General features: G+C 67.4%; 49 protein-coding genes (1 of these 49 cut by a window edge). 29 read left to right on the forward strand and 20 right to left on the reverse strand.

The window, feature by feature from the left end; translation table 11 throughout:
• Positions 1-5 precede the first annotated feature (5 nt).
• From ACYQ1Z_RS12555 to panC, 3 genes are read left to right on the forward strand one after another with little or no spacing between them, the layout of a single operon-like run.
• Positions 6-1565 carry a PH domain-containing protein gene (locus ACYQ1Z_RS12555; protein ID WP_459792979.1) on the forward strand — a complete coding sequence of 520 codons (1560 nt, stop codon included), beginning with the start codon at positions 6-8 and terminating at the stop codon, positions 1563-1565.
• Entirely contained in the window at positions 1558-2451 is an 894-nt protein-coding gene (locus ACYQ1Z_RS12560; RefSeq protein ID WP_459792860.1) for a Rossmann-like and DUF2520 domain-containing protein, read from the forward strand. Before ACYQ1Z_RS12555 ends, ACYQ1Z_RS12560 begins: the two co-directional genes overlap by 8 nt.
• A gap of 2 nt (positions 2452-2453) precedes the next feature.
• Entirely contained in the window at positions 2454-3356 is a 903-nt protein-coding gene (gene panC, locus ACYQ1Z_RS12565; protein WP_459792861.1) for a pantoate--beta-alanine ligase, read from the forward strand.
• 20 nt (positions 3357-3376) lie between these two features.
• Here panC and ACYQ1Z_RS12570 read toward each other — a convergent pair whose 3' ends face one another.
• Complete coding sequence (locus ACYQ1Z_RS12570; RefSeq protein WP_459792862.1) at positions 3377-3643, reverse strand: hypothetical protein; 267 nt, start codon at positions 3641-3643, stop codon at positions 3377-3379.
• A 128-nt stretch (positions 3644-3771) separates the two neighbouring features.
• On the opposite strand from ACYQ1Z_RS12570, the gene ACYQ1Z_RS12575 reads away from it, so the two are divergent.
• Positions 3772-4392, forward strand: coding sequence for a TetR/AcrR family transcriptional regulator (locus tag ACYQ1Z_RS12575; RefSeq protein WP_459792863.1), 621 nt, complete (start codon positions 3772-3774; stop codon positions 4390-4392).
• A 145-nt stretch (positions 4393-4537) separates the two neighbouring features.
• Here ACYQ1Z_RS12575 and ACYQ1Z_RS12580 read toward each other — a convergent pair whose 3' ends face one another.
• Positions 4538-6298, reverse strand: coding sequence for an HNH endonuclease signature motif containing protein (locus tag ACYQ1Z_RS12580; RefSeq protein ID WP_459792864.1), 1761 nt, complete (start codon positions 6296-6298; stop codon positions 4538-4540).
• A gap of 285 nt (positions 6299-6583) precedes the next feature.
• On the opposite strand from ACYQ1Z_RS12580, the gene ACYQ1Z_RS12585 reads away from it, so the two are divergent.
• A complete protein-coding gene (locus ACYQ1Z_RS12585) occupies positions 6584-7150 on the forward strand; it encodes a type 1 glutamine amidotransferase domain-containing protein (protein WP_459792865.1) in 567 nt (188 codons plus the stop codon).
• Between the two features lie 127 nt (positions 7151-7277).
• On the forward strand, positions 7278-8756 hold the full coding sequence (locus ACYQ1Z_RS12590; protein ID WP_459792866.1) for a DHA2 family efflux MFS transporter permease subunit: 1479 nt from the start codon (positions 7278-7280) through the stop codon (positions 8754-8756).
• 83 nt (positions 8757-8839) lie between these two features.
• Here the strand turns inward: ACYQ1Z_RS12590 and ACYQ1Z_RS12595 are convergent, their stop codons facing one another.
• Together ACYQ1Z_RS12595 and ACYQ1Z_RS12600 are read right to left on the reverse strand one after the other, a co-directional pair.
• The gene (locus tag ACYQ1Z_RS12595) at positions 8840-9676 is read right to left on the reverse strand and encodes an alpha/beta fold hydrolase (RefSeq protein WP_459792867.1); all 837 of its coding nucleotides are present in this window, start codon (positions 9674-9676) and stop codon (positions 8840-8842) included.
• A gap of 49 nt (positions 9677-9725) precedes the next feature.
• Positions 9726-10418, reverse strand: a complete 693-nt coding sequence (locus ACYQ1Z_RS12600; RefSeq protein WP_459792868.1) for a TetR/AcrR family transcriptional regulator — start codon at positions 10416-10418, stop codon at positions 9726-9728.
• 228 nt (positions 10419-10646) lie between these two features.
• Between ACYQ1Z_RS12600 and ACYQ1Z_RS12605 the strand changes: the two genes are divergently transcribed.
• The 5 genes from ACYQ1Z_RS12605 to atzF are packed head-to-tail and all read left to right on the forward strand — an operon-like array spanning position 10647 to position 19381.
• Entirely contained in the window at positions 10647-12149 is a 1503-nt protein-coding gene (locus ACYQ1Z_RS12605) for an amino acid permease (RefSeq protein ID WP_459792869.1), read from the forward strand.
• Between the two features lie 44 nt (positions 12150-12193).
• Positions 12194-13069 (forward strand): urea amidolyase associated protein UAAP1, encoded by an 876-nt coding sequence (locus tag ACYQ1Z_RS12610; protein WP_459792870.1) that lies wholly within the window; start codon positions 12194-12196, stop codon positions 13067-13069.
• The gene (locus ACYQ1Z_RS12615; protein ID WP_459792871.1) at positions 13066-13743 is read left to right on the forward strand and encodes an urea amidolyase associated protein UAAP2; all 678 of its coding nucleotides are present in this window, start codon (positions 13066-13068) and stop codon (positions 13741-13743) included. Before ACYQ1Z_RS12610 ends, ACYQ1Z_RS12615 begins: the two co-directional genes overlap by 4 nt.
• A gap of 11 nt (positions 13744-13754) precedes the next feature.
• Positions 13755-17486, forward strand: coding sequence for an urea carboxylase (gene uca, locus ACYQ1Z_RS12620; RefSeq protein WP_459792980.1), 3732 nt, complete (start codon positions 13755-13757; stop codon positions 17484-17486).
• The gene (atzF, locus tag ACYQ1Z_RS12625) at positions 17483-19381 is read left to right on the forward strand and encodes an allophanate hydrolase (RefSeq protein ID WP_459792872.1); all 1899 of its coding nucleotides are present in this window, start codon (positions 17483-17485) and stop codon (positions 19379-19381) included. Before uca ends, atzF begins: the two co-directional genes overlap by 4 nt.
• Before the next feature lie 16 nt (positions 19382-19397).
• On the opposite strand, the gene ACYQ1Z_RS12630 is transcribed toward atzF, so the two are convergent.
• Positions 19398-20252, reverse strand: a complete 855-nt coding sequence (locus ACYQ1Z_RS12630; RefSeq protein ID WP_459792873.1) for an alpha/beta fold hydrolase — start codon at positions 20250-20252, stop codon at positions 19398-19400.
• A 49-nt stretch (positions 20253-20301) separates the two neighbouring features.
• On the opposite strand from ACYQ1Z_RS12630, the gene lysS reads away from it, so the two are divergent.
• The 5 genes from lysS to ACYQ1Z_RS12655 all read left to right on the forward strand — a co-directional run bounded on the left by lysS (position 20302) and on the right by ACYQ1Z_RS12655 (position 27609).
• A complete protein-coding gene (gene lysS, locus ACYQ1Z_RS12635) occupies positions 20302-21840 on the forward strand; it encodes a lysine--tRNA ligase (RefSeq protein ID WP_459792874.1) in 1539 nt (512 codons plus the stop codon).
• A 2-nt stretch (positions 21841-21842) separates the two neighbouring features.
• A complete protein-coding gene (locus ACYQ1Z_RS12640; RefSeq protein ID WP_459792875.1) occupies positions 21843-22064 on the forward strand; it encodes a hypothetical protein in 222 nt (73 codons plus the stop codon).
• Positions 22065-22201: 137 nt separating this feature from the next.
• On the forward strand, positions 22202-22537 hold the full coding sequence (locus tag ACYQ1Z_RS12645; protein WP_459792876.1) for a histone-like nucleoid-structuring protein Lsr2: 336 nt from the start codon (positions 22202-22204) through the stop codon (positions 22535-22537).
• A 332-nt stretch (positions 22538-22869) separates the two neighbouring features.
• Complete coding sequence (locus tag ACYQ1Z_RS12650) at positions 22870-25362, forward strand: ATP-dependent Clp protease ATP-binding subunit (RefSeq protein ID WP_459792877.1); 2493 nt, start codon at positions 22870-22872, stop codon at positions 25360-25362.
• 126 nt (positions 25363-25488) lie between these two features.
• The gene (locus tag ACYQ1Z_RS12655; protein ID WP_459792878.1) at positions 25489-27609 is read left to right on the forward strand and encodes a S9 family peptidase; all 2121 of its coding nucleotides are present in this window, start codon (positions 25489-25491) and stop codon (positions 27607-27609) included.
• A gap of 53 nt (positions 27610-27662) precedes the next feature.
• On the opposite strand, the gene ACYQ1Z_RS12660 is transcribed toward ACYQ1Z_RS12655, so the two are convergent.
• A complete protein-coding gene (locus tag ACYQ1Z_RS12660) occupies positions 27663-28172 on the reverse strand; it encodes an amino-acid N-acetyltransferase (protein WP_459792879.1) in 510 nt (169 codons plus the stop codon).
• A gap of 279 nt (positions 28173-28451) precedes the next feature.
• Here ACYQ1Z_RS12660 and dhaK point away from each other — a divergent pair, with 279 nt between their 5' ends.
• From dhaK to ACYQ1Z_RS12680, 4 genes are all read left to right on the forward strand, one after another.
• A complete protein-coding gene (dhaK, locus tag ACYQ1Z_RS12665) occupies positions 28452-29453 on the forward strand; it encodes a dihydroxyacetone kinase subunit DhaK (protein WP_459792880.1) in 1002 nt (333 codons plus the stop codon).
• Between the two features lie 2 nt (positions 29454-29455).
• Positions 29456-30088 carry a dihydroxyacetone kinase subunit DhaL gene (gene dhaL / locus ACYQ1Z_RS12670; RefSeq protein ID WP_459792981.1) on the forward strand — a complete coding sequence of 211 codons (633 nt, stop codon included), beginning with the start codon at positions 29456-29458 and terminating at the stop codon, positions 30086-30088.
• On the forward strand, positions 30085-30777 hold the full coding sequence (gene dhaM / locus ACYQ1Z_RS12675; RefSeq protein WP_459792881.1) for a dihydroxyacetone kinase phosphoryl donor subunit DhaM: 693 nt from the start codon (positions 30085-30087) through the stop codon (positions 30775-30777). The genes dhaL and dhaM overlap by 4 nt, the downstream gene beginning before the upstream one ends.
• A gap of 68 nt (positions 30778-30845) precedes the next feature.
• On the forward strand, positions 30846-31019 hold the full coding sequence (locus tag ACYQ1Z_RS12680; RefSeq protein WP_459792882.1) for a hypothetical protein: 174 nt from the start codon (positions 30846-30848) through the stop codon (positions 31017-31019).
• A gap of 38 nt (positions 31020-31057) precedes the next feature.
• Here the strand turns inward: ACYQ1Z_RS12680 and ACYQ1Z_RS12685 are convergent, their stop codons facing one another.
• Positions 31058-31558: a hypothetical protein gene (locus ACYQ1Z_RS12685; protein ID WP_459792883.1), complete on the reverse strand. Its 501-nt coding sequence runs from the start codon at positions 31556-31558 to the stop codon at positions 31058-31060.
• Positions 31559-31676: 118 nt separating this feature from the next.
• Positions 31677-32495: an HhH-GPD family protein gene (locus tag ACYQ1Z_RS12690; RefSeq protein ID WP_459792982.1), complete on the reverse strand. Its 819-nt coding sequence runs from the start codon at positions 32493-32495 to the stop codon at positions 31677-31679.
• 280 nt (positions 32496-32775) lie between these two features.
• On the opposite strand from ACYQ1Z_RS12690, the gene ACYQ1Z_RS12695 reads away from it, so the two are divergent.
• Positions 32776-33465: a hypothetical protein gene (locus ACYQ1Z_RS12695; protein ID WP_459792884.1), complete on the forward strand. Its 690-nt coding sequence runs from the start codon at positions 32776-32778 to the stop codon at positions 33463-33465.
• Positions 33466-33541: 76 nt separating this feature from the next.
• On the opposite strand, the gene disA is transcribed toward ACYQ1Z_RS12695, so the two are convergent.
• From disA to ACYQ1Z_RS12710, 3 genes are all read right to left on the reverse strand, one after another.
• The gene (gene disA, locus ACYQ1Z_RS12700; protein WP_459792885.1) at positions 33542-34618 is read right to left on the reverse strand and encodes a DNA integrity scanning diadenylate cyclase DisA; all 1077 of its coding nucleotides are present in this window, start codon (positions 34616-34618) and stop codon (positions 33542-33544) included.
• 365 nt (positions 34619-34983) lie between these two features.
• Positions 34984-35478, reverse strand: a complete 495-nt coding sequence (locus tag ACYQ1Z_RS12705; RefSeq protein WP_459792886.1) for a 2'-5' RNA ligase family protein — start codon at positions 35476-35478, stop codon at positions 34984-34986.
• A gap of 90 nt (positions 35479-35568) precedes the next feature.
• Entirely contained in the window at positions 35569-35775 is a 207-nt protein-coding gene (locus ACYQ1Z_RS12710; RefSeq protein WP_459792887.1) for a hypothetical protein, read from the reverse strand.
• A gap of 233 nt (positions 35776-36008) precedes the next feature.
• On the opposite strand from ACYQ1Z_RS12710, the gene ACYQ1Z_RS12715 reads away from it, so the two are divergent.
• Together ACYQ1Z_RS12715 and ACYQ1Z_RS12720 are read left to right on the forward strand one after the other, a co-directional pair.
• A complete protein-coding gene (locus tag ACYQ1Z_RS12715) occupies positions 36009-37622 on the forward strand; it encodes a peptide chain release factor 3 (protein ID WP_459792888.1) in 1614 nt (537 codons plus the stop codon).
• 6 nt (positions 37623-37628) lie between these two features.
• Entirely contained in the window at positions 37629-38855 is a 1227-nt protein-coding gene (locus ACYQ1Z_RS12720) for a beta-ketoacyl-[acyl-carrier-protein] synthase family protein (RefSeq protein ID WP_459792889.1), read from the forward strand.
• Between the two features lie 51 nt (positions 38856-38906).
• Here the strand turns inward: ACYQ1Z_RS12720 and ACYQ1Z_RS12725 are convergent, their stop codons facing one another.
• From ACYQ1Z_RS12725 to ACYQ1Z_RS12745, 5 genes are all read right to left on the reverse strand, one after another.
• Positions 38907-40262, reverse strand: coding sequence for an MFS transporter (locus ACYQ1Z_RS12725; RefSeq protein WP_459792890.1), 1356 nt, complete (start codon positions 40260-40262; stop codon positions 38907-38909).
• A 153-nt stretch (positions 40263-40415) separates the two neighbouring features.
• The gene (locus ACYQ1Z_RS12730; RefSeq protein ID WP_459792891.1) at positions 40416-41744 is read right to left on the reverse strand and encodes an enolase C-terminal domain-like protein; all 1329 of its coding nucleotides are present in this window, start codon (positions 41742-41744) and stop codon (positions 40416-40418) included.
• Complete coding sequence (locus tag ACYQ1Z_RS12735; RefSeq protein ID WP_459792892.1) at positions 41741-43354, reverse strand: aldehyde dehydrogenase (NADP(+)); 1614 nt, start codon at positions 43352-43354, stop codon at positions 41741-41743. Before ACYQ1Z_RS12735 ends, ACYQ1Z_RS12730 begins: the two co-directional genes overlap by 4 nt.
• Before the next feature lie 41 nt (positions 43355-43395).
• Entirely contained in the window at positions 43396-44310 is a 915-nt protein-coding gene (gene kdgD, locus ACYQ1Z_RS12740; RefSeq protein WP_459792893.1) for a 5-dehydro-4-deoxyglucarate dehydratase, read from the reverse strand.
• Between the two features lie 141 nt (positions 44311-44451).
• Positions 44452-45336 (reverse strand): LysR family transcriptional regulator, encoded by an 885-nt coding sequence (locus tag ACYQ1Z_RS12745; protein ID WP_459792894.1) that lies wholly within the window; start codon positions 45334-45336, stop codon positions 44452-44454.
• A gap of 140 nt (positions 45337-45476) precedes the next feature.
• On the opposite strand from ACYQ1Z_RS12745, the gene ACYQ1Z_RS12750 reads away from it, so the two are divergent.
• Genes ACYQ1Z_RS12750 through ACYQ1Z_RS12765 form a run of 4 tightly spaced genes read left to right on the forward strand, consistent with a single transcriptional unit; the run spans position 45477 to position 48999 of the window.
• Positions 45477-46481: a Bug family tripartite tricarboxylate transporter substrate binding protein gene (locus ACYQ1Z_RS12750; RefSeq protein WP_459792895.1), complete on the forward strand. Its 1005-nt coding sequence runs from the start codon at positions 45477-45479 to the stop codon at positions 46479-46481.
• A 5-nt stretch (positions 46482-46486) separates the two neighbouring features.
• Positions 46487-47059, forward strand: a complete 573-nt coding sequence (locus ACYQ1Z_RS12755) for a tripartite tricarboxylate transporter TctB family protein (protein WP_459792896.1) — start codon at positions 46487-46489, stop codon at positions 47057-47059.
• A gap of 9 nt (positions 47060-47068) precedes the next feature.
• Positions 47069-48598, forward strand: a complete 1530-nt coding sequence (locus ACYQ1Z_RS12760) for a tripartite tricarboxylate transporter permease (RefSeq protein ID WP_459792897.1) — start codon at positions 47069-47071, stop codon at positions 48596-48598.
• On the forward strand, positions 48595-48999 hold the full coding sequence (locus ACYQ1Z_RS12765) for a universal stress protein (RefSeq protein WP_459792898.1): 405 nt from the start codon (positions 48595-48597) through the stop codon (positions 48997-48999). The genes ACYQ1Z_RS12760 and ACYQ1Z_RS12765 overlap by 4 nt, the downstream gene beginning before the upstream one ends.
• A gap of 33 nt (positions 49000-49032) precedes the next feature.
• Here the strand turns inward: ACYQ1Z_RS12765 and ACYQ1Z_RS12770 are convergent, their stop codons facing one another.
• On the reverse strand, positions 49033-49539 hold the full coding sequence (locus ACYQ1Z_RS12770; RefSeq protein WP_459792899.1) for an NUDIX domain-containing protein: 507 nt from the start codon (positions 49537-49539) through the stop codon (positions 49033-49035).
• Positions 49540-49653: 114 nt separating this feature from the next.
• Here ACYQ1Z_RS12770 and ACYQ1Z_RS12775 point away from each other — a divergent pair, with 114 nt between their 5' ends.
• Positions 49654-49923, forward strand: coding sequence for a hypothetical protein (locus ACYQ1Z_RS12775; RefSeq protein ID WP_459792900.1), 270 nt, complete (start codon positions 49654-49656; stop codon positions 49921-49923).
• Between the two features lie 18 nt (positions 49924-49941).
• On the opposite strand, the gene ACYQ1Z_RS12780 is transcribed toward ACYQ1Z_RS12775, so the two are convergent.
• Both ACYQ1Z_RS12780 and radA read right to left on the reverse strand, forming a co-directional pair.
• Positions 49942-51624, reverse strand: coding sequence for a sensor histidine kinase (locus tag ACYQ1Z_RS12780; RefSeq protein ID WP_459792901.1), 1683 nt, complete (start codon positions 51622-51624; stop codon positions 49942-49944).
• Between the two features lie 116 nt (positions 51625-51740).
• The gene (gene radA / locus ACYQ1Z_RS12785) at positions 51741-53114 is read right to left on the reverse strand and encodes a DNA repair protein RadA (protein ID WP_459792902.1); all 1374 of its coding nucleotides are present in this window, start codon (positions 53112-53114) and stop codon (positions 51741-51743) included.
• Between the two features lie 147 nt (positions 53115-53261).
• Between radA and ACYQ1Z_RS12790 the strand changes: the two genes are divergently transcribed.
• Complete coding sequence (locus ACYQ1Z_RS12790; protein WP_459792903.1) at positions 53262-55040, forward strand: multicopper oxidase family protein; 1779 nt, start codon at positions 53262-53264, stop codon at positions 55038-55040.
• 32 nt (positions 55041-55072) lie between these two features.
• Here the strand turns inward: ACYQ1Z_RS12790 and ACYQ1Z_RS12795 are convergent, their stop codons facing one another.
• Positions 55073-55975, reverse strand: the 3' portion of a protein-coding gene (locus tag ACYQ1Z_RS12795) for an FUSC family protein (RefSeq protein ID WP_459792904.1). It continues 225 nt past the right edge of the window; 903 of the gene's 1128 nt are visible here — the last part of the coding sequence; its start codon lies off the right edge, out of view — the gene reads right to left on this strand; its stop codon occupies positions 55073-55075.

Below are 55975 nucleotides of genomic sequence, written 5' to 3' on the forward strand. Positions count from 1 at the left end.
GGCCCGTGCCGCCGGCCGGGGTGCCCGCCGCCGGCAAGCCCGCGGTTGCAGGAACGTCAGAGCCCGACGGCGGCTGGCTGCGTGTGCACCCGGCGTCGCCATTTGTCCGCGGCTGGGTGGCGCTTGCCGCCATTGGCTTCTTCTTCGGCCGCGACATTTTCGAGCGTGCGCTGCAGGGCAGGCCGGTATTCCAGGATGAGCTCGCCGGCAGGGCGCCATTCCTGCTGGCCGGCGGCGGCGGCCTCCTGCTCATTGCCGTGCTGGGCTTCATCCTGAGCTGGTATTTCACCAAGTACCAGGTGTCCGGCGGCTACGTCCGGGTCAACAGCGGCCTCCTGTTCCGGCAGCAGAGGCAGGCGCGGCTGGACCGGGTGCAGGCCATCGACATCGTGCAGCCCCTGCTGGCGCGGATCTTCGGCCTGGCCGAACTCAAATTCGAGGTGGCCGACGCCGGCGAATCAGCAGTCCGTTTGGCCTACCTCAGGATCGACGACGCAAGGCAGCTGCGGGCCACGATCCTGGCCCGCGCCGCGGGCGTCAGCACGGGGGCCGAGACGCCCGGCGAGGCAGCACCCGAGGCGCCCGAGTATCCGGTACTGGCCGTGCCGCCGTCGCGCCTTATCGGGTCGCTGCTGCTTAGCGAGCAAAGCTTTTTCGTTGTCATGGGCGCCGTGGCGTCCGTGGTGCTGTCTGCGGTCACCGACAACCAGGGGTTCTACCTCTACCTGATTCCCGCGGCGCTCGGCCTCGCAGCGAGCTACTGGAACCTGTTCAACAAGGGCTACAACTTCACCGCCGCCATCTCGCCGGACGGCATCCGGCTCCGCTACGGGCTGCTCGACACACAGGCGCAGACGCTGCCCCCCGGGCGGATCCAGGCCCTCAAGATTTCCCAGCCGCCGTTATGGCGCCCCCTCGGCTGGTACCGCATGCAGGTCAACGTGGCCGGCTATGGGCTGGTCGACAATGCGGGGGAGGGCTCGTCCCGGACCACGCTTCTGCCGGTGGGTAAGCTCGACGATGTCATGAACATGCTGGCCCTGGTGCTGCCGGATCCCGGCACCGACCTCCCCGCAGCGGTGTTTGGAGCCGGCCTCACCGGAATGGATTCCGACGGCGGGTTCGTCACCACCCCGCGTCGGGCGCGGTTCCTTGCGCCGCTGGGATGGCGCCGCAACGGCTTCACGGCCACCGGCACCGCCCTGCTCATCCGTTCCGGCCGGTGGTGGCGGGACCTGGTGGTCGTGCCGCACCAGCGCACCCAATCCATGGCGCTGCACCAGGGCCCGTTGGCCCGCCGGTTCCGCGTTGCCGACCTGATGCTGCACACCACCGCCGGTCCCGTAACCCCCCGTTTGACCCAGGCGGGCGTGGACGAAGCTTTGGTCCTGTTCGACGAACAGTCCGCCCGGGCACGGCTGGCCCGGAAGCGGCAGACAACGGAACAATGGCTCAGGGAGGTGGGGCTCAGGGAGGTCGCGCCGGTGGGTGAGACCGTCGAAACCCGCGCCCCGGTGGTTGAGCCCGTCGAAACCCGTACCAAGGAAGGCCCGCAGCATGGCTAAACCCGGACGCCTCGGCGTCGGAATCATCGGTGCCGGCAAAGTGGGGGCGGTGCTTGGCGCCGCCCTGCGCGCCGCTGAGCACGCCGTCGTCGGGGTCTCCGCGGTGTCCGACGCGAGCCGGGAGCGGGCGGAGGCGCTGCTCCCCGGCGTTCCGGTCCTTGACGTGCAGGAAATCGTGGAGCGTGCCGAACTGGTGCTCCTCGCCGTGCCGGACGACGCCTTGCCGGAGCTTGTGGACGGGCTGGCCAAGCTTGGTGCCTGGCAGCCCGGCCAGCTGGTGGCGCACACGTCCGGGCGGTACGGTGTGGGTGTCCTGCATCCTGTAAGGGCGGCCGGCGCCGTTCCGCTGGCGCTGCATCCGGCCATGACGTTTACCGGAATGAGCCTGGACCTGACACGGCTGCTGGACTGCACGTTCGGTGTCACGGCCGACGCCGCCATGTTGCCCATCGCGCAGGCGCTCGTCGTGGAGATGGGCGCGGAGCCGGTGGTGATTGCCGAGGCGGACCGGACCCTCTATCACGCCGCGTTGGCGCACGGGTCCAACCACCTGGTGACCCTCGTGGCCCAGGCCTCGCAGCTGCTGGCGGAGGTAGGTGTTGAACAGCCCGAACGCATGCTTGGCCCGTTACTGCGGGCGACGCTGGAAAACGCGCTGGCCTCGGGGGAGTCCGCCCTGACAGGCCCGGTCGCCCGCGGTGACGTGGGCACGGTTACCGCCCATGCTGCGGCTTTGCGGGAGTACGACGGCGGCGGGCAGGGCGATGTCCTGGCGGCCTACCTTGCGATGGCACGCGCCACCGCGCTGCGTGCAGACGGTCGCGGGTTGCTGAAAGCCGGTCAACTGGAGGGGCTGCGCCACGCCCTGGAACCGAAGGAGGACTGACGATGCCCATCAAACTCGTTACCACCGTGGCAGAGCTGCATGCCGAAAGCGCCCGGCTGCTCAGGGCCAAGCAGGGTACCTCCCAGGGGCTGGTACCAACCATGGGGGCACTCCATGAGGGCCATGCGGCGCTGGCCCGCGCCGCCGTCGGGCAAAACGACGTTGTGGTGGCCACCATTTTCGTGAACCCGCTGCAGTTCGGCGACGCTGTGGACCTGGACCGCTACCCGCGCACGTTGGATGCCGACCTGGCCTTGTTGGAGGCCGAAGGCGTTGACCTGGCATTCGCGCCGTCCGTGGAGGAGGTGTATCCGGGCGGTGAACCGCTGGTGCGGGTCACCTCCGGGCGGCTGGGGGAGAAGTGGGAGGGCGCATCCCGTCCCGGCCACTTCGACGGCGCGCTCACGGTGGTGGCCAAGCTGCTGCATTACGGAATCCCGGCTGCGGGGCTGCCCGGCGCAGGCCTGCCGGCATACCGCGCATACTTCGGCCAGAAAGACGCCCAGCAACTGGCGCTGGTCCGGCGGATGGTGGCTGACCTGAACTTCCCCGTGAAGATTGTGGGTGTACCAACGGTCCGGTCCGCTGAAGGGCTGGCGCTGTCCAGCCGCAACCGCTTCCTGTCCGACAACGAGCTTGAGGCTGCTTTGGTGCTGTCGCGGGCGCTGCGGCTGCTGGAGGAGCGGGCGGCCGCGCGGGAGCCGCTGGACCTGGATTCGGCTGTGGCCCTGGTGGAGTCCCAGCCTTTGGTGGCGTTGGACTACTTCGACGTTGTCGATCCGGCCACCCTGGAGCCGCTGGCTGAGAATTGCCGCGAGACGCCGTTCCGGGGCGAGGCCCTGGCCCTCATCGCAGCCAAGGTGGGTCCGGTGCGCCTGATCGACAACGCGCCGCTGGGTTCCTGAGATCCGGAGGCGAGTCCCGGTTACAGTCCGGGGTGCTCCCGGTTAGTCATGAGCTGTTCGAGGAGTGCGCGTTCGGGACGGCCCGGGTTCCTGGCAACGCAGCGGCGGAGCCTTGCCCGGGACAGCTCTTCGGCGGGCTCTTTACTGGCGAGCAGTTCATCGATGATTTCCTGGGCCTGCCAACGGAGGGATTCGATGGCGAACTGCCGGATCTCTGCAGGCGTGTCACTGCCCATCCAGGGGTCAGGATCGGACGGTACGCTTTGGAACATCCGCTCTGCTGACATCGGGGCCTCCTTGCACCATTCCGAAGCGGCCGGTTTGGGGGCCTCCACGGTGTCGTAAGCACTGCGCGTAGGAAAACACTACAGCGGGAAAGACTGGTCTGTCTTCCCCGAGTTAGACTGGAATTGCGATGAATCCCGAGGCAGAGTTTTCACCGCCTCCCGCGACGACTGCGGATGAGGCGGCCATCAGCCCTGCCGGTTCCGTGGACAGGATCCTCGCAGTGGCGTACGAGCTCTTTTCACGCCGGGGAGTCCGCGACGTGGGCGTCAACGAATTGATTGAGCGGTCTGGCGTAGCCAAGGCGACGTTCTACCGGCATTTCCCGTCGAAGGACTCCCTGGTCCTGGCATTCCTTGATCAGCGCGACAGGCAGTGGACGGTTAACACCATTGTTTCTGAAGCCCGGCGCCGCGGGAACACTCCTGAGGAACAATTGCTGGCCATCTTCGATGTTTTCGGCGACTGGTTCCTCCGCGAGGATTTCGAGGCGTGCTCCTTCGTCAATGTTCTTTTGGAGATGGGCCCGGCCCACCCGCTCGGCCAGGCCAGCATCGACTATTTGGCCCGGATCAGGGGACATGTGCAGGCCCTGGCTGAGGAAGCCGGGCTGGTCCGGCCCGACGAATTCGCACGGTCCTGGCACATCCTGATGAAGGGGTCCATCATCTCCGCCACTGAGGGCGACATGCAGGCCAACAAGCGTGCCCAGCAAATGGCGGGCTGGCTGATTGAGCACCACCGGCCGTAGCTGCCTAAGGAGGGAGTACGTCGGCGGGAGTGCGCCGGCCTGCAGGGTCTGGAGCTTGGCTTCCGGGGCAGTGCTTCAAAGTGCGGGGCCGTAGCCCTCAGCCGTAGCGCTCACCCGTGTGCAGCCGTCGGTTTGACCGACGGGGCTAGGGAGCAGTGGCCTCCAGTATGAAGGCCCAGTCCGGTTGTGGGTCGGGTGGCAGGATGAAGGATTTGGCGTAGAAGGCATCCCAGATGGGGTCATCGGGTTCGAAATCGTTGGCATTAACGAGGTTCTCATCCTCGGGTTCTTCCCAAGGAGGCTCCAGATCGGCCGGTGCCGAATCAAACCACGCAGGATCGGGCCATGCAGGATCGGGCCATGCAGGATCGGGCCGGGGGGGTGCGGCTGGTCCTGCGTCGAACGCTGTGTCCGGATCGCCAGTTTCTGAACCCTGTCCCTTCCCGGGTTCTTCCACTCCCACCGGCGCCACACCCATACCAGCTGGCCACTTCGGTGGTTGGCGGTCGGGTTGTTCGGCTGTGTAGTGGCGGCCGGTGGGTGAGGTCCAGCCGGGTGGTTCGTCTTTTGTGGCGGCTGTTGGTTCCCACCTGCTGTTGTGTTTTAGGCGGTGGTGTTTGGGGCAGAGTTGGGCGAGGTTGCTGATGCCGGTGGTTCCGCCGTGTTGCCAGGCTGTGAGGTGGTCGGTGTCGTTGTCGAGGGCGTTGTTGCTGCAGCCGGGGAAGACACACTTGCCGTCCCGCAGCTGCAGCGCCTTTTTCATGGCTTTGGCGAGCCGGTAGCTGGTGCGGCCGATTTCCAGGGGTGTCCCGTCCCTCGGGTCGAGCAGGACGCGGCGGAAGGATTCGGCCCCGCCGGCGAGGAGTTGGCGGGCCATGGAGGCGGGGATGGGGCCGTAGCCGTCGAGTTCGGCGGGCTCGTCGGTCAGGCCCAGGAGCGCGAACACCGGGACGGTCACGAGAACCTCGGCGCGGGGCGTGGGGACCCTACCCAGGTCTTGATTCGTGCCCGGATCCGTAATGTTGTCCGGGTCCGTGCCGCCGGGATCCGGGGTGGTGGCTGTCCGGTTGGTGAGGAGCCTTGCGGCGAAGACGTCGGTTTTGAGTTGGGTGAGGGTGCGGTTTTCGTTGGGTCCCTGCAGGGTCCTGGCGGTTGCGGTGAGGCCGTTGTTGATGGCCAGTGCCTGGTCTGCTGGGAGGTAGGCGGAGATCCATGCCATGCCGTCCCGGTCCGGGGTGTATTCGATCCGCCGGTCCGCCGCGGACTTGCGGTGGCGTTTTTCTATGGATCCGGGGTGGTGGCGTTCCCGCCAGCCCCGAACTTTCGCCCGCAGCCGGGTGGGCACCAGCTCCGCGGCAGGGCAGCCATGGGCGGGGTTGGGCGCGCCGGGGTCGAGGAAATGCTCCACCAAAGCGGCCGCAGCAGGGTGGTCCAGGGCCTCGGTTTCGTCGGCGAAGATCCGGGCCTGCTGCCAGGACAGGGCCCCGGCCGACAGGGCATCCACCACCCGCGGCAGCGCACAGACCTGCCGGGACTGGGCTACGAACGCGGACGCGGCCCCGGAACTGATGGTCAGGATCCCGGCGATCTCCTCGATGGTCGACATCTCGGTGTAGGTCCGCTCGTGCAGGGGCGCATCCGGCGGTGTCATCGCGTGCTGCAGGTCCAAGGCCCCGGACGCGTCCTGCGCCTGAAGCGCGGACAGCTGGGCCTGCAGTTTCTTTGTTACGCCCAGGCGTTCGAGCCGGATCTCGTAGGCCCGCTGGAGGACGTCAACCCCGTCCCCGGCTACAGCCGAAGTTCCGGCAGAGGCGAGGGCGGTGTCCTCAGCGGTAAGCGCGGCGAGAGCCGCATAAGAGGCGTGAAGTTCTTCCATCCATGCCCCCGTTCCCGTCCCGTTTTCCATAGCAATATCGTCTAACGGGGGTCTGACATTCTTGTCCATGCGGGAGCAAGCAGGAGCCCGGCCCGCGGGAGGACGTGGCCCAAGGCATGCACTGGCCAAGGCGAGGGGTCCGCCAAGGCCCGCTGCCGCCGTCGTGATTCCTTTACCCTAGGCCGGCCGCAGAAATAGTCAGCTTGCTTATTACTTTTATTGTTCCTAGGCTGGAACCTGTCAGGCAAACAACTCTCAACGCGGTATTTTGCGCCCAGTTAGCGGGCGGAAGCCGCCACAAGGTGAGGAGGAACAATGTCAGAACACAGCATCGCAGGCAAGAAGGTCGCATTCCTGCTGACGGACGGCGTGGAGCAGGTCGAATTGACCAGCCCCTGGCAGGCAGTCAAGGACGCCGGCGGCGTGCCCACGCTCGTGGCTCCCAAGAGCGGCAAGCTGCAGGGCTTCAAGGGCACGGACAAGGGCGACACGTTCGACGTGGACATCACCGTTGCCGAGGTCAACGCCTCCGACTTCGACGCCCTGGTCCTGCCGGGCGGCGTCGTCAACGCGGACCACCTTAGGGCGGATAAGGACGCGCAAAGCTTCACCCGCAGCTTCTTCGAGCAGCACAAGCCGGTGGCCTCGATCTGCCACGGCCCGTGGGTGCTCATCGACGCCGGCGTGGTGCGCGGCCGCAACGTCACGTCCTACTACACCTTGGAAACCGACCTCAAGAACGCCGGTGCCAACTGGACCGACCAGGAAGTTGTGGTGGACCAGGGCCTGGTGACAAGCCGGAACCCTGATGACCTGCCCGCGTTCAACAACAAGCTGGTGGAGGAGATCTCCGAAGGGCAGCACGCCGGGCAAACGGCCTGACATCATCTGTTCCCTTAGGGTTTGAAAAAAGATCCGGCGCGGAGGAATTACTCCAGCCGGTAGAGTGTTGGCATCTGCAGCGGCTCTGGTTCGCGCATCACCCATTACTCTCCCTGAGGGAACACTCATGTCTACCGAAGCTTCGCCGAACGCCACCGGCCAGCCCGCCCAAAGAGCAGCAACCACGCCGGCAGTGCCGGAAAAGATGTCCCGGGAGTCGGTGACCGTCATCAGCACGCTGCTGGTGGCCACGTTCGTGGTGATCCTCAACGAAACCATCATGAACGTGGCGTTGCAGCGGCTCATGGTGGACCTGCGGGTTGATGCGCCCACCGTCCAGTGGCTCGCCACCGGGTTCATGCTGACCATGGCCGTGGTCATCCCGACCACCGGCTTCATCCTGCAAAGCCTGTCCACACGCAAGGTCTTTATGCTCGCCATGGGACTGTTCGCGGGCGGTACCGCCCTGGCGGCCGTGGCTCCCGGGTTCGAGATCCTGCTGCTCGCCCGCATCATCCAGGCCGGCGGCACCGCCATCATGCTGCCGCTGCTCATGACCACCATCCTTACGCTGGTTCCGCTCGCCAAGCGCGGCGCCGTGATGGGGAATGTCAGCATCGCGATCTCCGTTGCTCCCGCCATGGGTCCCACGGTTTCGGGCCTGATCCTGGAACACTTCACCTGGCGCTTTATGTTCGTGTTCGTCCTGCCTGTGGCCCTCGCCGCCCTGGCGATCGGCGCCAAGTACCTCACCAATGTGGGCGAGGTGGAGCGGACCCGGCTCGACTTCTTCTCCGTGCTCCTCACCGTTCCTGCGTTCGGCGGCCTGGTCTACGGCCTGAGCCAGATTGGCGGCGGCCACGGCGGCCAGGCCGGTCCCAATGCCGGGGCCATTGCCGCCCTGGTGATCGGTGTGGCCGCCCTGGCGGTCTTCGTAACCCGGCAGGTCAGGCTGCAGAAGGCCGAAGCGCCGTTGCTGGACCTGCGCGCGTTCAACTTCAGGATGTTCACCGTCTCGGTGCTGCTGATGGTCGTTGCCATGATGGCCCTGTTCGGCGGCGTGATCCTGCTCCCGCTCTACCTTCAGGAAGTCCGTGGGCTCGGTTCGCTGGAGACCGGCCTCGCTTTGCTCCCCGGGGGCCTGGCCATGGGTCTGCTGGGTCCGGTCATCGGGCGGTTGTTCGACAAGGTAGGGCCGCTTCCGCTCACCGTTACCGGTTCCGTCCTGATGGTCGCGACGCTCTGGCAGTTTTCCATGCTCGACGCCGGCACGCCGGTTGCGTGGATCGTCGCCTTGCACGTGGGGCTGAGTTTCGGCCTGGCGCTGCTGTTTACGCCCGCGTTCACCACCGGCCTGAACCCGCTGCCGCCCCACCTGTACTCGCACGGCTCGGCGATCATGAGCACCACCCAGCAGGTTGCCGGCGCCGCCGGCACGGCACTGCTGGTGTCCATCTTCGCCGTTGTTTCAGCAGCTTCGGGACTCGTCGCCGGGATGAGCGCCGCCTTCATGACGGCGACCGTCATAGCCCTCGCCGCCGTCGTCCTTTCAGCGATGATGCGCAAGACGGAAGGTGCCGGCGCGGGCCACGGCCCCGCGCACTGAGACGTCCCCGGGAGTAATCCAACTGGGTAGCAGTAAGTGTCGTTTTGACCATTCAAAACGACACTTACTGCTACTTACATGGGTCAGCCGGCGTAAAAGTCCGCGAGTTCCTTGACCAGGACGTCCGGGGCCTTGATGACGCCGTCGTGCCCGAAGCCCGGGAGGATGGTGTAACTGGAGCCGGACAGCACGTCATGGATCTGGCCGCAGGCCACCCCGAAGTAGGCCGGGCTCTTCTCGCCCACCACGATCAGCGTTTCCAGCGGCAGGGCGAGGAACGGCTCCGCCGGCATGTCCGCGGCGATGATCGCCTTGATCTCGCGGACACCCGTGCGCATCAGTTCGCGCTGCTGCTTGCCCTCGGACGTGCCGGCGGTGAGCTTGTTGGCGAGGGTCAGCATGGACAGCGGCATCCGGGAGGACAAGTGCCCGCCTGACTCGAGCCCGCGCTGGATGACGGCCAAGGCGCGGTCGTCATCCCCGGCGGCGACGGCGGCCTCATACTCGCCGATCCAGTCAGCCTTGACGGAGTGGTTGACCGAGACGGCGGGGTCGTACACCGCGAGCCGCTCCACCGGAAGGGTCCGTGCCGCATGCAGGGCCACCGCCCCGCCAAAGCTGTGGCCGAAGACGTCGGTGCTGGAGGTGTGCTTCATGACGGTGTCCAGGTCCCGGATGTCCACGTCCAGCGTGTAGTCCTCCGGCTGGGGCGACGAGGAACCGCGGCCCCGGCGGTTAAACGTGTGCACCGGCCGGCCGAGGGCCGCACTCAGTTTCTGGGCGAATTTCGTGTAATCCGTGGCGGTCACCATGGAGGGCGGGACGACCACCACGCCCGAACCGGCGGAAGCCAGTTCCGCGCCGGTGGAGAAGAGCTCCAGAGAGCCGCCGTCGGGGGTCCTGATGTTCTCGCGCGTCATGTTCCGAGCCTAGCCGAGCAACCTGAGCGCCGGCATAATGCCGCGGCGGTCAGGCCTGGGCGTGCCGCTCGATCAGCACGGCACTTTCCTCCCGGATGCGGGGCAACATGGCGGCGAGGCCGCACAGGGCAAGGCCGGCATCAGCGGCTTCCATCGGGGAGTCCGGAGTGGCCAGGCCGTCCGCGCGAAGGCTGATCAGGGACTCGACCAGGCGGAAGGTAAAGTCGCCGCCGCTGCCTGATCCGCCGCTGCCTGGTCGGCTGCTGCCTGATCCGTCGGCGCCGGCAAGCCCAGCACCCAGTTCCCGGTACAGCCGGCGCAGTTCCTGCCGGTCGTCCAGGAACCGGGCAAAGCGTCCGCTTCGGACTTCGGGCAGGTGGTACAGGACGCCGAGGTTCCAGCGCGCGCCGCAGAGCAGCGTTCCGTCATAAAGCGCGACGGCGTGAAGCCTGCTCCCGGGGACCTCACCGGGGGTGTCCGCCGCGGCAGCCCGCGCAAACGCAAGTCCGCCGGCAACAGTCCCCTCCAGGAGGTCCTCGAGGATCTCGTCCTTGGTCTTGAAATGGTGGTAGAGGGAGGACTGCCGGATTCCCACCGCGTCGGCAATGGACCTTGTGGAGGTGCTGGCATAGCCCTGGGTGGTGAACAGCTCCGCCGCGGCGTCGAGGATCTCGTCCCGGGCGGTGGCCCCTGGTCGGGAGGGTTGCTGGCGGCGTGGGCGTCCCGGTCCGGCTGAAGTCACCGGATCATTCTTGCACTACCCCTGAGGGCTGATCGCACCGGAAACATGCGGTGAGAGGCCGGAAATCCTTCCGAAACAAGATGTCTATTAGACGTTTACAGAAGTGAAACTGTTTGGGGACATCGCGCTGGAAAACTATCAATTGACCGGTAATCCGCAGCCATCGGCCGAGCGCTGCACCTGCCGGAAGGCTCCACCTCCCCTGCCGTTCCAGCCCCGGAGATTCCGATGACTTCAAGCGTGCTCCCCGCAGTCCACCAGGACGATGCGGACCTGACGTCCCTTGGCTACCAGCCCACCCTCCACCGAAAACTCGGCCGCTACGCCTCCTTCGCAGCCGGCTTCTCCTTCGTGTCCATCCTCACCACGATCTTCCAGCTTTTCGCCTTCGGCTATTCCTTCGCCGGTCCCGCATTCTTCTGGACCTGGCCGGTAGTCCTGGTGGGCCAGCTGCTGGTCGCGCTGAACTTCGCCGAGCTCGCCGCCCGCTACCCACTGTCCGGCGCTGTCTACCAGTGGGCGCGCCGCGTCGGGGGAGAGGGGATCGGCTGGTTCGCCGGCTGGTTCATGGCAATCGCACAGGTGGTTACCGCCGCAGCCGCGGCCATCGCCCTGCAGGTGGTCCTTCCTCAGCTGTGGGAAGGCTTCCAGGTGGTTGGTGGCGATCCGGCCCTCAACACGGTCAGCGGGGCGGCGAACGCCGTCGTCCTCGGGGCTGTGCTCCTGGTGGCAACCACCATCATCAACTCCCTGGGCGTCAAGCTCATGTCCCACGTGAACTCCGTCGGAGTGACCTGCGAAATCGTCGGCGTCGCCGCTGTGGTCCTGGCGCTCATCAGCGCCGCGCAGCGCGGACCTGGCGTGGTGGGGGACACCACGGTGCTGCAGACCTCGGAGCTGGGCGCAGTGGGAGCCTTCCTCGTCTCGGGCCTGATGGCCGCCTATGTGATGGTCGGCTTCAACTCCGCCGGGGAACTGTCCGAGGAAACGAAGGACCCGCGCCGCACCGCCCCGCGCACCATCCTCTCCGCCCTTCTCATCTCCGGCCTCGGCGGAGCGCTGATGATCATCACCGCCCTGATGGCCGCCCCCAGCCTCGACGACGGCCGGCTCGCTACCGAGGGCCTCCCGTACGTCCTCACCGCGGTCCTCGGCACGTTCTGGGGGAAGGTCCTGCTGGTGGACGTCGCGATCGCCATCTTCGTCTGCACCCTCGCGATCCAGACGGCAGGCTCGCGCCTGGTCTTCTCCATGGCGCGCGACGGCAAGCTTCCCGCCTCTGCGCTGCTCTCCTCCGTACACCCCACCCGCGGCACCCCGATGTGGCCGTCCATCGTCATCGGCGCGCTGGCCGTGGGCGTGCTCGCCATCAACGTCGGCAACGCGGCACTGTTCACCACCCTCACCAGCGTCTGCATCGTCATGGTGTACCTGGCCTACCTCCTGGTCACCGTGCCGCAGCTGGTCAACCGCCTCCGCGGCGACTGGAACCGGGTGGGCCAAACCATGCCGGCCGGCCTGTTCTCCCTTGGCCGGTGGGGGCTGCCGGTCAACATCCTCGCCGTGCTTTACGGGGCCCTGATGGTCGTCAACCTCGCCTGGCCGCGGCCCGAGGTGTATGACCCGTCCGGCGAAAACGGCATCCTCCTCTACTCCGCGCCGCTGATGGTGACGGTGGTCCTCCTCCTGGGCCTCTGGGTCCGCCGCCGGAACCTGGCAGCCAACGCCTAAGACCCAGACGTCCACACACAGCTTCGAAACGACACAGGACTGACATGACCCAGACCCTCGAATCAGCAGCAACCGGCACCGCCACAACGGCCGGCGCCCGCGCCCACGCCCGGGAGCAGCACGGCAAAACCGCCGGGACCATGCGCTTCGTCCCCGCGGCTTCGGCCCCGGCCCGCCTCCTGGCGGCAGTTCCCGACGGCGCGGCCCCCACCTGGGCGGAGTCCCTCGCCTTTGGCCGCTACACGGTCCTGCCCCTGTCCCGCGGCACCCGGGTCCGGCTCACCGACACGGCGGGCGACGCCTGTGTCCACGCGCTGCTGTACCGGGCCGGTTCCCTGCACGAGCGGCTCAACGTCGCGGACACCGTCAAGGTCCCCTGGCAGGCCTACCCGGGTACCGGCCACCCGCTGCTTTCCGACGCCGGCCGCCTGATGGCCACCATCGTTTCGGACACGTCATCCCGCCACGACGCCCTGGCCGGCGCCACCACACTCGCCGGGAACACCGAGAAGTACGGCGCCGGAACGGCACACAGCCCGTCCCCGGCAGCCCGCGAACTGCTCACCCTCGGGGCCCTCAAGAGCGGCCTGGGACCCAAGGACGTGGCGCCGTCGGTGTCCTTTTTCAAGGGCATTACCGTGGACCCTGCCGGCACCATCGCGTTCACCGGCAGCGCGGGCCCGGGTGCCGCCGTCGAGCTCCTGCTCCAGATGGACGCCGTCCTGGTCCTCGCCAACACGGCACATCCCCTGGATCCGCGCCCGGCCTTCACCGGAACCGCCGTGGACATCACCGCCTGGCACGCCCCGCAGGACTTGGCCGCGCTGGAGGCGGGCCGCCTCATAGGGCCCCTGGCCCCCGAGCACCTGCAGGCACTCCGCAACACCGAACACGACCTCACCGCAAGGAACGCCCGATGAACACCGCCATTGATTCCCAGACCATCCCGGACGCAAGCGAAACCGCGTTGGTACCCGGCGCCGTGGTGCTGGACGAATTCGTGGAGGCGCGCGGACCGTGGTCGGCCGTGGTGTCTGCCGGAGACGTGCTCACCATCGTGGACCTGGAAGGCAACCAGGCCGTTGACTGCCTGCTGTACGCCGCGGAGGACACCACCGTCCGCTACTCGGCGCCGGTCACCATCGCCACCCAGCAGTCAATCGTCCTCACCACCGGTTCGGTCCTGCGGGCCGACACCGGCGCGCCCCTGATGACGGTGCTGGCAGATGAAGTCGGCGTGCACGACACCATCGGCGGCGCCTGCTCCCAGGAATCCAACACCCTGCGTTACGGGCAGCACACCCGCGAACAGCACGCCTGCGTGGAGAACTTCCTGATCGAAGGCTCCCGCTGGGGCCTCGGCAAGCGGGACCTGGTGTCCAACATCAACTGGTTCATGAACGTTCCCGTGGATCCGGATGGAGCACTGGGCATCGTCGACGGACTCTCCGCCCCCGGCAAGCGCGTGGCGCTGCGCGCCGAGGTGGACACCCTGGTGCTCGTCTCCAACTGCCCCCAGGTCAACAACCCCTGCAACGGCTTCAACCCCACCCCTGTCCGCATGATCGTCACCCGGCCGGAGGCAGCACTGTGACCAGCAAGAACCTGAACACTTTTGACACCCTCCTGGTCGCCAACCGCGGCGAGATCGCGTGCCGCATCATCGAGTCCGCCAGGAAGCTGGGACTGCGCACAGTCGCCGTCTTCTCAGAGGCCGACCGCGGCGCGAAGCACGTCCGGCTGGCAGACGAAGCTGTTCTCCTCGGACCGGCTCCGGCCAAGGAGTCCTACCTCCGGGTGGACGCGCTGCTGGAAGCGGCCAAGTCCACCGGGGCCGGCGCCATCCACCCCGGTTACGGCTTCCTGTCCGAGGACGCGGCCTTCGCCGAGGCAGTGGAAGCAGCCGGCCTGGTCTTCGTGGGACCCACCCCGGAACAGTTGCGCATCTTCGGCACCAAGCACACAGCGCGCGACGCCGCCCGGGCGGCCGGGGTGCCGATGATCGCCGGTTCCGGGCTGCTTGAGGATGCGGACGCCGCCGTCGCGGCCAGCCAGGCCATCGGCTTCCCGTTGATGCTGAAAGCCACCGGCGGTGGCGGCGGCATCGGCATGACAGTGTGCCGCTCCGAGGCCGAACTCGCCGACAGCTTCCCGCGGGTGGCCCGCCTCGCCGGGGCCAGCTTCGGAACCGCCGGTGTCTTCGCCGAACGGTACGTCGAGAACGCCCGGCACATCGAGGTCCAGGTTTTCGGCGACGGCGGGGGCCGGGTTGTCAGCCTTGGTGACCGCGACTGCTCCCTCCAGCGCCGCCACCAGAAGGTGCTCGAAGAAGCCCCCGCCCCGGACCTGCCGGATGCGCTGCGCGTGGAACTGCACCGCACTTCCCGGGCCCTGTGCGCCTCCCTTAACTACCGTTCTGCCGGCACCGTCGAGTTCGTCTACGATCCCGCCAGGCAGGAGGCCTCCTTCCTGGAAGTGAACGCCCGCCTCCAGGTGGAGCACCCCGTCACCGAGGCGGTCACCGGCGTTGACCTGGTGGAGTGGATGCTCCGCTTGGCCCAGGGCGGCGAAGAAGCCCGGAGCGTCCTGGCCGGCCTTCCGGACGGACTGCCCGTTTCCGGCCACGCCGTGGAAGCCCGCGTCTACGCCGAGGACCCCGCCCGCGGTTTCCAGCCCAGCGCAGGTACGGTCACCAACGCCGAATTCCCCGCCACCTGCGGCGTCCGCGTGGACGCCTGGGTGGAGACGGGGACGGACGTATCCACCAACTACGATCCGCTCCTGGGCAAGGTCATTACTTCCGGAGCTTCCCGAAGCGAAGCGCTTGACCGGCTGTCCGGGGCGCTCGCCGGCACCCGGATCGACGGCATTGAAACCAACCTCGGCATGCTCCGCGCCATCACCGGTATGGATGTGGTCCGCAGCGTCAACCACTCCACCAGCACCCTGGACAGCGTTGGAGATCCGGAGCCCCGCATCACTGTGGACCGTCCCGGCCTGCAGACCAGCGTCCAGGACTGGCCCGGCCGGACCGGTCTGTGGCAGATTGGCGTCCCGCCCAGCGGCCCCATGGACGACCTGTCCTTCCGGCTCGGCAACACAGCCCTCGGCAACCCGGAAGGCGCGCCCGGCCTGGAGTTCACCATGACCGGTCCGAGCCTGGTCTTCACGCGCGCCACCACCGTGTGCGTCACGGGCGCGGAAGTCACGGTCACAGTGGACGGGACGGAGGTGCCCGCCTGGACCCCCGTCACGGTCCCGGCCGGTGGAACGCTCGACGCCGGAACGGCCGCCGGGAAGGGCCTGCGCGGCTACATCCTTTTCCAGGGCGGGCTGGACATCCCGCAATACCTGGGAAGCGCCTCCACCTTCACGTTGGGGCAGTTCGGCGGGCACGCGGGCCGGGTCCTGCGCGCCGGTGATGTGCTCCGCACGGTGAAGTCCGACGTCGAAGGGCCGGCGACGGCCCCGGTGCCGCTGGACAGCCGTCCCGCCCTGACCTCCACCTGGGAACTGGCCGTAACGGAAGGCCCGCACGGCGCCCCCGAATTCTTCCAGCGCGAAGACATCGAAGAACTCTACGCCGCCGAATACGAGGTCCACTTCAACTCGGCCCGCACCGGGGTCCGCCTGACCGGCCCCAAACCGCGCTGGGCGCGGACCGACGGGGGCGAGGCAGGCCTGCACCCGTCCAACATCCACGACACCGCCTACTCGGTGGGGGCGCTGGACTTCACCGGGGACACCCCCATCCTGCTCGGTCCGGACGGGCCCAGCCTGGGCGGCTTCGTCTGCCCCGTCACCGTGGTGACGGCTGACCGCTGGAAGCTCGGCCAGCTCCGGCCCGGGGACAAGGTCCGCTTTGTTCCCATCGAGGCCGCCCAGGCGCCGTCGGCCAGGGATTTGGGGCCCGGCCGCCAGCTGGTGCTGCCCGGCGACGCCGGCCGGACCGCGGATATTTCGCGGGTGGCCGCACCGGCCGCCAGGATCCCGCGCGGGGATGGCGACGACGGCGTTCTGGCCCGGGTGCCGGAAGGTTCCGGCCGGCCGGCGGTTACCTACCGCCGCTCGGGGGATGACAACCTGCTGGTGGAGTACGGCGAGATGGTGCTCGACCTTGGCCTCCGCGCCCGGGTGCATGCCCTCCACCAGCACATCGAACAGCTGCGTATTCCCGGCATTGTGGACCTCACCCCCGGCATCCGGTCGCTGCAGATCAAGGCCGATCCCTCCGTGCTGTCCACGAACCGGCTGCTAAGCCTGGTCCAGGAGATCGATACGGCACTGCCGGCAAGCTCCGAACTGGTGGTCCCCAGCCGCACGGTCCGGCTGCCGCTGTCCTGGGACGACCCCGCCACCCGCGAGGCCATCGAGCGCTACATGGCGGGCGTCCGCGACGACGCCCCGTGGTGCCCCTGGAACATCGAGTTCATCCGCCGCATCAACGGCCTCGACTCCGTCAACGACGTCTTCGACACCGTCTTCAACGCCGAGTACCTGGTCCTGGGGCTCGGCGACGTGTACCTCGGGGCGCCGGTGGCAACGCCGCTGGATCCGCGGCACCGGCTGGTCACCACCAAGTACAACCCTGCCCGCACCTGGACGCCGGAGAATGCCGTGGGAATCGGCGGCGCATACATGTGCATCTACGGGATGGAAGGCCCGGGCGGCTACCAGTTCGTGGGCCGCACCACCCAGGTGTGGTCACGGTACGCGGACGCGGCTCCGTTCGAGCCAGGATCGCCATGGCTGCTGCGCTTCTTTGACAGGATTTCCTGGTACCCCGTCAGCCCGGAGGAACTCCTGGACCTGCGGGCGGACATGGCGGCCGGGCGCGGCCGCGGCGTTGAAATCGAGGAAGGCACCTTCTCCCTGGCGGAGCACGAACTCTTCCTCGAGGAGAACCGCGAGTCCATCGCAGCGTTCCGGGAGAAGCAGGGCGCCGCTTTCGCCGTGGAACGCCAGGCCTGGGCCGACGCCGGCGAGTTCGACCGTGCCGATGCGCTCGCCGCCACGGTGGATCCGGCCGCTGACGAGGTGGCCGTGCCGGAGGGTGGATCGCTTGTCTCCGCGCCGTTTGCCGCGAGCGTTTGGAAAGTCGACGTCGCCGAAGGTGACACCGTGGTGAAGGGCCAGCCCCTGGTCTCGCTGGAGGCAATGAAGATGGAAACGGTGCTGGAAGCCCCGTGCGACGGCGTCGTCCTTCGCGTCCTGCCCGCCGCCGGATCCCAGGTGGTCGCCGGTGAAGCCGTGGTGGTCCTGGGCGGCAATGACCTGGAGCCGGCCGGAGCGGACCCGGTGTTGGGAGAACAGGAACTGGAAGGGGCAGCAGTATGAGCAGCGCAATGGGCAGGAGTGCAACCCGCCGCGTCCAGGCAGCACTCGCCGCTATTGACGCCGTGGATCGGCCCGAAATCTGGATCACCCTCCGCGGCCCGGAGGACCTCCTGGCCGAAGCCGCAACTATTGACGCGGCGCTCGCCGGCGGGGCGGACCTGCCGCTTGCCGGCCTCCTGCTCGCCGTCAAGAACAATGTGGACGTCGCCGGCATGCCGACGACCGCGGCCTGTCCCGGCTTCTCCTACACCCCGGATCAGGATGCGGAAGCAGTGGCCCGGCTCCGCGCAGCCGGAGCCCTGGTCCTTGGCGCCACCAACCTGGACCAGTTCGCCACCGGCCTGGTGGGAACCCGCAGTCCCTACGGTACCGTCCGGGACTCCCGCCGCCCGGAGTTCATCTCCGGCGGCTCCAGTTCCGGGTCCGCTGTGGCGGTGGCCCTCGGCCTGGCGGACATCGCGATCGGAACAGACACGGCGGGCTCGGGCCGGGTGCCGGCGGCGCTGCAGGGTATTGTGGGCATCAAACCGACCCTGGACGTCGTGTCCACGGCCGGTGTGGTTCCCGCCTGCAAATCCTGGGACGCCGTGACCATCTTCGCCAGGCACCTGTCCACGGCAGAGTTCGCCATGGGTGTCATGGCCGGCAACGCGCGGCCCTGGCCGGCGGACATCCGGCTGGCGGCATCAGAGAACCCGCGCGTCGCCTACCCGGCCAGTTTGCCGGCCCTGCCGGAGGACTGGGTGGCGGAGTTCCACCGCAATGTCGACCGGCTCCGGGCGTCCGGCGCAGACGCCGAGCCGATCGAATTCGATGCCTTCCTCGAGGCAGCCCGGCTGCTGTACGACGGCGGGCTCGTGGCGGAGCGGTATGCCGCCGTCGGGGCATTCCTGGAAACGGTCGACGGCGGCACGGACGACGGCGGCACGGACGACGGCGGCACGGACGGTCCGGCGGGCCTCGATCCCACAGTGGAGGGCATCATTCGGGCGGCCAGCAACGTTCCGGCCCACCGGTACGTTGCCGATACGGCAAAGCTCGAGGCACTCAAACAGCAGGCGATGGCCGGGCTGGAAGGCTTCGACGCGCTGCTGATCCCCACCGCACCGTTCCATCCAACGCTGGCAGAAGTAGCCGCCGACCCGGTGGGCGTGAACTCGCGGATGGGAACGTACACGAACTTCTGCAACCTGTTCGACCTCTGCGCCGTGGCCGTACCGGCCGGGGAGGTCGGGGGCTCGCAATTCGGTGTCACGGTCGTCGCACGTACGTTCGACGACGCCGTGGCGGCGGACATCGCCCGCCGTGTTGAGATGACCCCTGTCCCGCCCGCGCTCTTTCCTGCCGGCACTGCACCGTTCCCTGCCGGAGCCCTGCCGGAGGCTCCTCCGGCAGCCGGCCCTCCGTCGTCGTCCGTTCCCTGGCCTGTGGCGGCCGGGGCTTCCGCAGTTCCGCTGGTAGTTGTGGGCGCACACCGCAGGGGCCAACCGCTGGCGCACCAGCTGGAAGAGCTCGGCGCACTGTGGGACGGGCCAGTCCGCACGGCAGCCCGCTACCGCATGGTCGCCCTGGATACTGTGCCGCCTAAACCGGGCGTGTACCGGTCCGGCCACGGCGCGGAGCTGGTGGGGGAACGGTGGCTGCTCTCCCCGGCCGGGCTGGGAAAATTCCTGGCCGCCCTTCCCGAGCCGATGCTGCTGGGAGCCATGGAACTTGCAGACGGGACAACCGCGGTCGGGTTCGCCTGCGACGCCGTGGCAGCAGCGGAAGGCGAGGACATCACAGCGTGGGGTGACTGGCTGGCCGACCGTACGGGTCAACCAAAGGCGCGCAGCGTGTGGCAGGACCTCGGCGATGCCGCCCTCGCAGGGTTCAGCAGGGGCGAGCGCCCCTGATTCCTCCTACTGGACCTCAGCCCTTGAAGTACTCCGAAATGTCTGTCACGAGCTCGTTGACGGCGGCCGGGATGGAGCCGTGGAAGCCTTTGGGGGAGAGCTCGTAGGTGCTCCCGGGCACGGCCGCGTGCAGGCGCTCCGCCGTGACCTTGTAGTAGCTCGGGCTCTTGCCGCCGGCCATGAATTGGGTGTTGGACGGCAGCACGCTGAAGTCCCGGGCATGGTCCTTTTCGTTGTACGCCGCCCGCAGTTCGCCCACGCCGCTGGGCATCACCTCACGGAACATCCGGTTGACCTTGGTCCGCGACAGCAGCGCCATGAGCCCGGCCAGGACCGGTTCAGGGATCCGGGCCATGGCGGTGCCCGGGGCGGTTGCCTTCTTCATGTGCGCCAGCGCGTGCCCCACCTTGCCCTGGTTGACGGCGTCTTCGAATGAGTCGAGCCACCTGGTGTCAATACTGCCGTCGATGTTCACGGCGGCGTCGTACACGGCGAGCTTGTCCGGGACGTATGAAGTGCCGGTGAATTCCTGGACCGCGTTCAGGGCAACGGACCCGCCCAGGCTGTGGCCCAGGATGTTCCTGGCGCCGGTGGCGTCCAGGACGGTGCGGACGTCCGCGATCTCCGTGCCCATGCAGTAGTCCGCGGGCTGTTCGGAGGAGCGACCACGGCCGCGGCGGTCATAGACGTCCACCGCCCAGCCGTCGCCGAGGCCCTTGGCCAGTGCGATCGAAAAGGGCCGGTAGATCAGTGCCGTCAGGAAAGCGCCGCCGATCAGGACCACCCGCCGCGTGCCGGGCGCGTCCTCGGTGCCGTAGCTGTACAAGGCCAGGCGGCCGCCGTCGTGCGTTGGAAGGAGCCGTTCTTTCACCCTCCCCATCCTAGGCACGCAAAAGCGCTGCCCATGGCCGGTAAACTTGATGACTGTGACTTCCCAAAACACCCCCGCCCCCAAGAACGCCCCCGAGCCCCTCGACGCCAGCGAGCAGATGCGGATCCGCATGGAGAAGCGCGCCAAACTGATCGAGCGCGGCACGGAAGCGTACCCGGTGGGAGTGGAACGGACGCACTCCCTCGCGGAAATCCGTGAAAAGTACGCCCACCTCGAAGCGGACGACACCACCGGCGACGTCGTCGGCGTCACCGGCCGCGTGGTCTTTGTCCGCAACACCGGCAAGCTGTGCTTCGCCACGCTCCAGGAGGGCGGCACCGACGGCAAGGGCACCCGCCTGCAGGCCATGCTCAGCCTCGCGAACATCGGTGAGGAGGCACTCGCCGACTGGAAGGCCCTGGTCGACCTCGGCGACCACGTGTTCATCAAGGGGGAGGTCATCTCCTCCCGCCGCGGCGAACTGTCCATCATGGCCGAGTCCTGGAGCATGGCTTCCAAGGCACTGCGCCCGCTGCCGGTGCTGCACGCCGAGCTCAACGAAGAAACCCGCGTCCGCCAGCGCTACGTGGACCTGATGGTTCGCGACGAGGCCCGCGAGATGGTCTACACCCGCGCCGCCATCACCCGCTCCATTCGCGAAACCCTGTTCCGGCACCGCTACGTCGAGGTGGAGACCCCCATCCTGCAACTGGTCCACGGCGGCGCCCTGGCCCGCCCCTTCGAGACGCACATGAACGCGTTCGACCAGAAGATGACCCTCCGGATTGCCACCGAGCTGTACCTGAAGCGCGCCGTGGTCGGCGGCATCGACCGCGTCTACGACATGGGCCGGGTATTCCGCAACGAAGGCGTGGACTCCACCCACAGCCCGGAGTTCACCACGCTGGAGTGCTATGAGGCCTGGGCGGACCAGTTCGTCATGGCCGAGCGCATCAAGGAGATCATCCTCGACGCCGCGGACGCCGTGGGTGCCGGCCGCACCATCCAGACCGAAGCCGGGGAGATCAACCTCGACGGCGAGTGGGCCTGGCTGGCCGTTTACCCGGGACTTTCCGACGCCGTTGGCCAGGAAGTCACTCCGGACACTCCGCTGGAGGTGCTCCGCGAGATCGCCGAAACGCACGAGGTCAAGGTCGACCCCAAGTGGGACGCCGAAAAGCTCGCCGTGGAACTGTTCGGCGAGATCGTCGAACCCACCCTCCTGAACCCCACCTTCGTCTATGACTACCCGCCGTCCGCCCAGCCGCTGGCCCGGCCGCACCGCAAGGACGGCCGCCTCATCGAGGCCTGGGACCTGATCATCGGCGGCATGGAGCGCGGCACCGCCTTCTCCGAGCTGATCGACCCCGTGATCCAGCGCGAGCGGCTCACCGAGCAGTCCCGGCACGCCGCGGCCGGTGACGATGAGGCCATGCAGCTGGACGAGGACTTCCTGCGGGCCCTCGAGTACGGCGCACCGCCCATGGGCGGCATCGGCCTCGGTATCGACCGCCTGGTGATGCTCTTCACCGGAGCCGGTATCCGGGAGACCATCCTCTTCCCGCTGCTGAAGCCCGAAGGCCACTAGGCATGGAATACGTAGCAGTCCTCCTGCCCTCGGTGGTGGTTGGCCTGATTTTCTGGTTCGCCATGAAGGCCATCTTCAACGCCGACAAGTCGGAAAGGCAGGCCGAGGCCCGCGCCCAGGCGGAAGCCGACGCGCGGGCCGCCCAGGCCGGAAACGGGCCGGCCCGGGAAATTCCGCCCACGGAAGTCCAGTCCACCGACCGCCCGGACCCCGAAGCGAAATAAAAAATCCCCTAATCCGCTGCGGTTATCCCCAAGGAACCAATAGGCGCTTTGACGCGTTGCCATAATCAGAGTCATACTTTTTTTGGGAAACATCCTGCTTTTCTGAAAACCGACTTTCCAGCAAGAGGAAGACTTTAATGGCACAGAAAGTAAACATCATCCTCGTTGATGATCTGGATGGGGGATCCGCGGACGAGAATGTGAAGTTCGGCCTCGACGGGGCCAACTACGAGATTGACCTATCCGCCGCGAATGCGGCTGAACTCCGGTCTTCGCTGGAGCGGTTTATCAACGCCGCCCGGAAGGCGTCGGGTGGCCGCGGGGCCGCCCGTTCGGCTAAAGCACCCGCAGGGGGCCGCAGCCACGATTCAGCCCAGATCCGGCAATGGGCCCGCGATAACGGCTACACCGTTAACAGCCGCGGCCGAATTCAGGCAGAAATCCAGGAAGCCTACCAAAAGGCGAATTCCTAGGGTTCGCCCTGGACCTGGTTTAAACCCTGCTTCCCGGTACCGGGAGGCAGGGTTTTTTGGTTTTCGCCGGCAAATCCCAGGACGCCCCGCCGCCGTCGTAATTTCTCCACTCGTTTGTGCACCTTGAAGGCGGCTGCGGCGATTAAAAAGATTGCTGTATTCCGAAGGCCGGCTGCGCTTCCCTGCCCTGTTCCCGGGGCGGTGGCGGCCCCCGGAGCCGGGGGCCGCAGGTTATTCCCGGCGCTGCCCGGTTTCCCCTGTGGCGAACACGCTCCACAAGACAGGGCCCGCCACGTAGCATCAAAGTACGTCGTAGCTAGGAGTGTGGCGAAATGTTTGAGCGATTTACGGACCGTGCCCGTCGCGTAGTTGTGCTTGCCCAAGAAGAGGCACGCATGCTGAACCACAATTACATCGGTACCGAACACATCCTCTTGGGTCTGATCCACGAGGGTGAGGGCGTTGCCGCCAAAGCTCTTGAGTCCTTGAGCATTTCGCTCGACGGCGTTCGCGAGCAGGTGCAGGAGATCATCGGCCAGGGCCAGCAGGCACCGTCCGGCCACATCCCCTTCACGCCCCGCGCCAAGAAGGTGCTGGAGCTCTCGCTCCGCGAAGCCCTCCAACTCGGCCACAACTACATCGGCACGGAGCACATCCTGCTCGGCCTGATCCGTGAAGGCGAAGGCGTCGCCGCCCAGGTGCTGGTCAAGCTCGGCGCCGACCTGAACCGGGTCCGCCAGCAGGTCATCCAGCTCCTCTCCGGCTACCAGGGCAAGGAAACCACCGGCGCCGGCGTCGGCTCCGGGCAGCCCGAAGGCGCCCCGGCCGGGTCCGTTGTGCTGGACCAGTTCGGCCGCAACCTCACCCAGGCTGCGCGCGAGAACAAACTCGACCCCGTCATTGGGCGCGAGCAGGAGATGGAACGCGTCATGCAGGTCCTCTCCCGCCGGACCAAGAACAACCCCGTCCTCATCGGCGAGCCCGGCGTCGGCAAGACCGCCGTCGTCGAAGGCCTCGCCCAGGCGATCGTCCGCGGCGACGTGCCGGAGACCATCAAGGACAAGCAGCTCTACACCCTGGACCTCGGTTCCCTGGTGGCAGGTTCCCGCTACCGCGGCGACTTCGAAGAGCGCCTGAAGAAGGTCCTCAAGGAGATCCGCACCCGCGGCGACATCATCCTGTTCATCGACGAGATCCACACCTTGGTGGGTGCCGGTGCCGCCGAGGGTGCCATCGACGCAGCCTCGATCCTGAAGCCCATGCTGGCCCGCGGCGAGTTGCAGACCATCGGTGCCACCACGCTGGACGAGTACCGCAAGCACATCGAAAAGGACGCCGCGCTGGAACGCCGCTTCCAGCCGATCCAGGTCAAGGAACCCTCCGTGGCGCACGCCATCGAAATCCTCAAGGGCCTGCGCGACCGCTACGAGGCACACCACCGGGTCACCATCACCGACGGCGCCCTGGCCTCCGCTGCCAGCCTCGCCGAGCGCTACATCTCGGACCGCTTCCTGCCGGACAAGGCAATCGACCTGATCGACGAAGCCGGTGCCCGCCTGCGCATCCGCCGGATGACCGCTCCGCCGGAGCTGAAGGCCATGGACGAGCGCATCGCGAAGCTGAAGATGGAGAAGGAATCCGCCATCGATGCACAGGACTTCGAAGGCGCCGCAGCGCTCCGCGACAAGGAGCAGAAGATGATCGCCGAGCGCTCGGAGAAGGAGCGCCACTGGAAGTCCGGCGGCATGGATGACATCTCCGAGGTGGATGAGGACCTCATCGCCGAGGTGCTGGCCAACTCCACCGGCATCCCCGTCTTCAAGCTGACGGAGGAAGAGTCCTCGCGCCTGCTGAAGATGGAAGAGGAACTGCACAAGCGCGTGGTCGGCCAGGACGAGGCCATCAAGGCACTGTCCCAGGCCATCCGCCGCACCCGTGCAGGGCTCAAGGACCCCAAGCGCCCCGGTGGCTCGTTCATCTTCGCCGGCCCCACCGGCGTCGGCAAGACCGAGCTCGCCAAGGCCCTCGCGGAGTTCCTGTTCGGTGAAGAGGACGCCCTCATCACCCTGGACATGTCCGAGTACTCCGAGAAGCACACCGTCTCGCGGCTCTTCGGCGCCCCTCCGGGCTACGTGGGCTACGAGGAGGGTGGCCAGCTGACCGAGAAGGTCCGCCGCCGTCCGTTCTCCGTGGTGCTGTTCGACGAAGTTGAGAAGGCCCACGCGGACCTCTTCAACTCGCTGCTGCAGATCCTGGAAGACGGCCGCCTGACCGACTCCCAGGGCCGCGTGGTGGACTTCAAGAACACCGTGATCATCATGACCACCAACCTGGGCACCCGGGACATCTCCAAGAGTGTTGCCACCGGTTTCCAGTCCGGCACCGACACGCAGACCGGCTACAACCGCATGCGCGCCCGTGTCACGGAGGAACTCAAGCAGCACTTCCGCCCCGAGTTCCTGAACCGTGTGGATGACGTTGTGGTGTTCCCGCAGCTGACCCAGGACGAGATCATCGAGATCGTGGACCTGTTCGTCACCCGCCTGGAGAAGCGCCTCAAGGACAAGGACATGGGCATCGAGCTCACGCCCGCCGCCAAGGTGCTCCTGGCAACCCGCGGCTACGATCCCGCCATGGGTGCCCGGCCACTGCGCCGCACCATCCAGCGCGAGATCGAGGACCAGCTCTCGGAGAAGATCCTCTTCGGCGACATCCACCCCGGCGACATCGTTGTGGTGGATGTGGAAGGCGAAGGCGACGACGCGAAGTTCACGTTCGCCGGCAACGCCAAGCCCCGCATCCCGGAGATCGCTCCGAGCGTCTAGATCCTCCAACAAACGGCACCAACGCCGGAAGCCCCGCCCGCTCCATAAGGAGCCGGCGGGGCTTTCGCTTGCCCGGCCGCGTGTGGCTGCTGTGCCCCAAGCCACAAACCGTGTTGAATCAGGGGCATGGCTAATCAGAATCCGGCGATCCCGGACGAGCAACCACAGACACCTTTCCACGACCTCGACCACTACCTGTCCATCCCGCGGGTGGCCGGCCTGAGCCTGAGCCCCGGCGGGGACAGGCTGGTGACCACCGTGAGCACCCTGAACGGCAAGGGCACGGAGTTCGGCACCGCCTTGTGGGAACTGGACCCCGCCGGGCAGAAGCACGCCAGGCGCATCACCCGCAGCGCCAAGGGCGAGGCCGGGGCAGCGTTCGCCGCCAACGGTGACGTCTACTTCACGTCCGCCCGCCCCGATCCGGACAGCCCCGACGAGGAACCGGTCAACGCCCTCTGGCTGCTCCCGGCCGACGGCGGCGAGGCCCGCGTTGTCCTCAGCCGTGCCGGCGGAGTGGGCCGCGTACTCACCGCAAAGGCTGCGGACGCGGCGTTTGTGGTTGCCGAGGTCCTTGCCGGCGCGGCGGACGAGGATGACGACGCCGAGCGCCGCAAAGCCCGCAAAGACAACAAGGTGTCCGCCATCCTGCACAGCGAGTATCCGGTGCGCTTTTGGGATGCCGATCTCGGCCCCGGGCAGCCGCGGATCTTCGCCGTCGAGCAGGGCACGGAGAAGGAACCGGGCAAGCCAGCCACGGTGGACGCGACAGCACCGCTGGAACTGCGCAACCTCACGCCCGACGCCGGCCCGCGGCTTCGTGAGGCGGAGACAGTCGTCAGCCCGGACGGCCGCACCATCTACACCAGTCTCACCAAGCCCTTGGCCCGGGCGGACAGCCGCTCCATCCTGGTGGCCGTGGATGTGGCGTCCGGCAGCACCAAAGTCCTGCTCGACCACGAGGGCATGAGCTATTTCCCCGGCCCGGTCAGCCCGGACGGCACAGCGCTGGCGGTGGTCAGCGAAAGCGACTCCACGCCGCTCCGGGCCCCGGAGGTCAAGCTGCACCTGCTGGACGTCTCGAATTCCGGGGACGGGGCGGCCGGCCTGCAGCCGCTCGCGCACGACTGGGACCGGTGGGCCAAGCCGGCCGCCTGGCTGCCGGACGGTTCCGCCCTCCTTGTGACAGCGGACGACGACGGCGCGTCGCCGGTCTTCCGGATCAGCGTTCCGGCCGCTGCCGCTGAAGTAAGCGTCACCCGGGTGACCCAGGACGCCGCGGCCTACTCCGACGTCGTGGTTTCGCCTGAGGGGCGCTACGCCTACGCCCTGCGAAGCTCGTACGAATTCCCTGCGGAAGCCGTGCGGATAGACCTGGCGACAGGCGAGACGTTGCGCCTGCCCGCGCCGGCCGAACGGCCAACCTGCCCCGGCAGGCTGGAGCGGATCGCTGCCACCGCGCCCGACGGGTCCCGCGTGCCGGCCTACCTGGCGTTGCCGGAGGGGGCCTCCGCGGAGAAGCCGGCTCCGCTGCTGCTGTGGATCCACGGCGGACCGCTGGGATCCTGGAACGCGTGGACCTGGCGGTGGAACCCGTGGCTGCTCACCGCCAAGGGTTACGCGGTGCTCCTGCCCGACCCCGCGCTGTCCACCGGGTACGGGCAGGCTTATATCCAGCGCGGCTGGGGTTCCTGGGGCAAGGCGCCCTACACGGACCTCATGGCCGTCACGGACGCCGCCGTTGAACGCCCTGACATCGACGCCGCCAGGACCGCCGCCATGGGAGGTTCATTCGGCGGGTACATGGCCAACTGGGTCGCCGGGCAGACCGACCGGTTCAAGGCCATCGTCACCCACGCCAGCCTGTGGGCCCTGGACCAGTTCGGACCCACAACCGACGCCTCCCAGTACTGGCTGAAGGAAATGACCGAAGAGATGGCGCTGGACAACTCGCCGCACCTTCACGTGGAAAAGATCCGCACCCCCATGCTGGTCATCCACGGCGACAAGGACTACCGTGTCCCGATCGGGGAGGGCCTTCGGCTCTGGTACGAGCTCCTGTCCAAGTCGCAGCTGGCAGCGGACCAGGACGGCCAGACCCCGCACCGATTCCTCTACTTTCCTGACGAAAACCACTGGGTCCTGCAGCCGCAGCACGCGAAGGTCTGGTACCAGGTCGTGGAGTCATTCCTCTCCCGCAACGTCCTGGGCGAGGAAGTGGCACTGCCGGCCAGTCTGGGGCTCTAGCAGCGCTCTGCCGCGCGTTCCGGTGGCCGGGACGCGCGGGCGGGGCTGACCGGTCAGAGGAACCTGATCATGCGGGTGTTGCCCAGGGTATTGGGCTTGACCCTTGCCAGGTCGAGGAACTCGGCAACGCCTTCGTCGTGCGAGCGCAGCAACTCCGAGTACACCACCGGGTCCACAGCGGACTGGTCCGCCATCACTTCGAAGCCGTGGCGCTTGAAAAAGTCCACTTCGAACGTGAGGCAAAAGACCCGGGCCACGCCCAAAGCCCGCGCCTCTGCAAGAAGGCTTTCCACCAGCACGTGCCCCACGCCCTTGCCGCGCCAGTCCTCCGATGCCGCCAGCGTGCGGACCTCCGCAAGGTCCTCCCACATCACGTGCAGGGCCCCGCAGCCTATGACCTCACCGTCGTCCGCTTCTGCGATCCGGAATTCCTGGAGGCTTTCGTAATAGGCAACCGTCTCCTTTGCCATCAGGATCCTGCGCTCGGCCAGCGGCGCCACGAGTTTCTTAATCGCGGACACGTCGCTGGTGCGGGCAGGGCGGATATGGAAGGAGTCGCTCACAGGCCAATCCTAGTTCTCCCCGCCGAATGGACCGGACAGCAGTACGCGGCGCGGACGCAGGATAGGCCGGGCCGAGCAACCCGCCGCCGCATTGGTTTTATTCAAATCTATGGATAAACTAGGGTGCGGCTGGGAATGGGGGGCCTCAGCAAAGGGACAGTCATTGGGGGCTGTCCCTTTGCTGCATCTGCCTCCGACCAGCGGAAACCTACCGTCGGCGCGGCCGCCGGTAGTAGGGTCGAAAAGACATCCTTCAGGAGCACAGCCAGGAGCCCCGCCGTGAAGAAACTGATCAACGACCCCCGGTCTGTTGTGGACGAATCCGTCCAGGGCTTCGGCCTGGCCCATGCCAACCTGGTGGACGTTAACGCGGATCCCACCTACATTACGCGCAAGGACGCGCCGGTAATCGGCAAGGTGGCTCTCGTGTCCGGCGGAGGCAGCGGCCACGAGCCGCTGCACGCCGGCTTCGTGGGACGGGGAATGCTCGACGCCGCCGTGCCGGGGGCGGTGTTCACCTCACCAACGCCGGACCAGATCCTTCCGGCGACCCTCGCGGTGGACTCAGGCGCCGGCGTCGTGCACATCGTCAAGAACTACACCGGCGACGTCCTGAACTTCGAGACGGCGGCCGAACTGGCCGAAGCCGAGGGCAGCAGCGTCCGCACAGTCCTGGTCAATGACGACGTCGCCGTGGAGGATTCCCTGTACACGGCGGGACGCCGCGGTGTCGGCGGGACCGTGCTCGTGGAAAAGATCGCCGGCGCCGCCGCAGAACGGGGCGATGACCTTGACGCTGTGGCGGGCATTGCCGGCCGGGTGAACGCCAACGTACGCACAATGGGCGTTGCACTGTCCGCCTGCACGGTCCCGCACGCCGGCTCGCCCAGCTTCGACCTCGCCGGGGACGAAATCGAAATCGGCATCGGCATCCACGGCGAGCCGGGGCGGCACCGGATTCCGATGGAAAACGCGGACGCCATCACCGACCGCCTCCTGGAACCCGTCCTGGCCGACCTGAACATCGGCCCCGGCGACAAGGTCCTGCTCTTCGTCAACGGCATGGGTGGTACTCCGCTGAGCGAGCTCTACATTGTTTATCGCCGGGCCGCCGAGGTGCTGGCAGGCCGGGGAGCCACCGTGGAGCGCTCCCTGGTGGGGAACTACATCACCGCGCTGGACATGCAGGGCTGCTCGATTTCGGTCCTCCGGCTGGACGACGAACTGACGGACCTTTGGGACGCCCCGGTCCACACCGCAGCCCTTCGTTGGGGGGTGTGACGGTGATCCTGGACGTCAACTGGGCCGTCAAGTGGCTGACCCTCTGTGCGCAGGCGATGGCCGAACACCGGGTGGAGCTGATCGAACTGGACCGTGCCATCGGCGATTCCGACCACGGCGAGAACATGGACCGCGGCTTCCAGGCCGTCCTGGACAAACTGGCGGAAACCGCGCCGGAGACACCGGGGGCGGCGCTGAAGCTGACGGCCATGACCCTGATGTCCAAGGTGGGAGGCGCGGCGGGCCCACTGTACGGCACCGCATTCCTGCGCGCGTCCGCAGCGCTTGGCGACACCGCCGAAATCGACCAGGCCACATGGGCCGCCGCGCTCGCCGCCGCAAGGGACGGCATTGTGGCGCGCGGCAAGGCGGAGCCCGGGGACAAGACCATGGTGGACGCCTGGACCCCGGCCGCGGAAGCTGCGCAGGCGGCCGCCAACGCCGGCAGCGCCGATATCCTCACCGTCCTGGTGGCTGCGGCCGAGGCCGCGGAGGCCGGAGCCGTGGCCACCGATCCGCTCGTCGCCCGGAAAGGCCGTGCCAGCTACCTGGGGGAGCGGAGCGCCGGCCACCGGGATCCCGGGGCGGCCTCCAGCGCACTGATCCTGAGGGCAGCGGTGGGGGCTGCTGCGTGACGGTCAGCATCGTTGTGGTCTCCCATAGTGAAAAGATCGCCGACGGCGCGGCCGAGCTTGCCGCCCAAATGGCACCGGACGTCATGATCCTGGCAGCCGGGGGGACCTCGGACGGCAGGATCGGCACCAGCCTCGAAAAAGTCCTGGCCGCCGTTGAACAGGCCGCGGGCGGGGACGGGGCGGTAATCCTCACGGACCTGGGCTCGGCCGTCATGACAGCGGAATCGGCAGTGGAGTTCGCGGGTGATCCCGACGGCGTGGTGCTGGCCGACGCGCCCCTGGTTGAAGGGGCCGTGGCAGCATCGGTGGCCGCCCAGGGCGGGGCGGACGTGCAGGCCGTCAAGCGCGCCGCCGAGTCCGCCGGGCGGCCGCAGCATCAGGGTCGGCCGCCGCAGCGCGACGTTTCCGAGGGGTCAGTTACAGGTGAAGGGCCGGACTTCACAGGGGACTTCGAGCTCATCAACCAGGCGGGAATGCACGCCCGCCCGGCCGCCAAAATTGCCGGCGGGCTGTCTTCCCTGGACGCCGAGGTGACTGTGAACGGGGTGGATGGGGCGTCCATGACGGCGCTGATGACCCTTGCCGCCGGAAAGGGGTCCATCCTGCACGTCGAGGCCTGGGGGGTGGACGCCGAACGGGCGGTCAACTACGTGGGCGGCCTGGTCCAGGCAGGGTTCGGCGAGCCGTAGGGACGGCAATCCCTGCCCTGCGGTGTGTTCCCGCCGGCTTTGCCGCCCCTGCGAATAAGCTCGATGCCATGGAACGGCAGGACCCCGAAGACAACTACCCGGTAATCGAAGTGCTGGAGGGCCAGATGTCTGTGGAGGAACTGCTCGCCGAGCTGGGCTTCGAGTGGGACTCAGGCGCCGCCGCTGTTGACGTTGCGGGGGAACCCGCCGACGATTCCTGCAGCCAGCCCGCATTGTTCTGAACCGTGCCAATTCCCTGTCAGGCGGGCTGCCGCTTGGTTCAGGCCTGTTCCCGGAGGCCGGAAGCGTCCAAGGTCACCGAGGCGACAATGAATTTGCCGCACTGCTCACCGAACGGATAGGTGGCCTTCGGCCGGAACTCCAGGGTTTGCACGGGCAGGCCGGACCCGTTCGCCGCCGTGCCGGACGCCGTGACGGTCATCAGCGATTCGGTCAGGGTATCCAGCATCAGGGTCCCCACTTTTGTGCCGTCCGGCGAAGCTGTGGCCGAGCAGACACCGTCCGGGTGATCGGACGTGCAGCCCTGGTCAATCGAGGCACTTCCCGGCCACAATTCGATGTCCCCTTCTTTGCAGGCGCCGTCCTGGCATGCCTTCAGATAGAGCGAACTGACCTGGGGCGCATAGTCCGCGGTGACGGTTACGGAGACCGCCGTGGCCTGGGCAATAGCCGGGCAAGGAACCGCGCCCGGCCCCGGTCCGCACCCCGAGGCGAGTCCCGCCGTCGTCAGCAATGCCAGAAGCAGCCCGCGCCTACGCATATTTTCAGCGTAGAACCACGGAGGCAGGCGGGCGCCGGCGCAGGCCAAGTGACACCAGCATTGTTATGCGCGCAGCACCACCGGCACCAAAAGGAGACAGAAGCCCGCCGCGGCCGCGTCAGGCGGGCAGCCGGTAGCCGCCCTCGTGCAGCTCGGCCAGGCCGTCGGCAAGCAGTCCTGCCAGCGACCGCTCCAGTTGTTCGGGCGGCGGATTCAGCCGGTGCAGCGCGGCAAGCGGCACACCGATCCCTTCCGGAGCGAAGCCCAGGTCCGCCGGTTCATGGTGGAACATTTCAGGCGGCACCGGCATCTCGGCCAGCCGGAGCACCGCGACCACGGCCCCGCGGACCTGGCGGTCGGTACCGTGCCAGGCCTGCCCTTTCGGAACGTACGACGGCGGCGGCTCGCCCGCGGCACGCCAGGCACAGGAATCCATGACGGGACAGGCCGGGCATTTGGGTGCCCGGGCGGTGCACACCAGGGCGCCCAGCTCCATGACCGCAGCGTTCCAGCGTACGGAAGTGCCGCCGTCGTCCGGTAAAAGCGAAGCGGCCAGGCGCATCTCCGCCGCGGTCAGCGCCGGGGCCGGAAGGGCGGTGCCCGAAACCAGCCGGGCGTGGACACGGCGGATGTTGGTGTCAACCACCGTTTCCCGGCGGCCGTAGGCAAAAGCTGCCACTGCCGCGGCCGTGTAGCTTCCCACCCCCGGAAGCGACAACAGCTCCTGGTAGGTGTCCGGGACCTTGCCACCGTGCTCCTCGACGATCGCCACCGCGGCGGCATGCAGCCGCAGGGCGCGGCGCGGATAGCCAAGCCGCCCCCAGGAACGTACAGCTTCGCCGGAGGGCTCGCCGGCCAGGCCAGCAGGAGTTGGCCACCGCTTGAGCCATTCCTGCCACACCGGCAGGACCCGCACCACGGGGGTCTGCTGCAGCATGATCTCACTGACCAGCACACCCCAGGGCGAACAGGAGGGCTCGCGCCAGGGCAGGTCGCGGGCGGTCTCGGCGAACCAGCCGTTGATCCTGTCATGCAGGAGCCGCAGCTCCGGGGCGTTTTTCGGCAAGGCTGCGCGCGTGGGGGAGGAAGTCTTGGTATCGATGCCAAACACTGTAATGGATGGGTTTCGGGACGCTGAAAACAGATGTGACGCAGGCGTCGGCCGCCCGGCGGCGTGGTGGCAGGCCAGAATGCCGGCGGTTCCCTAGCCTAGGAGGATGGGCAGGGACGGGGATTCAGCATCACGCGGCAAGGCATCGGCATCGGGCTCCAGCAGTGTCCGGAAGGCCAGCCCTGCCGTCTACCGCCGGCGCCGGCTGGTGGCAGGCGGCGCCCTCCTGATGGTCATCGCCCTCGTGGTCAGCGGGTTCGCCATGGCCGGCCTGTTCGGAAGCTCTGAACAGGCCTCGTCCACTGACCCGGCGACCGGCGCGCCCGCGTCTGCGGCCGCCACCGGATCTCCGTCGGCTTCCCCGGCCGCATCCGCTGCACCCACCCTCACGGCGCCTGCCACCCCCACCTGCAACCAGAACCTTGTGACTGTCTCCGCCTCCACCGACAAGGCCGCCTACGGTCCGGAGGAGAACCCGATGCTGACACTGAAAGTGACCAACGGCGGGACGGTGCCGTGCCAGGTGAACATCGGCACGTCGCAGATGGAGTTCCTGGTCACCAGCGGCCCGGACCGCGTCTTCTCTTCCCGGGACTGCCAGACCACCAGCGAAGACCTGGTGAAGGTCATCGCTCCGGGTGCCAGCGAGACGGCAAACTTCCCCTGGTCCCGGAACCGCACAGTGGAAGGCTGCTCGGTGGTTGATGCCAAGCCCGGCGCAGGCGGAGCGTATTACATCTTCACCGCCAAGCTTGGCTCGAAAGCCAGCCCGAAGGCGGTCTTCCAGTTGAACTGAAGGTCTCCCAAGCCGCTGCTCCGTAGATGTCCTTTTGGGGCCTCAAAACGACATAGACGGAGCAATCGATGTTTGTTTACAGGAAGCGGTCCAGCAGGCTGGCTTCCGCCATGCGGCTCAGGCCCTCGCGGACGGTCCGGGCCCGCTGGTCACCGATGCCGTCCACGGTCATGAGGTCGTCGATCGTGGCGGCCATCAGGAACTGCAGCCCGCCGAAGTGGTCCACCAAGCGGTCGGCCACGGCCTTGGGAACAGCTTTCAGGCCGGAGAGGAGGCGGTAGCCGCGGGGCTGGACGACGGCGTCGAGGTTGGCTTCTCCGCCGGCAAAGCCCACGATGCCGGAGATTTTGCCGAGGTCGATCAGCTCCGTCGGGCCCAGGTTCACCAGGGCGCTGACGGCATTCTCGATATCCTCCGGCGAGGCGTCGGGGCTGGCGTAGTCGCGGATGATGACGTCGCTGCCGGGGCCGCGGCCCACTGTGAGTTCGTCGAGCTGGAGGGACAGGAGCCGGCCGTCCTCACCGAGTTCCAGGACGTACTGGGAGATCTCCTCGGAGATCCGGCGGACCATTTCCTGCCGCTGCAGGGTGACCGCCACGTCCCTGACTGTCACCATCGCCTCGATTTCCAGCGCGGACAGTGAGCTGGTGACCTGGTCCAGTCGGGAGCGGTAGCGTTCCAAAGTGGCAAGGGCCTGGTTGGCCCGGGCCAGGACCTTCTCGGAGCCCTCCAGCACATGGCGCAGGCCGTTCACGTACAGGGCGATGATCTGCATGGACTGGCTAACAGAGATGACCGGGACCCCGGTCTGGATGGCGACGCGTTCGGCGGTGCGGTGGCGGGTGCCGGATTCCTGGGTTTCGATGCTGGAATCGGGCACCAGCTGCACGGCCGCGCGGAGGATGTTGCCCGCGTCCCGGTCGCAGATGATGGCGCCGTCCATCTTCGCCAGCTCGCGCAGCCGGGTGGGGGAGAACTCGATGCCGATGTCGAAGCCGCCGGAGCAGATGGAATCCACCGTGCGGTCGGAGCCGAGGACGATCAGGGCCCCGGTCCGTCCGCGGAGGATCCGCTCAAGGCCGTCCCGCAGCGGCGTCCCGGGTGCCACCCTGCCCAGAGTCGCCCTCAATGATTCTTCGGGGCTCCGCGCCATAGGTTTTTCCCTTCAAAGGTGCGGACTGCCGCCCGCAAGAACGCCGGCAAATGGTGCTGAACCGGCAGGATGAAAAGTGCTCATTTTCCCGCAAGCTCAATGATAGGGGCAAGAAAGCCAACTTCCGCACGGGTAAGCCCCAAAGTGCCCCATTAGGGGGCTCCCGAAAGTGGGTGCGGGAGAGCTGGGGAGGCCGCTTGCCTGCGGGTACTTTTTGGGCTTCCCGGGGCAGAAGCAGGCCAGGCTCGCCGGGGCCGAATGAGCCGGCCGATTGAGCCGGGCCGATTGAGCCGGGCCGATTGAGCCGGGCCGATTGAGGCGGGACAGTCAGGCCGGGACAGTCGGGACGGGCCAGTCCAATCCGGTCAGGCCAGCCGCGTGATGGTGCGCGCTTCGCTGTCCCACATCCGGGCTCCGGTGCACCGGCCCTGCAGCCGCAGCTCCAGCAGGTCCATCGCGGTGCCCATGAGGGCTGCCGGAACGCGGCGGCCGAGGGTGACGTGGGGGGTCCAGGCGTCGGGCCGGGTCAGCGGAAGAGCCTCCGGTAAACCCTCGTGAAGGGAGCGGTGCAGGCCGAAGAGCGCGGCCGTCATCAACACCGACCGCGCGAGCACGTACTTCCCCGACCCTGCGGCAAACACCTGGACGCCCGGAAGTTCGACGTCCAGTGGCAGCTCCTCCCAAAGGCGGGCGTGCCCTGCCAGCGGGAGGTCACTGCCCGCCGCGAGTGTGATGTGCGGGCTGTTGCTGGGCGACGTGTGCCCCGCAAGGCTGGGAATCCCGGCCGCCGCCAGCCTGGACCAGTCCGCCCTGATGGCCGAGTCGGTGGAGTCGTCGAAAACCAGCTCGATGCTGCGCATGGTCACATCATGCCGTGACCAGAGCCCCGGAAAGCAAAAGGGCCGGAGCGCAAAAGGGCCCCGGGAGGCAAAAAGGGCCTGGGCGGCCGGCTAGCGCGACCGCTCCCGGAGCATCTGCTCCAAATCCTTGCTGACCTGCGCGAGTGATGCCATCCGCAAGGCCTTCAGTTCGGCGGCTGTCTGGACGCCATTGCGTTGCGGTGCCGCGGCCGGGGCGCCCGCGCCCGGCTCCTGCTGGATGGACTGTTGCAGACCAGGGGAGAGGGGGTCGAAAAAGAGCTTGCCACGCGTCGTCATGGCGCCACGCTAACGGCCCGCCGTTTCCCGATTTTGAACTTCGGGTTTCGCCGGTGTTAAGCGGGTCCGGGCACCGGGGCAGCGGTACGGTTTGCACCCCTGCGATAAACTTGGAACTTGGCTGTCCGCCAGCCGTTACCGGCCCCGCGCCGCATGCCTGAAACGCTGCGCTGAAAAGCCACCGCTTCCACGTCCAGCGCCCGGGCAGTCCCAACCGCAGCGAAAGTAGCACCGTGTCCCAAGATGTCCTGACCCCCGCCCGGGTCTCTGCCATTCACAAAGAAGCGAACCGGCGTCGTACCTTTGCTGTCATCTCCCACCCTGACGCCGGCAAGTCCACGCTGACCGAGGCGCTCGCCCTGCATGCCAAGGTGATCGGCACCGCCGGTGCCTCCAGCGGCAAGGCCAACCGCAAGGAAACCGTCTCCGACTGGATGCAGATGGAAAAGGACCGCGGCATCTCCATCAGTTCCGCCGCGCTGCAGTTCTCCTACCGGGACACGGTCATCAACCTGCTGGACACCCCCGGCCACGCGGACTTCTCCGAGGACACGTACCGCGTGCTGGCCGCCGTCGACTGCGCCGTGATGCTCGTGGACGCCGCCAAGGGCCTGGAAACCCAGACCATGAAGCTGTTCGAGGTCTGCAAGCAGCGCAACCTGCCCATCATTACCGTCATCAACAAATGGGACCGGCCCGGCCTGGACGCCTTGGCCCTGATGGACGAAATCACCGAGCGTACCGGCCTGCAGCCCATGCCGCTGACCTGGGCCGTCGGAATTTCCGGCGACTTCCGCGGCGTCTGGGACCTGCGCAACGACCGCTTCGCCCGGTTCCAGCGCAATAATGCCGGCGCCCAGATCGCCATCACCGAATATTTCAGCCCCGAGGAAGCCGCGCAGGACCAGGGCAGCAACTGGTCCGACGCCGTGGACGAAGCCGGGCTGGTGATCGAATCCAACCTCGAGTTCGACGTCGACGCCTTCCACGCCGGCAAGGCCACTCCCATCCTGTTCAGCTCCGCCGCGCTCAACTTCGGCGTCAAGGAACTCCTGGACGCCCTGGTGGACTTCGCCCCGCCCGCCGCGCCCCGGCCGGACATCGAGGGCAGCCCCCGCCCGGTGGAGGCACCCTTCTCCGGCTTCGTCTTCAAGGTCCAGGCCGGCATGAACAAAGCCCACCGCGATCACGTGGCCTTCATCCGCGTCTGCTCCGGAGTGTTCGAGCGCGGCATGGTGGTCACCCAGACCCGCACCGGAAAGTCCTTCGCCACGAAGTACGCCCAGCAGGTGTTCGGCCGCGAACGCGAAGTCATCGACGAGGCCTACCCCGGGGACGTGGTGGGCCTGGTCAACGCCTCCTCACTGCGCGTGGGCGACAGCCTGTTCCTCGAGGAACCCGTGGAGTACCCCGCCATCCCGCTGTTCGCGCCCGAGCACTTCCAGGTGGCACGGTCCAAGGACCCCAGCAAGTTCAAGCAGTTCCGCCGCGGCATCGAACAGCTCGAACACGAGGGCGTCATCCAGCTGCTCCGCTCCGACCTCCGCGGCGACCAGGCGCCGGTGCTTGCCGCCGTCGGGCCCATGCAGTTCGAAGTGGTGGAGGACCGCATGGCGCACGACTTCAGCGCCCCCATGCGCCTGGAGCGCCTGTCCTACTCGCTGGCCAGGATCACGACGGCGGATGCCATGCCTGCGCTGGCCAACGTGCCCGGCGCGGAGGTGCTTCTGCGGTCCGACGGCGAATACCTCGCCCTGTTCAACGACGTCTGGGCGCTCCGCCGGATTGAGAAGAACCACCCGGACCTCACCCTGGTGCCCATCGGCACGCACAACCCCGCGAAGTAAGGCGCCATGAACACTTCCCAGCCCCGCGCGCTCGTCACCGGTGCCGGCACCATTAACCCGCTCGGAGCCTCCGTGGCCGAAACCTGGGCGGCACTGACCGCCGGCAAATCGGGCATCGCCGCACTTGACGCCGAATGGGCCGAGCAGCTGCCGGTAAAGATCGCCGGCCAGGTCACGGCTGACCTCTCCGAGTACCTCAGCACCCGCGAGATCAAGCGCATGGACCGCTGCGGCCAGCTGGCGCTCGTCGCTGCCCGGGAAGCGTGGAAGCAGGCGGGCGCACCCGAGGTGGATCCGGAACGTTTCGCCGTGGTGATCGGCTCCGCGTACGGCGGCCTAGGTTCCACGGTGGAGCAGGACCGCATCCTTGCCGCGTCCGGTCCCCGCAAGGTCTCACCCCACACTTTGACCCGGCTCATGGTCAATGGGCCGGCCGCCTGGGTGTCCATCGACCTCGGTGCCCGCGGCGGCGCCCGCACGCCCGTGAGCGCCTGCGCCTCCGGGGCGGAGGCGATTGTCCAGGCAGCCGAGATGATCCTCTCGGGTGCTGCCGACGTCGTGATTGCCGGCGGCGTGGACGCCTCCGTGAACGACCTGGTGATCACCGGTTTCTCCCAGATCCGTGCCCTGTCCACACGCGAAGGCGACCCGCAGGGCGCGTCCCGGCCGTTCGACGGCGGCCGTGACGGCTTTGTGCTGGCTGAGGGCGCCGGCGTCGTGGTCCTCGAAAGCGAGGAACACGCACGGGCCCGCGGTGCCCTGGTGCTCGGCGAGATCGCCGGGGGTGCGGTCACGTCAGACGCCAACGACATCGTCGCCGCAGACCCCGCCATGCAGCGCCGCGTAATGCAGAAGGCGCTCGATGCGGCCGGGATGCAGGCTGCCGACATCGGCTTTGTCCACGCCCATGCCACCTCCACGCCTGTGGGTGACCGGCTTGAGGGCCAGGCCATCAACGCGGTTTTCGGCCCGGACGTGCCCGTCACCTCCACCAAGGGCCACACCGGCCACCTGCTGGGCGGCGCCGGCGCCCTGGCCTCCGTGGTGGTCCTCGAGGCCCTGCGCACCGGGCAGCTGCCCGGGACGTTGAACGTGGAAGCGGTGGACCCGGAGGTGGACCTGAACATCGTTACCGAAACCGCCCGCGACCTGTCCGGCCAGGCAAAGGCGGGACTGGTGAATGCCTTCGGTTTCGGCGGGCATAGCGTGGCCCTGGTGATCACGGGGGCCTAGTCCCCGCACCATTCCAGCGTTTTGGACGCGCAGGCGGTCGACGGGAGCGGGTCAGGCGCGGGCGGGAACCGGTCCTGCTGCCTCCAACGCAGCATCCTGGGCCTCGACGGCGTCTCCTCCGGTGCGGCGCTCCTTCAGGAAGTAGACCAGGCCGGCGGCGACGGTGGACGCGGCAGCCAGCGCGAACAGGCCGGGGATGACGCTGCCCGTCTGCTCCTTGATGATGCCGAAGCCGAACGGTGCCACGAAGCCGCCCAGGTTGCCCAGCGAGTTGATGATGGCGATGGCCGGGGCCAGGACCAGCGGGTGCAGGCCGGACTGGGGGATGGTCCAGAACAGCGGCGAAGCGCTCTTGAAACCCATCGCGGCGATGGCCAGGAAGACCAGCGCCATAACCGGCGAGGCGACGGCGGCGGCGAATGTACCCACGGCGGCCACCAGCAGCGCCACAACCAGCAGCGGCTTCCTGGACCGGGCCCGGTCCTGCAGCTTCGCCGCGAAGTACATGGCGAACACGGCGCAGACCCACGGGATGGAGGACAGGAACCCGACCGTCAGGTCCGTGGTGCCGGGGATCTGCTTGATGATGCTGGGCAGCCAGAACGTGTTGGCGTAGATGGACAGCTGTACCGAGAAGTAGATGGCGCACAGCAGCAGGATCTGCGGGTTCAGCAGCATCTTCCAGCGGTTGACCTTGGCGCCGGCCGCCTTGGTGTGTTGCGCGTCCTCGTCGCTGATGGCCTGGGCCAGGGCGTCCTTCTCGGCCGGGCTCAACCACTTGGCGTCCTTGATTTTGGCGTCCAGGAAGAAGAACACTGCAACGCCGACGACGACGGACAGGGCGCCTTCGAAGCCGAACAACCACTGCCACCCGCGCAGGCCCAGGGCACCGTGGAGGCTGAGCAGCATGCCGGCGATGGGGCCGGAGATCGCGGCGGCGATGGAGGAGCCGGCAATGAAGATGGCGGTTGCCTTGCCGCGCTGCCCGGCCGGGACCCAGCGGGCGAAGTAGAAGATCACGGCAGGGAAGAAGCCGGCCTCCGCCGCGCCCAGCAGGAAGCGCAGGACGTAGAACATGGTTTCGTTCTGGACGAAGGCCATCAGGAAGGATACGGTTCCCCAGCTGACCATGATCCGGGTCAGCCACACCTTGGCACCGTACTTTTCCATCATCACATTGCTGGGAAGCTCGAAGATGGCATAAGCGATGAAGAACAGCCCGGCACCAAAACCGTAGGCCGCGGCGCCGATGCCGACGTCGGCCTGGAGGTGGTCCTGGGCGTACCCAATGTTGGAGCGGTTCAGCTGGTTGCAGACCAGCATCACCAGCATGATGGGCAGCACGCGCTTGAAGAACTTTTTCGTGGCAGTGGCCACGTCCAGGACAGCATTGTCTACAGACTTCATTGACTGTGTTTCCTTAGGTATTGAAATCGCAGGCCGGCCGGGGGCAAGGGAAGTAGTGGGGCACGTCACTGCGGCCCCACTACTTTACCGGACTGCTGCTGGGGAGTGCGCCTTCGCGGGCGCGCCTGGCGGACCAGGCTTTGCGCGCCAGGTTTAGCGGACGAGGCAGGGCCGCTTCGGGTCGAAGGACCAGCCCTCGATGTAGTACTGCATGCCGATGCTGTCATCGCGGGTGTCCAGCCCGTGCTCCAGGTACAGCTTGTGGGCCTTGTCCAGGGCGTCGCGGTCCAGTTCGATGCCCAGGCCGGGCTTGTTGGGAACCTCGATGGCGCCGCCCTTGATCTGCAGCGGTTCCCTCGTCAGGCCCTGGCCGTCCTGCCAGATCCAGTGGGTGTCCAGGGCGGTGATTTCGCCCGGCGCGGCGGCGCCGGTGTGCGTGAACATGGCCAGCGAGATGTCGAAGTGGTTGTTCGAGTGCGAGCCCCAGGTGAGGCCGAACTCCTTGCACAGCTGCGCCACCCGGACCGAGCCGTGCATGGTCCAGAAGTGCGGGTCCGCCAGCGGGATGTCGACGGCGTTGCTGCGGATGGCGTGGGACATTTCCCGCCAGTCCGTGGCGATCATGTTGGTGGCCGTCTTCAGCCCCGTGGCCCGGCGGAACTCCGCCATCACCTCACGCCCCGAGAAGCGCCCCTCGGCACCGCAGGGGTCCTCGGCGTAGGCCACCACACCTTGCATCCGCTTGCCCAGCCGGATGGCTTCCTCAAGGAGCCAGCCGCCGTTGGGATCGAGGGTGACCCGGGCGTCCGGGAAGCGTTTGGCTAGGGCCGTGACAACGTCCACCTCGTCGTCGCCGGACAGCACGCCGCCCTTGAGCTTGAAGTCGCTGAAGCCGTAGCGTTCCTGTGCGGCTTCGGCCAGCGCGACGACGGCTTCCGGAGTCATTGCCTCCTGACGACGGAGCTCCTCCCAACGGTCTGCCGGGGTGCCTTCCACGAGGTACGGGAGGTCCGTGCGTTTATGGTCGCCCACGAAGAACAGGTAGCCGAGCATCGGCACCGAGGTGCGCTGCTGCCCGTCACCGAGCAGTTCCGCCACGGGGACGCCGAGGAACTGGCCATGCAGGTCCAGCAGTGCGGACTCGATTGCGGTCACTGCATGCACAGTGGTGCGCAGGTCGAAGGTCTGCAGGCCGCGGCCGCCGGCGTCGCGGTCAGCGAACTCTGCCGCCACCTCCCGCAGCAGTGAGCGGTAGCGGGCCACCGGCCTGCCCTTGATCAGGGCACCGGCCTCCTCGATGGTGGTGCGGATCTTTTCGCCGCCGGGCACCTCGCCCAGGCCGGTGCGGCCGTCGGAGTCGGTCAGGATGACCACGTTGCGGGTGAAGAAGGGTCCGTGGGCGCCGCTGAGGTTCATCAGCATGCTGTCGTGGCCGGCTACCGGCACGACCTCGACGCCGGCGATGGTGGGCTGGTTGCTCATGCGTTTGCCTCTGCTTTCTCGTCGGCGGGCACGATGTCGCCGTTGATGCGGCGGTTGAGGTGCCAGGGGTTGGTGTCCTGCAGGGGCTCGGGGAGGAGTTCCTGGGGGAGGTTCTGGTAGGCGACCGGGCGGAGGAAGCGGTTGATCGCCAGCGTTCCGACCGAGGTGGTGCGGGAGTCGGAGGTGGCGGGGAAGGGGCCGCCGTGGACCATGGCGTGGCCGACTTCCACACCGGTGGGCCAGCCGTTGACGATGATGCGGCCCACTTTCTGTTCGAGGACGGGGATCAGCGGCGCCGCCGTCGCGTAGTCCTGTTCGGTGAGGTGGAGGGAAGCGGTGAGCTGTCCTTCAATCCGGTCGGCGGCCTGGAGCAGGTCCTCGGTGCTGCGGTAGCGGATCACCAGGGACGCTGCGCCGAAGATTTCCTGGTGCAGCACGTGGTTGCTGGTGAAGTGATCGACGCCGGTGCCGAAGATGGCCGGGGCAGGGGCGTTTTCGGTGGGGCCGGGGGTGCCCTGGCCGATCAGCTCGACGCCGGCGGCGCCGCTGAGTGCCTCGGTTCCGGCGTTCCATGACCCGGCGATGCCTGCGGTGAGCATGGTCTGGCCGGCGCAGGCTGCGACAGCGCGTCCGACGGCGGCAGCCAGTTTGTCGCCGGCCTCGCCTTCGGGGGCGAAGAGCAGGCCGGGGGAGGTGCACAGCTGCCCGGAGCTGCCCGTCACCGCAGTGACGTAGGCGGAGGCGAGGGCATCGATGCTTGCGACGTCTCCGCTGAGGGCGCCGTCGAAGACGAAGACCGGGTTCAACGAGGACATCTCGGCATAGACCGGAATGGGTTCCGGCCGCGCAGCTGCCGTTTTCATCAGGGCGATGCCGGCTGACTGTGAGCCCGTGAAGCCAACGGCTTTGATGGCGGGGTCCGCGACGAGCGCCTGGCCGATGCTGGCGCCGGGGCCGTAGATCAGGGAGAACACGCCCGGGTGCAGGCCGAGGTCCTTGACGGCCTTGGTGACGGCGTGGCCGACGAGTTCGCTGGTGCCCGGGTGGGCGTTGTGGGCCTTGAAGACCACCGGGCAGCCGGCGGCAAGGGCGGAGGCGGCGTCCCCGCCCGCCGTCGAGAACGCCAGCGGGAAGTTGCTGGCGCCGAACACGGCGACTGGGCCGAGCGGGATCTGGCGCTGGCGGATGTCGGCCCGGGGGAGCGGCGTGCGGTCGGGGATGGCGGGGTCGATGCGGGCCCCGCGGAAGTCGCCCTGCCGGACCACGGCGGCGAAGAGCCGCAGCTGCCCGGTGGTGCGGGCGCGTTCGCCCGTCAGGCGTGCTGCCGGGAGGCCGGTTTCCTGGCCGGCGCGGGTAATGAGCTCATCGCCGATGGCCTCGATGTTGTCCGCGATGGCCTCGAGGAACCCGGCGTGGGTCTCCGGGTCCAGGGTGCTGAAGGACGGGAACGCTTCGGCGGCTGCCGTGGTGGCGGCCTTGAGTTGGTCTTCGGTGAGCAGGGTGTAGGCCGGTTCAAGGGCCTCGTTGGTGGCCGGGTTCATCCCGAACGTGGTTTTGCCGTCACCGGCAACCGGCCGGCCGGCGATGAGCGAATGTCCTGTGAGGGTCATGGGTTCCTCCTGTGCTGGGAGAGCGCTGTCTGCGGGGACGGTTAGGAAACGGTGGCGATGAGCGCCTTGAGGTCCGCGAGGTCCTCTTCGGCAAGGTTCTGCAGCGGCGGGCGTACGGGGCCGGCGGAACGGCCGATGGCATCGAGGCCGCCCTTGACGATGGAGACGGCGTAGCCCTTCACGCGGTCGCGGATGTCCAGGTAGGGGATGACGAAGTCGTTGAGCTTCTTGTTCACGGCGGCGCGGTCGTTGTTGCGGACGTCCTGGTAGAAGTCCAGGGCGAACTGCGGGACGAAGTTGTACATGGCGCTGGAGTAAGTGCTCATGCCCAGCTGCAGCAGGGGCAGCGCGAAGGTTTCGGCCGTCGGAAGGCCACCCAGGTAGAACAGGCGGTCACCGAGTTTGGCGTAGACGCGGGCATCGTGTTCGAGGTCGCCCACGCCGTCCTTGAAGCCGATGAGGTTTTCGTGCCGGTCCGCCAGGGCGGCCACGGTGGTGTCCCTGTAGATGGCGTTGGCGCGGTTGTAGATGATGACGCCGAGCGAGGTGGCGCTGCAGATGGCGGAGACGTGCTCGATGAGGCCGTCCTGGTCCGCTTCGGTGAGGTACGGCGGCAGCAGCAGGAGGCCCTCGGCACCGGCGGCCTCGGCGGCCTTCGCATTCTCGATCGCTTGGGCGGTGGACCCGCCGGCAGAGGCGAGGACGGGGACCTGGCTTCCCACTTCCTCGACGGCGGTCCGCACCACGTGCGCCGACTCGGCCGGGGTCAATGAGAAGCCTTCGCCGGTGCCGCCCGCCGCGAAGAGGCCAGCCACAGGGAAGCTGGCCTGCCACGCCAGGTGCTTGCGGTAGTTTTCCTCATCAAACTGCAGCTGGGCGTCGAAGGAGGTGACGGGGAAGGACAGCAGGCCGTCCTTGAGGGTATCCGCGAGTTCCTGGGGTGTGTACTTAGCCACGGTGTGGTCCTTTGGTGTGTGCGCCGCGGGCGGCATGCTGATGGTTCCCCTCCACAGTAGGATCGTCGCTTATGCCTGTCTAAGTGCATTTTTGTATGTATTGATACCTTGGAAGCATGACTAAGTGGTTCTTCCGGGCGCCTATTCCATGGCGAATTCCAGGTCCCGGAGCAGGCGTGCCAGGGCGGGGTTGGTGATCCGGCGGTTCCACAGCGCATGCAGTTCCACCTCCTCTCCGCGCGCTGCTTCCAGGGGCAGGAACTCGACGCCCTTGATCCCGAGCAGGGTGGCCGAATGGGGAACGAAGGCGAGGCCGCGCTTTGCTGCCACGAGCGAGACCATCGTGAGGATCTGGCTGACCGTGTGCACCACGTTGGCGTGGCGGATCGGAAGGGTCTTCACCACGAGGTCGTAGAAGTACCGTGCCTGGGTGGGGGAGTGCATGATGAGCGGCTCGTCCTTGAAGTCCTCGGCGGTGATGTCCCGGCCCAGCTGGGTCAGCGGATGTCCGGACGGGACTGCCAGGACCATCGACTCGCGGTACAGCAGGTGGGAATCGAAGGTTTCACCGTCGAAGGGCGGGCGGGCCAGACCGAGGTCCAGTTCCCCCGTCAACAGGCCGTTGAGCTGCTCGCCGGTCACCAGTTCCTGAAGGTCGATGTCCACGTCGGGGATGATCCCGGAAAGCTCCTCCAGCAGCGGGCCGAGGATACTGAAGCCGCTGGCCGCGGTGAATCCGATGCGGAGGACGCCGGACCGGCCGGACGCAACCCGGCGCGCCGTCAGTGGCGCCCGCTCCGCGAGTGCCATCAGGCGTCGGGCCTCTTCAAGGAACAGCTTGCCGGCCGGGGTGAGCTCCACCTTGCGGTTGTCCCGCTCGAGGAGTTCGGCGCCCACGATCTTCTCGAGCTTCTGGATCTGGCGGCTTAGAGGGGGCTGGGTCATGTTCAGGCGCTCGGCCGCGCGGCCGAAGTGCAGTTCCTCCGCCACGGTGATGAACCCTGCAAGCTGGTCGAAAGTAAACATGATGCCTTCCGGGTATCAAATAATGCCAATTTGGGCTTAGACAGGCATCATAACGGCTCCCTACACTCGACAGAGCGAAACGGGGTGACCCGGTTCACAGGCACTTCGGGTCCCCGCCCGAGACAGAATGAGGAGTTCCAATGAAGCACTTCCCGACCCGCCGCGCCGTCCTCGGAACGGCGTCGGCCTTCACCCTGCTGGCGCTGACCGCCTGCGGCGGCAACGTTGCCGGCGGAGCCGCCAGCACGTCCAAGTACCCCAGCGGCCCCGTCACGATCACCGTGGGCCAGGCTGCCGGCGGCAGCACCGACCTCATCGCCCGGGCGCTTGCGGAAGGTGCCACCAAAACCCTCGGTTCTCCGATGCCCGTCGTCAACAAGCCGGGAGCCAACGGTGCGCTCGCCACCAAGGAAGTGGCAGGCAAGCCGGCAGACGGCCAGGAACTCGTCCTGCTGACCGCGTCGCTGATCACCATCACGCCCCTCGCCGTCAGTGCCGAAGAAGCCGTCAACATCGACGACCTCGACGTCATTGCCGGGCTTTCCCAGGACGACTATGTGCTCGTCGCAAGCACGGCCTCCGGATTCAAGAGCTTCAAGGATGTCACCGACGCCGGCCGCAACGTCACGTTCGGCACCACCGGTGTGGGCACCGGCAGCCAGCTGGCCCAGACCGTCCTGTTCAAGCAGGCCAACGTGCAGGGCACGGACGTCCCCTTCGACAGCGGCAAGCCGGCCCTGACCGCCGTCCTGGGCAACCAGGTGGAACTTGCCACCATCCAGCTGGGCGAGGCCAAGGCGCAGATCGACGCCGGCAAGGTGACGCCGCTGCTCGTCTTTTCGGAGGAGCGCAACACTTTCCTTCCGGATGTCCCCTCCGCGAAGGAAGCCGGCTATGACGTTCCCGTCGCGCAGTACCGCGCCGTGGCAGCTCCCAAGGGAACGCCGGACGACGTGAAGGACAAGCTGCTCGCTGCGTTCCAGGAGACGTTCAAGACGGACGCCTACAAGGAATTCAACGACAAGAACATGCTGACCCCGAAGGAGATCTCCGGTGAGGAAGTCGTCACCGAGTGGAAGGGCTACGCAGCCAAGTACAAGGAGCTGGTGGAGAAGTACGACATCAGCCTGAGCGGAAACAAGTAACAGCAATGGGGACCACTCCAGCAGTGTCCGCCGGACGGGACGGCAGTTCCGCCGTTCCGTCCGGCGGGGACGCCAATGACATGCCCGAAGCGCTGACCCCGGAGCAGCTGGCTGCGCAGTGGGAAGAGGAAAAGCCTCCTGCTGCGGGCGCACTCGCCAACGCTGCCTCATCCCTGGTGGTGCTCGGCGTCGGTGCCGCCGCCTTGATCCTTTCCGTCTCCATGGGGCTCGGCACCCTGCAGGCTCCGCAGCCCGGACTGTGGCCGTTTATGGCCGCCTGCGTGATGGTGGCCCTGGGGCTCTTCCAGCTGATCGTGGGCCGGCACAACCGCGACGCCGAGAAGTTCACCCGGATGTCCTTCGCCCCGCTCGCGGGTTTGGCCACGCTCGCTGCCATGGTGGTCCTGATGCCCCTCATCGGCTTCGAGATCCCGGCCCTGGTCCTGTGCGTGGTCTGGATGCGGTTCCTCGGCGGCGAAACCTGGCGGTCCACCGCACTGGTCAGCGCCCTCGTTGTCGCCGCGTTCTACGGGATCTTCGTCCTGGCGCTCGGCACTTCCATCCCCCACCTCTTCTAGGAGACCACCGTGGATTTCCTCAATCCCGTGCTCAACGGATTTTCCGTCGTCCTGGAGCCGACGAACCTCCTCTACTGCCTGGTCGGCGTCGTTATCGGCATGCTGATCGGTGTGCTGCCCGGACTGGGGCCGGCAGCAACCATCGCCATCCTGCTTCCGCTGACCTACAACGTGGAACCCGTCACGGCGATCATCATGCTGGCCGGCATCTTCTACGGCGCCCAGTACGGCGGCACCATCACCTCCGTCCTGCTGCGGCTTCCCGGCGAGGCGTCATCGGTGGTCACGGTCTTCGACGGCTACCAGATGGCCCGGCAAGGCAAAGCCGGGACTGCGCTGGGCCTGGCCGCCATCGGCTCCTTCGTGGGCGGAACTGCGGCAATCATCGGCCTGACCTTCCTGGCCCCCATCGTGGCCGGCTTCGCCCTGGACTTCGGCGCCCCGGAATATTCGGCGCTGGCCCTCCTGGGCATCCTGCTGGTCGCCACCATCAGCAGCGGCGCCAAAGCCAAAGCCCTTATCGCGGCAGCAATCGGCCTCCTGCTGGCTACCGTCGGACGCGACATGTTCACCGGCGAAAGCCGCTTCACCTTTGGCAGCCTGCAGCTCGCCGACGGCATCGACTTCGTACCCATCGCGATGGGCATCTTCGGCCTCGGGGAGATCCTCTACAACCTGGAGGAGCGGCACCGTGCCGCCAAGGCGCCGTCGAAGGTCTCCAACGTGTGGCCCTCAAAGGGCGACCTGAAGCAGGCGTCCGGCGCCGTGGGCCGGGGCTCTGTGCTCGGCTTCTTCCTCGGCATCCTGCCCGGCGGCGGCGCCACCATCGCCTCCATGGCCTCCTATGCCATGGAAAAGAAGCGCGCCAAGCAGCCGGAACGGTTCGGGAAGGGCGCCCCCGAGGGTGTGGCCGGGCCGGAGACCGCAAACAACGCGGCAGCGACGTCGTCGTTCATTCCGCTGCTGACCCTCGGCATCCCGGCAAACGCCACCATGGCACTCATGTTCGGCGCACTGCTCATCCAGGGCATCCAGCCCGGGCCGCAGCTGGTGGAGCAGAACCCGGAGCTGTTCTGGGGAGTGGTGAACTCGATGTACATCGGCAACATCCTGCTGCTGGTCATGAGCCTGCCCCTCGTGGGAATCTTCGTCCGGATCCTCCGCGTCCGTGCGGCGATCCTGGCTCCGGTCACCGCCCTAATCACCCTGCTGGGTGCCTACACCATCAACAACAGCATGTTCGACGTGACCCTCGTGGTGGTGTTTGGCGTCATCGGCTACCTGATGAAGAAGTTCGGCTTCGAACCCGGTCCGCTGGTCCTGGCCTTCGTCCTGGGTGAACTGCTCGAAAGTTCGCTGCGGCGTTCGCTGCTGGTCTTCGGCGGTGACCCCACGGGGTTCTTCACCAGGCCCATCTCCGCCACCCTGCTGGTTGTCTTTGTGCTGGTCGCCTTCCTGCCGGCCATCCGCAACCTCATCGCAAAGCGCAAGGGTGCCGCAGCGCCTGCCACCACAACCAAGATCGAGGAGAAGGTATGAGCATCATCGTCGGGTTCGTTCCCACGCCGGCCGGTGAAGCGGCGCTTGCCGCAGGCATTTCCGAGGCGCAGTTGCGGAAGGAGGACCTTGTCATCGTGAACTCGGCACGCCAGGGCGCGCTCGTGGACAAATCCGTGGCGCCCGAGGACGTCCTCGCGCAGGCTGCGAAGCGGGCGTCCGACGCCGGGGTGGCGGCGCGCGTGATCCAGCCGCCGTACCAGCACGATCTTGCCGACGAATTCCTCGACGTCGCACGCGAGGTGGACGCCTCGCTCATCGTGATCGGGCTGCGCCACCGCACCCAGGTGGGCAAGTTCATCCTCGGCAGCCACGCCCAGCAGATCCTGATGCAGGCCGACCGGCCCGTCCTGGCAGTCAAGGCCGACGGCGGCCACTTCTGAGTGCCGGCGGCCCGGCGGGGGCCGCCGGCCTTTTCAGCTGTTGCGGATGTGTTCAACCAGCGCGTCAAGGACGGGCAACTGGCCCTTGACCAGCTTCAGCCTCGCGTCCTGCTCCGGGAACCAGCGGGCGTCGTCGATTTCCGGGTAGTGCTGGATCTTCCCTGATCCCTTGGGCCATTCCAAGGAGAAGGTGTTGCTGACGATCCGGTCCGGCTGGAAGTCCTGCTCGGCGGCGTAAACCGTGATGATCTTGCCGGACGGCTGCCGGAACTCGCCCAGAAGCCGGTATTCGGTGGCGGGGGCCGGCGTTCCCATCTCCTCGGCGAACTCGCGCAGGGCCGCCACCAGGGGATCCTCGTCCTGCATGAACTCGCCCTTGGGAATGGACCAGGCGTGGGCGTCCTTGCGCGCCCAGAACGGCCCGCCCATGTGGGCGATCCAGACCTGGAACCCGGGGGGACTGCTTGCGGATCCTGCGGCGGCGGATGCCAGCGCCCTGTCCGTCCTGTACAGCAGGATTCCCGCGCTGCGAACCGGCATTCGGCCTCCTTCTGGCTCCATCCAACAAAAGCGAAAATGCCGTCCGGTGTTAACGCGGAGTTCACGGCCCTGCTTTAGGTTATTCCTTCAGGCACTCCGCTCGAAGGGACCGTCATGGCCAACATTGCCGAGGTTTTGGGACGTCTTACGCCGGAAGAACTTGATGAACTCCGCGGCCTGGGCCCGCAGGGCCACCTGCCGCGGCACCTGCAGGACGCCCTGGACCGCGCAGCCGGAGGTCCTGGTTCCGGGCGCGGGTACTACGTTCCCACCGGAAACGTCAGCGCCACTGGCGGTCCGTTGCTGGTGTTGCGCAGCGACGTCTCCGGCTGGCTCTTCAACTCCCACCGGGACGATCCGGACCAGCTGCCCCGCCACCCCTGACCCCGCTCCAACCTCCTGTCAGGCCGGGAGGGTGAAGGTTACAGTGGTGCCGGCGCCCGGCGTGCTGGCAAGGCTGATGGTTCCTCCGTGCCCCTCCACGATCGTCCTGCTGACCGGAAGCCCCAGGCCGGCGCCGGGAATGGCTGTTTCGCGGGACCTGGCGGAGCGGAAGAACTTGGTGAAGGCCTGCTCCTGTTCCTCAGCGCTCATGCCGATGCCGGAATCCGTGACGGAGCAGACCAACCTGCCGCCGTCCCTGTGTGCATGGACGGTGATCCTGCCGCCCCCGGGTGAGTACTTGACCGCGTTGGACAGAAGGTTGTGCAGGACCTGGCGGATCCGTCCGGGGTCCAGTCGCGCAGGAAGCGGCTGTTCCAGGTCGAGGACGATCGCGCATCCGTTGCCCCCCGCCGGTGCAGTTGCGGCGTTAGCGACCTCGGTGACCACCTGCGCGAGGTCGGCCGGCTCCGTGGTCAGTTCCACCCTTTCCGAGGCGACCGCGATAAGGTCGTTGACCAGGGCCAGCAGGTGGCCGGCATTGCGGTGGACCACCAGGAGTTCTTCCCGGATGTCCTCGTGTCCGGGCTCGTCGAGGACCAGCTCCAGATAGCCGAGAATCGAGGTCAGCGGTGTCCGTAGCTCGTGGGACACAGTGGCGACGAAGTCATCCTTGGCAGCCAGGGCACGGATCAGGGTTGTCACGTCCACGAAGGTGATAACCGCGCCGCCCGGCTGGCCCTTGGTGGCAGGAAAGCCGTGCGAGCTGACCGAGTAGGCGCGCTGGCCGTTCTCTGGTCCGGTCCAGTACAGCTCGTCGGCGAGGGCTTCGCCGGCGGCGGCCCGGGCAGCAGGCAACCCGCCGGCGGGTACCGGGGTGGACCTGTCGGCGGCCAGCAGCAGCCCCTGCCGGCCGGGGTCCTCCATGAGCAAGGACAGGGCCGGGTCCGCCTGCAGGGTTTTGTTCGCCAGGATGGTTCTGCCCCGGTGGTCCACCACCCAGACGCCCACGCCAACTGCCCCGAGCACTGCATCGAGAAGGCGCTGCCGGCGGACACTCTCTCCCAGTGTTTCTCCCAGGACATGCTCGCTGCGGACCAGTTTGGCCCGCTGGCGGCTGATGGTCCCGGACACCACGTGGGCTGTCACGGCGATGACAGACATGACCAGGGGCAGGAAGATGGTACGGATGACCGAATTCCCGCCGGGCGGGGAACCTGCCACCACCGACGGGACGAGCGTACTGAGCAGGGTTGCGGCGATGGCCAGGAACACCATGTACCGGCGGCGTTGCGCCGAGAGCCAGATGACGGGGAAGACCAGCATCAGGCTCAGGACATTAAAGGCAGGCCCGCCCGCCTCCCTTGTGTAGGCAATGGCAATACAGTCAAGGACGGGTATCACCGCGAAAGCCCCGTAGGGCAGCCTGTTCCAGGGGATGGCAAGGCATGCGGCGAAGATTCCGAGGTGGGCCCCGATGGTCAAACGGAAAGCTGTGTCTGCGAGCGTCTCGGGGCTGAACAAGGCCGCAGCAAGTACTACGAGACCCACGGTCAGGGTCAAGGGCAGCTGGCTGACCACCACCCGGCTGCGCATGCTGAGCCCGCCGAACAGCCCATCCAGCCGGTCCGTGGCCACGGGCGGTTCCGGTCCGGCCCCGGTGCCGCCGGACACTCCAGCGGCTTCTTCCTGTTGTTGAATCATCCCGCCCCCCAGCGCGACAGATGGAACCCCCTGCTGCTTGAAGGTGCTGAAGCCTAGGGTAGCCGCGAACACGGCACAGGTGAACACTGTTACCGCATCCCGTGGACGCTGGCGGATCAGCCGATCAGCAGGCTGAGGGCCTCCGTCAGGTGCTCCACCTCGCGCACCGAGAACCCGGCCGGAACCGGTCCCGGCCCGGTATGGCTGGCCGGAACCACGGCATGGGTGAAGCCCAGCCGGTGGGCCTCCTGGATGCGCTGGTTGATGCCCGGAACAGGCCTGACCTCACCGGCGAGCCCCACCTCACCGAAGGCGATCAGGCGGATGGGCAGCGGCTTGCGGGCCTTTGCCGAGGCCACGGCCAGGGCAACCGCCAGGTCCGTGGCGGGCTCGCTGAGCTTCACGCCGCCCACGGTCGCCACGTAGGAGTCATCCTTGTGCAGCAGGGTACCGGCGCGCTGCTGCAGCACGGCCAGCAGCATCGATACCCGGGAGCTGTCCAGCCCACTGGTGGCGCGGCGCGGCTGGGAGTTGGGACTCTCGGCGAGCAATGACTGCACCTCGGCCAGCAGCGGGCGCCTGCCCTCCATGGTCACGGTAATGCAGGTTCCGGAGACCGGATCCTTGGTCCGGCTGACGAACAACCCGCTCGGGTCCGCCAGGCCTTCGATGCCGTTCTCATTCAGGTCGAAGCAGCCAACATCATCCGTGGGCCCGTACCTGTTCTTGACGGCCCGGAGCAGGCGCAGCCGGGAGTGCCGCTCACCTTCGAACTGGCAGACCACGTCCACCAGGTGCTCCAGCAGCCTGGGCCCGGCAATGGACCCGTCCTTGGTCACGTGGCCCACCAGCAGGGTGGTCATGTTCCGCCGCTTGGCCGCGGCGATGATGGAGGCGGCCACTTCCCGGACCTGCGACACGCCGCCGGCGCTGCCATCAACGTCCGCGCTGCTGAGTGTCTGCACGGAGTCCACGATCAGCAGCCTTGGCTCGATCTTCTCCACCTGTCCCAGCGCCTGGCCCAGGTCGGTCTCGGCGGACAGGTAAAGGGAATCCGCGACGGCGTCAATCCGCTCGGCGCGCAGCTTCACCTGGGCCGCGGACTCCTCGCCGGTAACGTACAGGACGTCCTGGGCGGTGCGGGCGAATTTTGCCGCGACATCCAGGAGTAGGGTTGACTTGCCGACACCCGGCTCGCCGGCCAGCAGGATCACCGCTCCCGGAACCAGCCCACCGCCCAGCACCCGGTCGAGTTCGTCCAACCCGGTGGGCAGGAACGCCGCGGTGGTGGCGTCCACCTCTGCAATGGGGCGGGCCGGGTCCACAACCGTTGTGGCCGCCGTCGTGCGCGCGACGGCCGTGCCCGTTTCTTCGACGCTGCCCCATGCCTGGCACTCACCGCAGCGGCCCACCCACTTGACCGTGGTCCAGCCGCATTCGACGCATTTGTACGCGGGTGCCTTGGACGCCCGGGAAGCTTTTGTTGCCATGCGTTCAACCCTAGCGGCGGCCACCGACAATCCACGCCCGCCGTATCCAGGCCTCACGGTTCACGGGTCTTCCGGCCCTGTTTGCCACGTCTTCCATACCCCTACGCTGGCTCACGGGGGAGCCAGCGAGCGAGGGAAGGACCCGGGATGAAGATTACAAGGCGGCAACTCCTCCAGGCCGGGGCGCTGGCGGGGGCAGGGGTTCTGGCCGGAGCGCCCGTCACGGGCACCCGGGCAAGGGCGGCGCGCGTGTTGCCGGGGATGTTCACGGAACAGCTTCCGACTTTGGCGGAGCTGGGTGTCCTCGACCTGAGGGGCGGTGGCAAAGGTGAGTTGTGGATGCGCAATGCCCGCCACAGTTTCCACCCGGGGCTGGGATTGACGGACACGCTCGCCTACCAGGAGGCCGGCTCATCCTGCACCTATCTGGGCCCGGTGATTATTGCGGAGCGCGGGAAAGCGTTTGAGCTGACTGTGCATAATGCGATCGCAGGGCACCCGCTTGCGTTTGCCCTGGACACGGAACTGGTACCCGCGGGCAGCAACGATGCCCTATTCCCCAGAACATCCACGCACCTGCATGGCGGCAACACCCGGCCGGAGTCCGACGGCGGCCCGGAACAGGTCTTCCTCCCCGGCGGTTCGTACACCTACAGCTATGACAACAACCAGGACGCGGCCGGGCTGTGGTACCACGACCACGCCCTGGGGATCACGCGGTTAAACGTCTACGCCGGACTGGCCGGCGGATACCTGATCCGGGATACCCCCGGCCCGGGCGGGACAGGCATAGATACCGGCGATGGAACATTCCTTCCCCCGCCACCCTACGAGGTTCCGCTCATCATCCAGGACCGGATATTCAACGCCGACGGTTCCTTCGCGTATCCGCCCAACGGCGAGCTCACGCTGGCCGACGGCACCCCGCGCCCGTGGGCGCCTGAGTTCTTCGGCGATACCGCGACGGTTAACGGGAAGTGCTGGCCCAACCTTGACGTCGCCCGCGGAAAGTACCGCTTCAGGGTGTTCAACGGATCCAACTCCAGGTTCTACAACCTCAAGTTCGCTGGAGACACGGCAATGGATTTCCACCAGATAGGCTCCGACGGCGGTCTGCTGGACCGGCCGGTGAGGCTCAACAAGCTGGTCCTCGGGCCCGGCGAGCGGGCGGACATCGTGGTGGATTTCTCCGGGCTCGTGCCGGGCTCGGCAGTGACGCTGACCAACAACGCCCGCACGCCCTTCCCCGACGGGCCAGTGGCACGGGTCCGGGGCGGCTCGCCGCTGCAGCAAATCATGCGTTTCACCGTTCTGGCCGAGCAGGGCTACACAACGCCCCTGCCCGGGCAGCTGCGAGCGCAGCCACTGGTGCGGCTGGCGCAGGTGCCCCCGGTGGCCACCCGGTACATGCCCCTTGTCGAGGTCCTCAACCCCGCCGGTGTGCCGATCATGGCACTCCTCAACAACAGGAGGTTCGACAGCCCGGACATTACCCGGGTGCAGTCCGACACCCTGGAACAGTGGGAACTCGTCAACACCACGGTGGATGCCCACCCGATCCACCTCCATTTCACCCAGTTCCAGGTCCTGGACCGGCAGCGGCTGGACGTCGGAGCGTATCTTGCCGCCACCGGCTACATCGACCCCGCCACCGGCCTGGTGACCCCGGGCCGCGGCGGTGCCGTCCCGGCCGGACCCTTCGTGTATGGCCGTCCAAAACCGGCTCCCGCGCAGGAACAGGGATGGAAGGACACCGTGGTGGCCATGCCGGGGGAGGTGACGCGGATCCTGGTTCCGTTCGGTGCTGCCGCCGCCGGCGGGGCAGCACTGGCGATCGGTTCGTCGTTTAAGGGTGAGTACGTGTGGCATTGCCACATCCTTGAGCATGAGGACAACGACATGATGCAGCGGTACGCCATCGAGTAGGGCTGCCGTAATGCCCGCCTACGCTGCCGGGCCTACAGAGCAGGCAGCACGTCCCGGGCCTCGCGGGCGTCCATGCCGGTGGCCTCGAGAAGGTCCACCATCAGCGGCCGGAACAGCATCACCACGGTCTCTCCCTCCAGCCGCTGGACTTCCAGCAGTTGGGGGTGCAGGCGCAGTGCGATCTCGCTGAGGTCGTTGCGGGCCGTGCGCAGGTGGGCGCGGCGGACGCCGTCGTGCGTTTCCGCCAGCCCCAGGGACAACTCCTCAACCGCGGCAGCGGTTTCCTGCAGCACCTCCGCGATGTTCTCCGTCGCCTCATCCGACAACGCTGCATGGTTGATGGCACTCGTGAGCCTGCGGGCGAACACGCGGCTGTTCCGGAGCGCCAGGTCGATGAAATCGAGGGACACCTTCAGCGAATCCAGCTCTTCCCGGTGCCGGCGGTAAGCCGGGGCCAGCCGCGCCACCTCGCCCGACGCGCGCAGCGAGTGCCGCATCCCGTCCACCAGGGGCTGGCAGTTGCGGCCGCGGACCAGCGCGTGCCACGCCCTCGTTGAATCACTGTCCACGAGCGCTTCGGCACACTCGCGCAGCACCTCGGCCAGCTCGTGCAACAGCTTTTGGACGTCCTTGCGCGGCTCCCGCCGTGGGTCCTTCGGCACCAGGATGGTCACCAGCAGGGCAAACAAACCCCCGACGACGGCGTCAATGCTGCGCGTGAACGGCCCGCCGGACGGGGCGGGCAGCAGCACCACCAGCAGCGACTGCAGGGCCAGCTGCGTGGTGAAGATGTTTCCGCTGTCCAGGAAACGGGCCAGCAGGATGGAGAACAGAAGGACGACGGCGGCCTGCCAGATCCCGCCGCCCAGCCAGTGCAGGAGCAGGTCGCCGACGGCGATGCCGATGGTGCAGCCCAGGCCCACCTCCAGCACGCG

This window comes from Arthrobacter sp. AD-310, assembly GCF_054656615.1.

What these genes read in the sequence shown, in the direction of transcription:
- ACYQ1Z_RS12560 (WP_459792860.1), top strand. Translation starts at nt 1,558, where the DNA reads ATGGCTAAACCCGGACGCCTCGGCGTCGGAATCATCGGTGCCGGCAAA.
- panC (WP_459792861.1), top strand. Translation starts at nt 2,454, where the DNA reads ATGCCCATCAAACTCGTTACCACCGTGGCAGAGCTGCATGCCGAAAGC.
- ACYQ1Z_RS12570 (WP_459792862.1), bottom strand. Translation starts at nt 3,643, where the DNA reads ATGTCAGCAGAGCGGATGTTCCAAAGCGTACCGTCCGATCCTGACCCC.
- ACYQ1Z_RS12575 (WP_459792863.1), top strand. Translation starts at nt 3,772, where the DNA reads ATGAATCCCGAGGCAGAGTTTTCACCGCCTCCCGCGACGACTGCGGAT.
- ACYQ1Z_RS12580 (WP_459792864.1), bottom strand. Translation starts at nt 6,298, where the DNA reads ATGGAAAACGGGACGGGAACGGGGGCATGGATGGAAGAACTTCACGCC.
- ACYQ1Z_RS12585 (WP_459792865.1), top strand. Translation starts at nt 6,584, where the DNA reads ATGTCAGAACACAGCATCGCAGGCAAGAAGGTCGCATTCCTGCTGACG.
- ACYQ1Z_RS12590 (WP_459792866.1), top strand. Translation starts at nt 7,278, where the DNA reads ATGTCTACCGAAGCTTCGCCGAACGCCACCGGCCAGCCCGCCCAAAGA.
- ACYQ1Z_RS12595 (WP_459792867.1), bottom strand. Translation starts at nt 9,676, where the DNA reads ATGACGCGCGAGAACATCAGGACCCCCGACGGCGGCTCTCTGGAGCTC.
- ACYQ1Z_RS12605 (WP_459792869.1), top strand. Translation starts at nt 10,647, where the DNA reads ATGACTTCAAGCGTGCTCCCCGCAGTCCACCAGGACGATGCGGACCTG.
- ACYQ1Z_RS12610 (WP_459792870.1), top strand. Translation starts at nt 12,194, where the DNA reads ATGACCCAGACCCTCGAATCAGCAGCAACCGGCACCGCCACAACGGCC.
- ACYQ1Z_RS12615 (WP_459792871.1), top strand. Translation starts at nt 13,066, where the DNA reads ATGAACACCGCCATTGATTCCCAGACCATCCCGGACGCAAGCGAAACC.
- atzF (WP_459792872.1), top strand. Translation starts at nt 17,483, where the DNA reads ATGAGCAGCGCAATGGGCAGGAGTGCAACCCGCCGCGTCCAGGCAGCA.
- lysS (WP_459792874.1), top strand. Translation starts at nt 20,302, where the DNA reads ATGACTGTGACTTCCCAAAACACCCCCGCCCCCAAGAACGCCCCCGAG.
- ACYQ1Z_RS12640 (WP_459792875.1), top strand. Translation starts at nt 21,843, where the DNA reads ATGGAATACGTAGCAGTCCTCCTGCCCTCGGTGGTGGTTGGCCTGATT.
- ACYQ1Z_RS12645 (WP_459792876.1), top strand. Translation starts at nt 22,202, where the DNA reads ATGGCACAGAAAGTAAACATCATCCTCGTTGATGATCTGGATGGGGGA.
- ACYQ1Z_RS12650 (WP_459792877.1), top strand. Translation starts at nt 22,870, where the DNA reads ATGTTTGAGCGATTTACGGACCGTGCCCGTCGCGTAGTTGTGCTTGCC.
- ACYQ1Z_RS12655 (WP_459792878.1), top strand. Translation starts at nt 25,489, where the DNA reads ATGGCTAATCAGAATCCGGCGATCCCGGACGAGCAACCACAGACACCT.
- ACYQ1Z_RS12680 (WP_459792882.1), top strand. Translation starts at nt 30,846, where the DNA reads ATGGAACGGCAGGACCCCGAAGACAACTACCCGGTAATCGAAGTGCTG.
- ACYQ1Z_RS12685 (WP_459792883.1), bottom strand. Translation starts at nt 31,558, where the DNA reads ATGCGTAGGCGCGGGCTGCTTCTGGCATTGCTGACGACGGCGGGACTC.
- ACYQ1Z_RS12690 (WP_459792982.1), bottom strand. Translation starts at nt 32,495, where the DNA reads ATGCTGCAGCAGACCCCCGTGGTGCGGGTCCTGCCGGTGTGGCAGGAA.
- ACYQ1Z_RS12695 (WP_459792884.1), top strand. Translation starts at nt 32,776, where the DNA reads ATGGGCAGGGACGGGGATTCAGCATCACGCGGCAAGGCATCGGCATCG.
- disA (WP_459792885.1), bottom strand. Translation starts at nt 34,618, where the DNA reads ATGGCGCGGAGCCCCGAAGAATCATTGAGGGCGACTCTGGGCAGGGTG.
- ACYQ1Z_RS12705 (WP_459792886.1), bottom strand. Translation starts at nt 35,478, where the DNA reads ATGCGCAGCATCGAGCTGGTTTTCGACGACTCCACCGACTCGGCCATC.
- ACYQ1Z_RS12710 (WP_459792887.1), bottom strand. Translation starts at nt 35,775, where the DNA reads ATGACGACGCGTGGCAAGCTCTTTTTCGACCCCCTCTCCCCTGGTCTG.
- ACYQ1Z_RS12720 (WP_459792889.1), top strand. Translation starts at nt 37,629, where the DNA reads ATGAACACTTCCCAGCCCCGCGCGCTCGTCACCGGTGCCGGCACCATT.
- ACYQ1Z_RS12725 (WP_459792890.1), bottom strand. Translation starts at nt 40,262, where the DNA reads ATGAAGTCTGTAGACAATGCTGTCCTGGACGTGGCCACTGCCACGAAA.
- ACYQ1Z_RS12730 (WP_459792891.1), bottom strand. Translation starts at nt 41,744, where the DNA reads ATGAGCAACCAGCCCACCATCGCCGGCGTCGAGGTCGTGCCGGTAGCC.
- ACYQ1Z_RS12735 (WP_459792892.1), bottom strand. Translation starts at nt 43,354, where the DNA reads ATGACCCTCACAGGACATTCGCTCATCGCCGGCCGGCCGGTTGCCGGT.
- ACYQ1Z_RS12745 (WP_459792894.1), bottom strand. Translation starts at nt 45,336, where the DNA reads ATGTTTACTTTCGACCAGCTTGCAGGGTTCATCACCGTGGCGGAGGAA.
- ACYQ1Z_RS12750 (WP_459792895.1), top strand. Translation starts at nt 45,477, where the DNA reads ATGAAGCACTTCCCGACCCGCCGCGCCGTCCTCGGAACGGCGTCGGCC.
- ACYQ1Z_RS12755 (WP_459792896.1), top strand. Translation starts at nt 46,487, where the DNA reads ATGGGGACCACTCCAGCAGTGTCCGCCGGACGGGACGGCAGTTCCGCC.
- ACYQ1Z_RS12765 (WP_459792898.1), top strand. Translation starts at nt 48,595, where the DNA reads ATGAGCATCATCGTCGGGTTCGTTCCCACGCCGGCCGGTGAAGCGGCG.
- ACYQ1Z_RS12770 (WP_459792899.1), bottom strand. Translation starts at nt 49,539, where the DNA reads ATGCCGGTTCGCAGCGCGGGAATCCTGCTGTACAGGACGGACAGGGCG.
- ACYQ1Z_RS12775 (WP_459792900.1), top strand. Translation starts at nt 49,654, where the DNA reads ATGGCCAACATTGCCGAGGTTTTGGGACGTCTTACGCCGGAAGAACTT.
- ACYQ1Z_RS12780 (WP_459792901.1), bottom strand. Translation starts at nt 51,624, where the DNA reads ATGATTCAACAACAGGAAGAAGCCGCTGGAGTGTCCGGCGGCACCGGG.
- radA (WP_459792902.1), bottom strand. Translation starts at nt 53,114, where the DNA reads ATGGCAACAAAAGCTTCCCGGGCGTCCAAGGCACCCGCGTACAAATGC.
- ACYQ1Z_RS12790 (WP_459792903.1), top strand. Translation starts at nt 53,262, where the DNA reads ATGAAGATTACAAGGCGGCAACTCCTCCAGGCCGGGGCGCTGGCGGGG.